Source organism: Ruminococcus sp. N15.MGS-57, assembly GCF_000980385.1.
In the GTDB taxonomy this organism is placed as follows: domain Bacteria; phylum Bacillota; class Clostridia; order Oscillospirales; family Ruminococcaceae; genus Hominimerdicola; species Hominimerdicola aceti.
The window spans coordinates 1-57,671 of sequence record NZ_LARF01000006.1 but is presented as its reverse complement, the minus strand read 5'-3'; the positions used below and the strand labels follow the sequence as shown (position 1 = coordinate 57,671).

The following is a 57,671-nucleotide window of genomic DNA, read 5'->3' as shown; positions in this document are numbered from 1 at the left end:
AAAAATATAGGGACGCGGAGCAATGGCAGTTTCAGGTGCAACTTTTGCTGCTCCTGGCGAAATGTTCCATCAGGCTTTCTTGGCGCATTGCTTGCAGGTTTCCTTAGGAAAGTTACAGAATAGTCTTTACAAATATAAGAAAATATAATATAATAATGTTAACAATCATAAATAAATTAAGTTTCAGAAAAGGAGAGATCTATTATGGTATCAAAGGTCGTAAAAGTAGTAAATGCAGAAGGACTTCATATGCGTCCGGCAGGTATCATTGCAAAGGCTGCTAAGGAGCATCCTGAGTGCGAGATCATGATGAAAGCAAACGGCAAGGACATCAAGGCTAAGGCTGTTATGCAGATAATGGCAGCAGGTATCAAGAATGACACTGAGGTAGAGATAATCGTAACAGGCGAAAATGAGCAGGCTGTGCTTGACGAGTTTGTTAAAATGTTTGAGGACGGTTTCGGCGAATGATTCCTTATATCTTCCAAAAAAATTCAGACAAGACCGTAGCGTAAACTGCGGTCTTTCTGAGCAATATGACGTTGTAAAAAATCTAAAAGAGAGAAATACATATGGACAAAAAATATCTTTTACTACTTGCACAAAAATTTCCTACTATAGACAGTGCCGCCAGCGAGATAGTAAATCTATCTGCAATACGCAGTATGCCAAAGGGTACAGAATACTTTTTCAGCGATATCCACGGAGAGTATGAAGCCTTTTTGCATATGCTAAAAAGCGCATCGGGCATGATAAAAAACAAGATAGACCTGACCTTAGGAAAAGCAGTTTCCTCGGCAGAGCGTGAAGCCCTTGCCTATCTTATCTATTATCCCGATAAGCAGCTAAAGCGTTTGCGTGATAAAAACGGGCTTTCAGACGAGTGGCGCAGACTTACTATCTATCGTCTGATACTTGTTTGCGAGGCGGTGTCGGCAAAGTATACACGTTCGAGAGTGCGAAAGAGCATACCAAAGGATATGGTCTATATACTTGACGAGCTGCTTAATGTCACTGATGATGTGGTAAAGGAATATTACTATGATGAGATAATCACCACAATTCTTGACACTGGAATCGCAGACCGCTTTATAAAGTCCCTTTGTGAGCTTATACAATCTCTTGCTATCGACAAGCTGCATATTATCGGAGATATATATGACCGTGGTCCAAGAGCAGATATTATTATGGACGAGCTTATGAAAATGCACGATGTCGATATACAGTGGGGCAACCATGACATTTCGTGGATGGGTGCGGCTTCAGGTAATCTCGCTCTTATTGCAAATGTTATCCGTATATCCATGCGATACAATAACTTTGACGTTCTCGAGGACGGCTATGGATTAAATCTTCGTGCGCTGGCGGTCTTTGCAGGAGAAACATATAAAAACGATGAGTGCGCAATTTTCATGCCACAGACACTTGATGATAATATCTATGACCCTGTTGATGCAAAGCTTGTGGCAAAAATGCACAAGGCTATCACAGTTATACAGCTAAAGCTAGAGGGTCAGCTTATCAGGCGCCACCCTGAATGGAAACTATCTCACCGTGACCTTTTCAGCATGGTGGACTTCGCGAATGGCACTATAACAATAGACGGGCAAACTCATAAGCTTCTTGACGGCAATTTTCCTACAGTTGATTCTGCCGATCCTCTTGCGCTCACCGAAGGCGAAAATGAGCTTATGACGATTCTTGCAAACTCGTTTATGCACAGCGACAGGCTCAACACACATATGCGTTTTTTATATTCAAAAGGCTCAATGTATAAGACCATAAACGGCAATTTGCTTTTCCACGGCTGTATCCCTCTTGATGAAAATGGAAAGCTTCTGAGCTTAAGTATAGCAGGAGAGCAGTATTCGGGTAAGGCAATGCTAGATAAGCTTGACGAAATAGCCAACAAGGCGTATTTCTTACAGCCTTGTGAGGAGAAAAGCAACTGCGCAGACCATTTGTGGTATCTGTGGAGCGGCGCACGTTCGCCTCTTTATGGCAAGGACAAAATGGCGTTTTTTGAGCGATATTTCCTTGAAGATAAAAAGCTTCACAAGGAAAATTATAATGCCTATTATCACTTCTCAGAGAAGCCTGAGATATGCGGAAAGATACTTGAAATGTTTGGGCTTGACCCACAGCGTGGTCATATCATAAACGGTCATGTACCTGTGAAGATAAAAAATGGCGAAAGCCCTGTCAAGGCAGACGGCAGGCTGTTCGTTATTGACGGTGGTATCTCAAAGGCTTATCAAAAAGCCACCGGTATCGCAGGCTACACTCTTATTTATGATTCCCACAGCCTTAATCTTGCGGAGCATAAGCCGTTTATTGCAGGAGAGAGTGAGCATACTCCTGAGATACATATGGTGGAAAGACTTGACCGTCGGGCAAACATTTCAGATACAGACAAAGGAAGGGAACTGCTTTTGCAGATAAACGATCTCCGTGACCTGTTGGACGCTTATCGCTCTGGAGATATCAAAGAAGGCTATAAGGTATTTTAGATGTTCTGAAAGGAGCTTAACATATGAAAAAGGGAGAACTGAACTGAGCTGTTATCGGCTGTGGCGTTATCGCAAACGAAATGACAAAGCTTAGGAAAGAATGGGGACTTAAATGCCCAAATGAGCTATGGTGATATCCTCTTAATGATTCTAACAAGTCAAAAGGCACTGGCTTCAATTGGAAGCCAATGCCTTTTTTTATCTCTTGTTTTGCTGTGAAAACAAGTACAAATTATAGTACAAATAAATTACAAGTACAAAAATATGTACGTTTATCACACGAATTCAGAGCATATATTTTTGTAACATTCATTGGTGGAATAGACCCATTTTGTGAGCCTGCCGCTGGTGATGAAATAGTTTATCTTTGAGGGAAAAACGCTGTTTTCAAATACGTCTACGATAATGAGCTTTACTTTCATTTTTTCGGGGATAAGAGCTTTTATGTAAACACTTGCTGCCTGCCCCACACGCACATTTTCTCTTGGTTCTGCAAGCCCTGCAAGGTTCGGAGCAAGCTCTATAAAAATACCGTATGGTTCAATGGAGCGTACTATCCCGCCTACAGTTTCTCCTGTGGAGAACAATGCTGCATTTTCTTCCCATGTTCCTAAAAGTTCCTTGTGAGAAAGGCATATCCTGTCCTCGTCACAGCTTTTTACCACAGCATATATGTCCTGACCGTTGAAAAATCTGTCGTTGGGATGGGTGATGCGTGAGACGGATATGGCGTCTATTGGTATAAGTGATGGAAGACCACAGCCTATGTCAACAAAGCATCCGAAAGGCTCAAGGTGTGTTACCTTTGCCGGTATAACGTCCCCTGATGTGAGTGTACTTATATATCGTTCAATGCACTCTTCTTGTGCAAGACGTCTTGACAACCTGCATATGACCTCGCCCTTTTCGTGAACAATATCTGTCACCTTGAAGCATACCGTTTTGTTTACCCTAGAAAGTAACGCTATGTCTTTTGTTTTGCCTTCTTGTATTCCGATCGCTCCCTCTGATCTTGGGATTATTCCTTTGCCAAAGGGAAGCTCTACTATTATGTTGTGTTCGCTGTCACAAAGCACAGCATGACCCTCCAGTATCAACCCCTGAGCCATTGCCTCAGCCATTGTTCGTTCGCTTTGAAGATAATATCGGTTTTCAGGGCTATTGAAGATCTTGCCCTCAGGTAAATATTTTTTCATTATTTTGCCTCTTTCCCCACAGATTTTTTTAAAACAGCAGGATCTCTGTGGTTGATCCATTGATTTTGTTCATATTCTGCACATATTTTCTTTGTGATAATTGTGCGTGAACTCTTGCTGATACAGTAAATTAATATTCAATGTGCTGAAATATTAGTACAATTTTTATATTCTTTGCTTCAAATTATAAACAAAAATCAAAAAAACTATAAAAAAGCTTGACAAATGCAATTGTGCGTGTTACAATAGTGTAGTAATTTGTAATCAGTTTGTAACTTTCTTAACCGTTATCGTTACAGATTGATACATAATTTTAATCGACCGTAATAAAATTAAATAGCGGCACAGACATGACCGCCGCTAATTAAAAGAAAGGGTGTGAATTGGCAATGCAGCGTGTATGCGTTGTAAAGCCGTATTATTAATGGATCATTCAGCAAGTTTTATTTCAGCAAAGAATAAGTCACTGAAAGTTATAGTGATGTTCATTGCAGCACTTATGACATTTTTGGTAATGACAGAGGGATTTAGTGCCGATGCTGCTGCGGCAAAGCTTTCGACTCCTAAGATGACAGCTCAGATAAACTATGGAAGTGAGTTCACTCATCCGTATAACAAGCAGACAAACACTATCAAGGTGCATTGGAGCAAGGTAAAAGGTGCTTCAAAATATGAGCTATACATCAAGGGTGGCAAATATAAGAGCTGGAAGAAATACAAGACAGTCAAGAACACGAACTGCACTGTTACAGGTCTTCAGAGAACGACTTCATATCAGTTCAGAGTTAAGGCTGTAAATGGCTCTGCCGCTTCTGCTTACTCAAAGACACAGACAATAAAGACAGCAAGAATGGACTTCAATAAGGCAGGCTGGGAAGCAATGTGCCGTATAGTTTATCATGAGGTTGGTAAGATGTCAGGTTCAGAGTGGGATAAGCCTATCGTTTATGTTGCAGATTGTGTTGCAAACCAGTATGTTGCCGCAAAGTACACAAAGAATGCAATGTGGAGATCCTACTATGCAAGATATAACAATGTTCAGGATATTATTTATAGGAGCGGTGGATTTATGTCATCTGCACAGCTTTCAAGGGACGGAGCAAATTATTCAAACGTTTCCAGAAGAGTAAAGCAGGCTGTTTTTGGTGCAGTATATGGCAAAACTCACCTTAACGGTATTGCTAATGACTATAATGTTTACTTCTGGTGCAACAGAAGCTACAAGACAAACAGCAGTAAGATAGCCTACTCATTTAAAATTCCTTGGGGTTATTTCAATGTTTGGAGAACCTATTGGGGATAATTGTAATACTATTATAGAATTATGTGAAAGAAGAGCAGAACAAAGCGTCTGCTCTTTTTTCATTGACAAGAATGTAGCGGTGTGGTAAAATAAAGTTGATAAAAGCAGGGAGGGATCAGAATGCTTGTGGGTGCGGTCGGCTATAATTATCGCCATAGAAAAGATTTTATTATGGATTGCCCTCAAGGGGTGGGTAGTCCTCTTATATTGCTCATAAAAGAACCGTCGGTGTTCGTCATAAATGGAATCGAGCATAGGGCAGAGAAAAATTCTTTTATCCTGCTTTCACCGGATACCCCTGTGAAATACCATGCCGCAGAAGAGTTTTATACCGATGATTGGCTTTATTTCAATTATGAGAAGGGCGATAAGGAAAAATTTGAAAGTCTTGATGTTCCTAAAGATGCACTGGTATACCTTGGAAATATCGATGAGCTTAGTCAGATAATACGCTCGGTAGCATATGAGTATCAGCTCATGAAAGAGGGACATGAGGAAGTAACACGGTACTATATGGAGATCTTTTTGTTAAAGCTTGCAAGACAGCTAAAATGTACAGACAAGAAGTCTTGTATTATTACTGACAGGAACAGCCGCTTTATGCAGCTCAGAGCATACATATATGCAATGCCTGAGGATATTGCAGACGTAGGTAGCATGGCATGGGATATGGGTATAAGCAGGTCAAGTTTTCAGCATATGTATAAGAAAATGTTTGGAGTGAGCGTCATGACAGACGTTATAAGCGCACGAATGGAAAGAGCCAGTCAGCTTCTTGCAACGACAAATCTCAGCGTAAGGGAAGTGGCTGAGAGGTGCGGTTATACTAATGAATATGGTTTTATGAAGCGGTTTAAAATGCACTTTGGAAAAACTCCAACGGAGTTTCGGAGTATGCTCTGACAACGGTGGATAAACTTTAGACGGCATAACAAAAGAGGTCAAGGAATGTGTCCCTGACCTCTTTTATGTTATTTTATTCTTCAACAAATACAGCGGCCGAGCCTTTAATAATGAGCTTTCCGTTTTCAAGGCTTGCGCCATGACCTACTGTATAAATTATCTTGCCATTGACGTTTTTGATCTCTGTCGTTTCGTCTTTTGGATTTATGACCGCCAGTATGCTCTGTCCCTCGCCCTTACGTCTGTATACCAGAGGATATCCGCTTGACAAAAACTCTATCTCCCCCCTGCTTTGCAGAGCAGGATTTTTCTGCCTGAAGCTTATAAGCCCTTTGACTTCGCTTCTAAGTGAGGTGCTGTCCTTGGATTGGCTTTCAGCGTCAGGTCTGTCTTTACTGCTGTCCAGCGGTACATAGAGCATTTCAGCCTTAGCTGATGAGAAGCCTGCATTAAGCCCCTTGTTCCACTGCATAGGCGAACGTGAGCCGGTTCTGCCATAGCCACCCTCAACTGATGTCAGATTCTCCACATATCTCATGCCTATTTCGTCACCATAGTAGATAAACGGTGCGCCCGGCATTGTGAGCAGGAAAGCAAATGCAACACGCATTTCGTCTGTATCAAGGGTTCTTGCAAGTCTGTCCATATCATGGTTGCCTGACGGGATACAGATAAGACCCTTGCCGTCTGTCTTGGCATAATTGGTTTTGTATGCTTCAACAAATTCTTTAGCCGTACCCTTGCCACGCTTTGAGAAATAAGGCTCTTCACAGCGGAAAAGGTCATTATAATGTGACGGACCAAAGTGCAACAGAAAGTCCATATGGAAGCCACCAATTATTGACTTGTCAGGTTCTCCCCACTCTGATACCATAGCGGCATATGGGAACTCCTTATCAAGAAATTCTCTTACGTTTTGCCAAAGTGCGATAGTGCCTTTGCCGTTCTCGTCATTCTTTACAAGAGAGCCTGCCATATCCACTCTGAAACCGTCTGCACCGGCACTAAGCCAAAAACGCATTATATCCTTGAGTGCTTCAAGTGTGGCTCTCGGACCCTCGTCATTCATAGACTGCTGCCACTTTTTATCAGGATCAGGCTTATAATAGCCGTAGTTAAGTGCAGGCTGATGTGAGAAGAAATTCACGGCACATGAGCCGTCCCTGTCGGAGATACCACGGATACTAGCCATGCCGTCAGGCTCTACCCATATGCTGTCTGTCCACACATAGCGGTCTGTGAACTCGTTTCTCTCGGCTTTCATTGATTCCTTAAACCACTTGTGAGTAACGGCAGTATGACCAGGTACAAGGTCGAGGAGGACGTGCATACCACGCTTATGAGCCTCGTTAAAAAGCTCCACCAGGTCCTCGTTAGTGCCATAACGTGGAGCGACTGTGTAATAGTCCTCAACGTCATAGCCTGCGTCGCCAAAAGGTGATTTGAAGCATGGGTTTATCCAAATAGCGTTACACCCCAGCTCGCAGATATAGTCAAGCTTTTCTGTAATACCCTTGATATCACCGATACCGTCTGAGTTTGTGTCATTGAACGATTGTGGATAGATCTCGTAGAAAACTGCGTTGTCAAGCCACTGTGGCTGCTTTGTCATGATAATTCCTCCTGAATATTGTCAGAATATATTTATTAGTCTTCCATGCCCTTCATGTATTCCACGAACTGCTTTGCAACTCTCGGTGAACGTCCTGCTCTCGAAAGCGCATAAGCCTCAGCCTTTTGAAGCACCTCATCAATAGGAGTTTTAAGCTCGTATTGCTTTGCAAGTTTCTCAACTACATCAAGGTAAATCTTCTTGTCAGGCTTCTGATATGTGACAGTAAGTCCAAAACGGTCTGACAGTGAAAGAAGCTCCTGCATAGTGTCTTTGAAGTGTATCTCGTCACCCTCTCGTGAGGAGAACGTCTCGTGTACAAGATGTCTTCTGTTTGAGGTAGCATAAATGCAGAGATTGTCCGCAGTTGATGAAACGCTTCCCTCGAGGATAGCTTTCAGTGCCGCAAAATCATCATCGTCCTCTGTGAATGAAAGGTCGTCTATGAAGATAATGAACTTCAATGGATTTTTGCTTACCGTTTCTACAATGGCTGGTATCTCATGGAGCTGCTTCTTTTTAAGCTCGATAAGTCTGAGACCCTTGCAGGCATATTCGTTTGCTATGGCCTTGACAGTTGAGGACTTGCCTGTACCGCAGTCACCATAAAGCAGAACGTTGTTGGCAGGCTTGCCTTTCAAAAGCGCAAGAGTGTTGTTTATAACCTCCTGACGCTCACGTTCATAATTGTGCAGGTCGGAAAGCTTTATGTCATCAGGATATTCAACCGGAACTATCTTTCCGTCTTTGATAACAAATACATGATACTGAGAATAGATGCCGTAACCGTACTGACCGATAGCGTGTATACGGTCGGCATATATCTGTGAGAAGTCAAGTTTCTGCGTTGCGTATCTCGGCAGAAAGCCGTCATAGTCTATCTTTGAGATTATCTCGTCACTTGGTATCTGTGAAAGCTCCTCGATAACGGCAAGCTCGTTTGCAAGACATTCCTCCAAAAGCGCACCTGTCTCCTTGCCTTCTCCTTTTTTTAGCATAAAAAGGTTTTCATTTTCAAGAACCAGTTTGAGCATATATTCTGTAAGATTATCCGAATATGCAAAAAGCTCAGCCACAAAATCTGAGTATTTTTCTATAGCCATGTCGCTGTCAGATTCGCATACAGCAAGTGTTTCAAGTAGCTTTTCAAAGACAGGAACTTCATGTAAGCTCTTGAATATTACTAATGTGTGTGCCTGGCGGCAGAGTGCCTTAAAATCGTGCATTATGAACACTTCTTTCTTCATATTTTATATTTATTCTTTATTATACAACATATCATTACTTTTCGTCAACATCTACATTGCACGATTTTAACAAAAAACATTACCGCTTTTTGTAGCTTAAAGCAAAATATTTTTGCCCGTTATGATTTACTTTTGTTTTGAAAAATGCTATAATACTATAATAGACCATTATAGAAATAAAAGGAGAAATGGATATGACGGACAAAAACGTATCTATCATGAATATCGGCAGTATGGGTTATCTTCCACAAGTATTCAAAAAGATAGAGAATGAAAAAAAGCTTAGCATTGTTTATTTGGGTGGCTCGATAACAATGGGCTGTAATGCTACAAAAACTGAGTTAAGATATGTTGACCGCAGTGCAAAATGGTGGCAGACGAATTTTCCTGACGCTGAGATAAGCTACTTCAATGCTGGTATTGGTGCAACTACCTCGCAGTTTGGGGTGGCAAGAGTGCAGGAACACGTCCTTGACAAACAGCCAGACCTTGTTTTCGTTGAGTTTTCGGTAAACGACAGCAGTTCGCCCCTATTTATGGAAACGTACGAGAGCCTTGTAAGACGTCTGCTGAAAGCTGAGAGCGTCAAGGCAGTTGTGCTTATAAACAATCTTTTTTACGATACAGGCACAAATGCACAGGGTATACATAACGCTATCGGTCTGCACTATGACCTGCCTATCGTCAGTGTAAGAAACTACATTTTCCCTGAGATACAGCTTGGCAACGTTTGTCTTGCAGACTACACAGCGGATATGCTCCACCCTACAGACCTAGGTCACAAGATGATAGCTGATCTTATCTGCAATCTGCTTGATACAGAATATTCATACTATAAGAAGCTCGGTGCAGAGAAAAAGCCTTCACTTCCTGAGCCATTTACAGCAAGCAGATATGAGGACGCACAGCGCTTTCAGAACTATAGTTGTTCGCCCGTTATGGAGGGCTTTGAGCCTGATACTCATGCGGCAGAGCAGTGGAGCGACCCATTCAAGGGTGGTTGGATAGCTCACAAGCAGGGAAGTTGTATTAAATTCAACGTGAGTGGAAGTATTATAATGCTGCAATACAGAAAGACTATCAACAAGCCTGCGCCTGTTGCATATGCTGTCATAGACGGTGACAGGCAAAACAAAGTTCTTCTTGACGCCAACTTTGACGAGGATTGGGGAGACCTTTGCTGTCTTGAGGAGATATACAGCGGAGCAAAGGGAGAACACACTGTTGAGATAGTTATTGACACAGAGGGTAAAGAAAATAGCGATTTTATGCTTATTTCTGTCATTACAGCAAACAAATAGAAACGTAAATAAGTGAAAAATTTTACTCGAATCTATTGACTTTATGACATAACGATTGTATAATAAATATATATTATTAAATTAGGAGGCATTCTCTAATGAACGATTTTTTCAAAATTGCTGACAAGTACCTCAAGCCGGTAACTACTGGTGCAGGTGTTGTTCTGGGTCTTGCAGTTACATATGCAGCAGGAAGCTATCTTTCAGGTATGAGCAAGCTGTATGGCGGTTTCTACACATTCATGTATGTACTGTTCTGGATAGCATTTGTTCTTCTTGTTATCTGCGGTATCTACACACTTTTTAAGAAGTATGCAGGTTCTGTTCCACAGCAGAACGCTCCACAGCAGACGTATGCACAGCCACAGGCTCAGGCCGCACCACAGGGTGAAAAGTTCTGCCCAACTTGCGGAGGTAAAGTTCCGGCTGGAAATCAGTTCTGCCCTAACTGCGGCAACAAGATAAACTAATCTTAAAGTTTTGCAGATAAAACGCCCTTGATTTTCAGGGGCGTTTTTTTGTTAGAAAACGCATAAAAGTATGCCAAATGGGGAATAAATATGTGCAGTTTGGAAAAAGTGAAAAAATTCTCGAAAACCCCTTGACAAATGGGTGGAAAATTGGTATAATAATTAAGTCGTTGCAGGACGATATGAGTTATTAGCTCAGTTGGCAGAGCATTTGACTTTTAATCAAAGGGTCCGGGGTTCGAATCCCCGATAGCTCACCACTAGGGAAATATCCTTAGTCAAGATCACGCCTTACTTTGTTAGGGCGTGATTTTTTTATGTCTGTTATATGTGATGATAAAATGGACAAGCAAGTGGTGATGAGCGAGCGACCTCAGATTGCCCCTACACTGCATTTATACAACAAAAAAAGCAGCCCCTGTGGACTGCTTTTTCTGAGCTTTCGCTTGATCCTTATATGACAAAAAACTATCTGATTACGTTAAATGCGCCCATTTGTGGATAAACAGCGCTTTCGCCAAGTTCTTCCTCAATTCTGAGAAGCTGATTGTATTTTGCGACACGCTCACTTCTGCTTGGTGCGCCTGTCTTTATCTGGCAAGTGTTGAGAGCAACTGCAAGGTCAGCGATAGTTGTGTCTGCTGTTTCACCTGAACGGTGTGAAGAAATCGCAGTGTAGCCTGCCTTATGAGCCATTTTGATAGCCTCAAGTGTTTCAGAAACTGAGCCTATCTGATTGAGCTTGATAAGGATAGAGTTGCCGCAGCCAAGGCTGATGCCCTTTGCAAGTCTTTCTGTATTTGTTACGAACAGATCGTCGCCAACGAGCTGCACCTTGCCGCCAAGCTCCTTAGTGAGAAGCTGCCAGCCCTCCCAATCTTCTTCGTCGAGAGCGTCCTCGATAGAGATGATAGGGTATTTTTCAACGAGTTTCTTCCAGTGTTCGATAAGCTCAGCAGAAGTGAACTTTGTGCCAGCCTTTGGAAGAACGTACTCGCCCTTCTTTGAGCCTTTCCACTCGCTTGAAGCAGCGTCCATTGCTATCATGAAGTCCTTACCCGGCTCATAACCTGCATTCTTAACAGCTTCGAGTATATACTGGATAGCTTCCTCGTCGCTTGCAAGGTCAGGAGCAAAGCCGCCCTCGTCGCCTACAGAAGTAGCAAGTCCCTTTGATTTAAGCAGGGCAGCCAGAGCGTGGAAAACCTCAGCGCACCAGCGGAGTGCTTCCTTAAAGCTTGGAGCGCCAACAGGCATTATCATAAATTCCTGAACGTCAACAGTGTTTGCAGCATGAGCGCCACCGTTAAGAATGTTCATCATAGGAACAGGAAGTCTGTTTCCTGATATGCCACCGAGAAATCTGTATAGAGGAATATCCAGAGAGATAGAAGCCGCTCTTGCAGCAGCGATAGAAACAGCGAGGATAGCGTTAGCGCCAAGCTTTGACTTATCCTTAGTGCCGTCAGCCTTTATCATAGCCCTATCAACGGCATAGATGTCAGAAGCGTCAAGTCCGCAGACTGCGTCATTGATAGCAGTGTTGATGTTCTCAACTGCTTTTGTTACGCCCTTTCCGCCATATCTGCCCTTATCGCCGTCACGAAGCTCAAGGGCCTCAAACTCGCCTGTTGACGCACCGCTCGGTGCAGTGCCTCTGCCCACTGTTCCGTCTGCGAGATATACCTCAGCTTCAACAGTTGGGTTTCCTCTGGAATCCAGAATTTCACGTCCGATTACTTTTACGATCTCAAGATAGTTCATAATATAAGCTCCTTTTTAATATTATGCAGACTACCCGAACGCACCACCATTCGGGCTGATGACATTTCGCTCTTGTCATCATAGAGAAGTCTGCATGATTTATTCTCACGTGGTTAGTAGCTACTAACCACATTTATTTTACCACGTGCGAAGCCGTATGTCAATCTTAGTTAGGCATATCTAACACATTTCATAGGTATGCACAAAAGGTGTACTGCCTGCAGGCATGGCTATTGACTTTTTGAACAACAGATAAGCTTTGCGAAACTTTTCGTTTGTTATTATTGACAAGCTTTGTGAGAATATTCGTTTTGGGCGTGATCTTATTTATGCTGAAAACCGCACAAAGCATGGTAGGGTATAAAAAAAGCGGTGCAGAGATCGTTCTCCCACACCGCCTTGATCTATTTCTCACTTTTCACTTGACTCTGCCAGTGCATTCGCCATTCTCAGATCGCTGTCTGTGGTTATCTTGAAATTCATTGCGTCCCCGACAACAAGGTATATATCCTCATTGCAAGATGTAAAAACAGAACAAGTATCCGTCAGCTTTTTGTTTTGCTCCTCGCTAAGCGAATAATAATTCTTCCTCAGCTCCGAAAGTCTGAAAGTTTGCGGAGTTTGCGCCTGATAAAGCTCGCTTCTGTTAAGCGTTTCCCTGACCTTTTCGCCGTCAGATCTTATTATGGTATCAGCCGCAGGCATATAAGTTCCGCAGGCGGAATGTTTCGTCATTGCCTCGATATTGTCCTTTATTATCTTCTCCGTCACAAATGGTCTTACAGCGTCATGGGTGAGTATTATGTCCCCCTCATTCTCACCATGTTCAGCGACTATTGCCTCAGCTATGTTCATTACAGTGCCGTTTCTGTCAGCTCCGCCGTCTATGACTTTCACACGCTCTTTGTCTATCCCGAAGCGTTCAAAAAGCTCGTTAGTGTATTCGTGCCAGTCAGGTTTTATGCCCACATAAACCATATCTATCTCTTCCACTGCAAGAAACGCTCTCACTGTTCTGACGATAACAGGCACTCCGCCTATCTCTATAAACTGCTTTGGTATAACCGCACTTTTTACTCTGGAACCGCAGCCTCCTGCAACTATCCCTGCAAATATCATTTTATCTTCTCCTCATATAAAAAAAGTTCGGGACAGCCGTCCGCCCCGAACTTTATCGTTGTGTATTGAATTTACTTTATGCCGTATTTTTTCAGCAGAGCTTCGATCTTTGTGTGTGGGTCGATGACCTGTGAAATTGACTTGTCATGATTGAGTGACGCAATGAAGTAAGCAATGTACTTAGAGCAGTCTACCTCATAGAACCATGGGCTTGAAAGCAGCTCAGGTGTTCTGTATGTGAGGTTTGTGCCGAATACGCCGTCGATGATGCCGTCAGCATAAGCCTTGTTGAATGCTTCAAGACCATTTGTGAAAATTGGATAAGTAGCATAGCAGTAGATCTTGTTAGCTTTACGCTTTTTAAGCTCTACAGCGATATCCAGCATAGACTCGCCTGATGAGATGATATCGTCGGCAATGAAAACGTCCTTGCCGGCAACGTCATTACCCATATATTCGTGAGCAACGATAGGGTTTCTGCCGTCGATGATAGTTGAATAATCTCTTCTCTTGTAGAACATACCGAGGTTTACACCCAGAACAGAAGCATAGTACATATTTCTGTTGATAGCGCCCTCGTCAGGGGAGATTATCATGAAGTGATCCTTGTCAGGTCTGAAATCTGAAAGGTTTTTAAACATTGCCTTGAGAACCTGATAGGAAGGGATTATGTTGTCAAGACCCATGAGTGGAACAGCATTCTGTACTCTTGGGTCGTGAGCGTCAAAAGTAAGGATATTTGAAACGCCCATAGACTGAAGCTCCTGAAGAGCAACTGCACAGTCAAGAGATTCTCTGTAGTTTCTTCTGTGCTGTCTGCCACCGTAAAGGGAAGGCATGATGATGTTTATTCTGTGAGCCTTACCGCCTGCAGCCTGAATTATTCTTTTAAGATCCTGATAATGATCGTCAGGTGACATACTGTTTTCCCTGCCGAAATAGTTGTATGTGCAGCTATAGTTTCCTACGTCGCAGAGAATGAAAAGATCGTCGCCTCTGATAGATGACTTGATAAGACCCTTGCCGTCGCCGGAAGAAAATCTAGGACAAACAGCCTCAACAAGGAAAGTATCCTTAACAAATTCGTTTTCGTTAGCCCATTTTGTAAGATAACCGTCTACCTTCTTGCCAAGCTCGGAAGCGCCTGCCATAGCGATAAGACCAAGCGGTGCAACTCTTGAGTCATTGTCGAACAATACATTGTCAGCATTACCCATTATTATCATATCCTCCAATACTAATTGTTGTCTGACCTCAGGTCAGTACGAAACATACCAATATACATATATTATACTTTATAAATCCCGATTTTACAATAGTTTTTTCGCAAATAATAAATTTTTCTCACTTTTCACAAAAAACACCCTCTCACTGCGGCACATTTAGACACAAAAATCAAGTAAACGTTTCCTAACCGCACGACAGGTAAACTTTTTTTGCATATATAAAAAAGTCCTTGCGTTTTTGGATAAAATGATATATAATAAAATAGAATAGGTATGTGTGCAGTATATTGCACACAACTGACAGAATTATTAAAGGAGTTAATGACATGACAAAAGCACAAAAATATTTCATGGAAATAAAGGATAAGAGAGTAGCGTTCATAGGAACGGGCGTAAGCCATCTGGAGCTTATAAAGCTTTTTCTTTCAAAGGGCATAAGATGCGTTGTCTGCGACAAAAAGACAGAGGACGAATTTGACGAGCTTATTTATGAGGAGCTTTCCGCAAAGGGCTGTGAGTTCTCATTGGGCGAGCATTATCTTGATATCATCTTTAACTGCGATATAGTTTTCAGAACACCCGGTATGTACTACAATGATGAAACTATCACAAAGGCAAGAAAAGCAGGAGTAGCCATTACATCAGAAATGGAAACTTTCTTTGACCTCTGCCCATGCAAGATATACGGCGTAACAGGCTCAGACGGAAAGACTACTACAACCACACTTATCAGCGAAATGCTCAAAGCCGAGGGCAAACGTGTCCATATCGGTGGAAATATCGGCAAGGCTCTTCTGCCTATAGTTGAAACAATGTCAGACAGCGACGTTGCAGTAGTTGAGCTTTCAAGCTTCCAGCTTATCTCAATGAGACAGTCGCCAAACGTTGCCGCAATCACAAACATCACTCCAAACCACCTGAACGTTCACGGAACAATGGAGGAGTATATCGGTGCAAAGGCTAACCTTATCGCTCATCAGAACGGATACTCAAGAACTGTCCTCAATGAGGATAACGAGGAAACAATAAAGCTTGCAGACCTCGTAAGAGGAAAGCTTGTCACATTCTCTCTAAAGCATCCTGTTCAGACAGGCGCATATCTTAATGACGACGGTATGCTTTGCTACACGGAAAAGGGCAGAACTACAGAGATAGTGCACAAGGACGATATAAGGATACCTGGTATCCACAACGTTGCGAACTATCTCACAGCTATCGCCGCAGTATGGGGCGAGGTATCTATCCAGAGCATAGTTCAGGTAGCAAAGAACTTCGGTGGCGTTGAGCATAGAATTGAATTTGTAAGAGAGATAGATGGTGTTAAGTGGTATAACGATTCTATCGCAACCAGCCCTACAAGAGTTATCGCAGGACTTAATTCATTTAATCAGAAGCTTATTGTTATCGCAGGCGGCTATGACAAGAAGATACCTTTTGAACCTCTTGCAGAACCTGTGAACAAGAACGTAAAGATACTCATTCTTCTTGGTGCGACAGCAGACAAGATAGAAAAGGCTGTTACAGAAAGTCCGCTCTATCCTGAAAGCGGTCTGAAAATAGTGAGAGTAAAGACCCTTGAAGAGGCGGTACTCACAGCACAGAAAATGGCTGAAAAGGGCGATGTTGTCACACTTTCACCAGCCTGTGCAAGCTTTGACCTCTATCCTAACTTTGAGGCAAGAGGCAGACATTTCAAGCGACTTGTGAACGAACTCTAATTTTATAAAAAGCAGGGATATGTATTATGGATACATTTGAGATACTGTCACAGCTTTGCTCTGCGGCAGGTGTATCGGGAGCGGAAGGCTCAGCGGCTGAGGCTGCGGCAAAGCTCCTTGAAAAGTATGGCGAAGTCACCTTGGATAACGCTCTTGGCAGTGTTATCTGCAAGGTTGGAAGCTGGGAGGACGGCAAGCCTGTTATGCTTCTTGACGCCCATATAGACGAGATAGGCATGATAGTCACATACATCACAGAGGACGGCTTTTTGAAAATATCAGGCTGCGGTGGCCTTGATACAAGGCTTCTTTTGGCTCAGCAGGTGACAGTTTACGGCAAAGAAAAGCTCACGGGCATCGTGACTTCAACTCCGCCTCACCTTGAAAAAGACAGCTCTGTCGCACCAGACCTTGACAGCGTTTTCATAGATATAGGTTTTACGAGCCGTGAAAATGCAGCAAAGTATGTTTCCCTTGGTGACAGAGTGCTTATAGAAAACAAGGCCGAAAGGCTCGCAGGAAGCCGTGTGACATCTAAAGCAATTGACGACAGGTCAGGCTGTACGGCTATTCTAAAGACTTTGGAGCTTCTCAATGGTCAGCAGACAGCTTATAATATCGCAGTGTGCTTTTCAACTCAGGAAGAAGTTGGCGAGCGTGGTGCAAAAACAACAGCATATGATATCAGTGCAGACTATGCGATAGTGGTGGACGTTTCCTTTGCTAGGACTCATTATGAGAGCGAGGAAGAGTGCGGCATAATGGGCAAGGGAGCGATGATAGGCATTGCTCCGTCCCTTTCACGAGATATGTCAGATGGCTTTATTAGCCTTGCAGAAGAAAAGGACATACCATATCAGCTTGAAGTTATGAGCGGAAAAACAGGCACGAACGCTGACACTATCGGCGTGAGCGGAAGCGGAACAAAAGCCGTTACCATATCCATTCCGGAAAAGCATATGCACACGCCTGTGGAGATAGTGGATATAAATGATATTGATAATACGGCTCTGCTTATTGCAGAATATCTGAAAAGAGTGTAGATATTTATGTTGGATAAACTGAAAGACCTCTGCCTCCTTGACGGCATTTCAGGCGACGAGGGAGCGGTAAGAGAATATATAATAGATAAAATAGGCGATAAAGCTGAAATAAGGGTGGATAACCTTGGCAATGTCATAGCTTTCTGTAAGGGCAAAAAGGCCCCAAAGAATAAGATAATGGTGTCTGCTCATATGGACGAGGTTGGCATGATAGTCACCTATGTGAATTCTGACGGCACGCTGAAAGTGTCATCAGTTGGCGGTGTTGACCCAAGAGTTGTTTTCGGCAGACGTGTCAAAATCGGCAGGAATAACGTCCTTGGCGTTGTGGGGGGAAAGGCTATCCATAACCTCACAGCTGAGGAGAGAAAAAAGTCTGTGCCTTTTGATAAGCTTACCATAGATATAGGTGTTGACAGCCGTGAGGAAGCCTTAAAGCTTGTGCGCCTTGGAGACAGTGTGAGATTTGTTTCCAATTTTGTAGAGTTCGGCGAGGGCTTCGTGAAGTGCAAGGCTATAGACGACAGAGCAGGCTGTGCAATAATGCTCAGAATGATAGAAGAGGGCGTGGAGTATGACACATATTTCACCTTCGTGGTGCAGGAGGAGATAGGTTTGCGTGGCTCGACCTGTGCGGCGTTCACTGTTGCGCCTGATTATGCGGTGGTGCTTGAATCCACAACTGCGGCGGATATTCCATCGGCTTCTGGAGAGAAAAGGGTATGTGAGCTTGGAAAAGGTCCTGTTGTTTCATATATGGACAGACACACAATGTATGACCGTGAGCTTTTTGAGCTTGCATTTTCTGCGGCGGAAGAGAACGGCATACCGTGCCAGACCAAAACAATGGTGGCAGGAGGAAATGACGCAGGTGCGATACACGTTTCCCGTGGTGGTGTAAAGACTGCCGCGGTTTCGCTCCCTTGCAGATATCTTCATTCGCCTAGCTGCGTGATAAATAAGGCGGACTTTGAGAACGCTTATGTTCTTACAAAATTGATCTTGGATAGGACTTATAACAAATGATCTATGAAACCAAAGAGATCAGCTCAGAACTGCTGAGCGGTCTTAAACCTAACAATTATACAAGGCGTATAAAGTCGCACTTTGCGGCATACGGCACAGGGTATGATTTTCTGCATTTCTATGCCGTTGAGGAAAGCGGAGAAAAGCTTGGTATCATATCAGTATTCAACGCCTCTATGATGATATCGACTTTCAAGGATAAGAGATTTGACGACAAGGTATTGGGCGAGCTCGCAGGGTTCATTCTTATGAACAAGCCTGCCGCAGTGGAGTTCGAGGCGGAGTATTCAGACAAGCTTGCAGAACTCACTAAGACGGAGTATAAGGGTGACAAGCGGACGGAGTTCAGCTTTGTTGCAAAGAATGATATCCCACCCCTTGACGTGAACGAGCTTCCAAAACTCGATGATGTTTTCAGGATACTTGCACCATGCTTTCCTGCAATAAGAAATTCCTATGAGCTGTGGCTTACGGATACTTCCCACAGAGTAAGGAGAGGACTTTCACAGTCATTCCTGCTTGGAAACTACACCACTGCCACTATACAGTATATCATAGATGGCGTGGCACTTGTGGGACACGTTGGAACGATACCTGAGGAGCGTGGAAAATTCCATGCAAGACAGCTTTTGTATTGGATAGGTGAAAAGCTCACACAGGACGGCTTTCAGGTTAGATTGTTTGCAAGACCCCATAGAGTGAGCTATTATGAGGAGATAGGCTTTAAAGCCTGCGGAATAGATCTTGTATTGGAGAGAATTGAAAATGAATGAATGTATATTTGATATAGACCCAAAGCTTTTATCTCTTGCCTCCGAGGCAGAGAATGAGTGCAGGGAGATGTTTGAAAAAATAGACAGCAACGCCGAGTATAACGGACAGAAAGTGCTGAAAGCTTTTATCGACAATCGTGTGAGCGAGGGCTGTCTTAAAGGCACAACAGGTTACGGATACGGCGACATGGGCAGAGATACTATAGACAAGGTGTTCGCTCAGGCACTTGGCGGTGAAGATGCTTTGGTAAGACACACTTTTGTGAACGGCACTCATGCACTGTCAACAGCGCTTTTCGGAGTGCTTAGAAGCGGAGACACAATGCTTGCCTGCACTGGAAAGCCTTATGATACCCTTGAGGAGATAATCGGTATCAGAGGTGAAAAGGGCAACGGCTCACTTATTGATTTCGGTGTAAAGTATGAGCAGGTAGACTTGGTGGACGAGATGTACCCTGATTATGACGAGATAGCAAAGAAAGCCGTTGGTGCAAAGATAGCCTATATCCAGCGTTCAAGAGGTTATTCTCTCAGACCGTCACTGACAGTGGAGATAATCGGAAAGATAGCAGAAACAGCAAAGAAAGCTAATCCTGATATAATCGTCATGGTGGATAACTGTTACGGTGAGTTTGTTGAAAGAAAAGAGCCACTGAGCGTTGGTGCAGATATCATCATAGGCTCGCTTATCAAAAATCCAGGCGGTGGAATTGCTTCTACAGGCGGATATATCTGCGGCAGAGCAGACCTTGTGGAAAAGTGTGCCGACAGGCTCACCTGCGTTGGCATGGGCAAGGAAGTTGGTTGTTCACTTAATCAAAACAGAGAAATGCTCCTTGGCTTTTTCATGGCACCACAGGTGGTCGCATCAGCACTGAAAACTTCCGTTTTCGCCTGCCGTTTCTTTGAAAAACTTGGCTACAAGACCCTTCCTGAAAGTGGCGAAACAAGAACTGATATAATCGCATCTATTCTTCTTGAAAACGAGGAGAACCTCGTGGCTTTCTGTCAGGGAATACAGAAAGGCTCGCCGGTTGACAGCTATGTTACTCCAGAGGCATGGGATATGCCGGGTTATGACAGCAAGGTTATAATGGCGGCAGGAGCATTCACAATGGGTGCGTCCATAGAGCTTTCCGCCGACGCCCCTATCAGACCGCCGTTTGCCGCATGGCTTCAGGGCGGTATCACATACCCAACAGGCAAAGCAGGCGTTATGCTTGCCGCACAGGAGATGTATAACAAAGGTTTACTTAGAATATAAAATTTGACTGGAAAGGAATGATATTCAATGGCAGAGATATTCAGCGTTACTGTCGAGGAGATAATCAAACAGCTTAATATGGAGATAATCTATGCTCCTGAGAACATCAGCAGCCTTGTTGTTACTGAGAATGATTGTAACAGACCTGGACTTCAGCTTATGGGATTTTATGAGTATTTCAATGCAGAGCGTGTTCAGATATGCGGAAATATGGAGTTTGCTTATCTTGCTTCACTTGACGAGAAAACAAGATATGAGAGGATAGACGCTCTTTTTGCTACAAAGATACCGCTTTTTATCGTGGCAAGAGGTCATGAGCTTTACCCTGAAATGGTTGAGATAGCTAAGAAATACGGCGTGCCTATCGCAAGAACTCAGGACAGCACAACAGCTTTTATCGCCGCACTTATCGGCTACCTGAACGTTGAGCTTGCTCCGAGAATAACACGCCACGGCGTTCTTATCGAAGTATACGGCGAGGGTATCCTTATCGTGGGAGAGAGTGGTGTTGGTAAGAGCGAAACAGCTATCGAGCTTGTAAAGAGAGGTCACAGACTTGTGGCTGACGATGCCGTTGAGATAAGAAAGACATCAAACAGAACGCTAGTAGGCTCATCACCTGATAATATCCGTCACTTCCTTGAACTGAGAGGTATCGGTATCATCAACACAAGACGTCTGTTCGGTATGGGTGCTGTAAAGGTAAGCGAGAAGATAGACCTTATCGTAGAGCTTGAGCCTTGGGACAGCACAAAGATATACGACAGAATGGGCGTAGACAATGAGTATACAACTATTCTCGGAATCAAGATACCGAGCCTTACAATTCCTATAAAGCCGGGCAGAAACCTTGCTGTTATCCTTGAAGTTGCGGCTATGAACAACCGTCAGAAGAAAATGGGTTATAACGCTGCCGCTGAACTTTTGCAGAATCTTGGTCTGCAAATGGACAAGAAAGACAAGGTCAAGAACTGGGATAATTTCTAAAAACACGCATATACTTTTTTAAATAGGAGATAGATCATAATGCACTTACAGGGAGATATGCACACGCACACTATAGCTTCAACTCATGCTTACTCCACCATAACAGAGAACTGCCAGTGGGCTGAAAAATACGGAATGAAAGGCATAGCAATGACAGACCATGCCATGAAAATGCCTGACTCGCCACATATCTGGCATTTTGTCAATCTTGGCATACTGCCGAGAAAGATAAACGGGATAACCGTCCTCAAAGGCATAGAGGCTAACGTTGTGAGCGATGACGGAGAGCTTGATACCAGCGAAAAGCTGCTTTCAGGACTTGAATGGGTGGTGGCGTCTATGCACAGTGCCTGCTATACTCCCTCGACACCTGAGAACCACACTAAAAGCTGGCTGAAAGTCGCACAGAACCCTCAGGTGGATGTCATAGGTCACTGCACCACCGCACCTTTTATGTTCGATTATGAAAAGGGCGTAAAGGCGTTCAAGGAGTACGGCAAGCTTGTGGAGATAAACGAAAGCTCATTTGTGTGCAAAAGGTCGCCCAGAAGAAACGTAGTGGAGCTTTTGAAGCTTTGCAAAAAGTATGAAGTGCCTGTGGTCTTTGACTCTGATTGTCATTTCTGTCAGCTTATCGGTCAAACACCGAAAGTGGCAAAGATAGCGGAGGAACTTGATTTTCCTGAGAAGCTTATCATGAACAGTGATTGGGAAAAAATAAGGGAATATGTTCTTGCGAAAAGACCAAACCTCGATATTTAAAACGATGAAAGGAGAAGCCCTCACAAGGGCGTTTTACAGATATATATGAATACACAAAAGCTGCTTGATCTTGCCTCAGAGCTTGAATGTAATGTTGTCTACAACGAGCCGCTTTCAAAGCATACCACATTCCGCACAGGCGGAACGTGTACTGCAATGGTGGATATAAGCTCAGAGGAAAGCCTTGCAAAACTTGTTAGAGCCGCACACGAATGGAACGTAAGATATATTGTTGTTGGAAATGGCTCAAATCTTTTATTTGACGATAAGGGCTACGAGGGAGTGGTGTTCCTCATGGGTCAGTCAGTGGACGAGATAAAAATGATGAACGAAAACACCATATACGCCGAGGCTGGGTGCAGCCTTATAAAACTGTGCAGATTCGCTCTTGAGCATAACCTCACAGGACTTGAGTTTGCCTATGGCATACCGGGAACTGTGGGCGGTGCTATATATATGAACGCAGGAGCTTATGACGGGGAGATTAAAAACGTTATAACCTCTGCGAACTCCGTGAGGGCAGACGGTACTGTACATACTACAGAGGCAAATAAAATGGCTCTTGCTTATCGCAGCAGCTGTTATCAGAAAAACGGCGAAGTCATAACCTCAGGAGTATTCAGACTTGAGGCAGGAGCGTATGACGATATTCAGGACAAAATGGTGGAGCTTATGGGCAGACGCCGTTCAAAACAGCCACTTGAATATCCAAGTGCAGGCTCGACCTTTAAAAGACCTGAGGGACAGTTTGCAGGAAAGCTCATTGAGGACTGTGGTCTGAGGGGATACACAGTGGGAGGAGCACAGGTGTCTGAAAAGCACTGCGGTTTTGTGGTGAACAAGGGTGGTGCAACAACTGAGGATATTATGTCGGTGATAAGACACGTTCAGCACATTGTCAAAGAGCAGACAGGCTATCTTCTTGAATGTGAGGTAAAGATAATACCTTACAAGGAATAATTTAAATAGGGATCAATAAGTGATGATTTTTTTCAGCTTTGTAAGAAAGGAATGAACGTTATGCAGTTTGTGATAATTACTGGTATGTCAGGATCGGGAAAATCAAGTGCCGTGAATGTGCTTGAAGATATAGGATATTACTGCGTTGATAATATGCCGCCTGAGCTTATCCCAAAGTTTGCAAACATATGCAGTCAGTCTGACGGAAAAATAGACAAGGTAGCGTTTGTTGTTGATATAAGAGGCGGCGACCTTTTTCTGAAGCTTCAAGACACAGTAAAGCAGCTTCAGGGCGAGGGCGTGAGTCTTAAAATACTTTTCCTTGACAGCTCAGATGACGTTATCGTGAGAAGATACAAGGAAACAAGAAGAAAGCACCCTCTTGACGAGGTGTCATATGGAAACATAAGAAAAGCTATTGAAACTGAGCGTGAGATATTAAGACCTATAAAAGCACAGGCTGATTTTTATATAGACACGTCCAGAAGCTCAACAGCTCAATTTAAGGAAAGGCTTTATTCCATATTCCTTGGAAACAACGAGTTTATGCATATTGACGTTCAGTCGTTCGGGTTCAAGTTCGGTGCAATGAGCGAGGGCGACCTTGTATTTGACGTAAGGTGTCTGCCTAATCCGTTTTATGTACCTGAGCTTAAGAACAAAACAGGTCTTGACAAGGACGTTTATGATTATGTTTTGAGCTTTGACGAAGCCAAAGTGCTTCTAGGCAAGCTAACAGATCTTATCGACTATCTCATACCTCTTTACGAAAAAGAGGGCAAGTCACAGCTTGTTATAGCGTTCGGCTGTACGGGCGGAAAGCATAGGAGCGTTACCTTTGCAGAAGCAGTTGCGGAGCATCTGAGAAAGCAAGGTCACAGGATAAGAATAACACACAGAGATATAAATAATCAGTAAGGCGGTTTGAAAGTTGGAGGACGTATCCTTTTCATACAGAGCAAAAGAAGAAATAATCAGCAAGATAAATTCAAAGCCAAAGGCTGACGTGTGCATGATGGGTATGCTCACGTACTGTAACTGCCTGTCAGATGATGAGATTTCTTTTCTCACTGAAAACAAAGCGGTAGCAGACTTTTTCGTGTTGAACACTGGCAGGATAACTGGTAATGAAAACGCAGTGTTAGTCACAGAGCAGAAAAAGCGAAACGGCGTTGTGCTTTATGCTTTGGATATTCCTGAGCGTGACGACAGGCTCACACTTCTTGACTATTTCAGAATGGATAAGAGCAGGCGTTTGGAAGAAGCTGACCTGCCTAAAGAGAAGTTTTACCCACAGCTCGTGGCTGGTATATTTCTTGCCTGCGGTTCGGTGAACAATCCTGAGAAAAAATATCATATGGAGTTCGTTATGCCAACGATAGAGCTTTGCAATGATTTTGGTATGCTGCTTATAGATAATTACGATATCACTCCAAAGCACGTTGAACGTAAGAACGCACAGATAGTTTACATAAAAGAGTCTGAGAATATCATAGATATGCTTACTCTTATGGGTGCGCCTATGTGTTCGCTTGAACTTATGAACGTAAAAATGATGAAAGATATGCGCAACAAGATAAACCGAGCGGTGAACTGCGATAACGCCAATATAGAGAAGTCGCTGAAAGCAGCGGAAAAGCAGATAAGCGATATCGAGCTTATAGACGAGACAGTGGGGCTTTATTCTCTTCCTGATAATTTGCAGGAGATAGCTGAGCTTAGATATAATAATCCCGACTACAATCTTAAAGATCTTGGTGCAGCCATAGATCCTCCTATCTCACGTTCGGGGGCAAACCACAGATTGCAGAAGATAGCAGAGATAGCTGACAGGATAAGAGTTGAAAAAGGTCTTGCACTGAAAGAGGAATAAAAATGCCTGAGTTTGTACATCTACATCTTCATAGTGAATATTCGCTCCTTGACGGCGCCTGCCGTATCAAGGAGCTTGTTTTGCGTGTAAAGGAGCTTGGACAGAAAGCAGTTGCGGTCACAGACCATGGAAATATGTTCGCAGCAGTGGAGTTTTACAACGAGTGCCTTGCTCAGGGCATAAAGCCTATAATAGGCTGTGAGGTGTATGTTGCACCAAGAACACGATTTGACAAGCTAGCGAAGATAGACAGTTCGCCTTACCACCTTGTGCTTCTGTGCGAAAACAACGAGGGTTATCAAAATCTTATAAAGCTTGTGTCGGTGGCATATACAGAGGGCTTTTACAGCAAACCGAGAGTAGATGTTGAATTGCTTGAAAAATATCATAATGGGCTTATCTGTCTGTCGGCTTGTCTTGCGGGTGAGATACCCAGAAAGCTTACCAATGGCGATTATGAGGCTGCAAAGCAGACTGCTCTTAAATATCGTGATATATTTGGCAGGGATAATTACTTTATAGAGCTTCAAAATCATAAGTTTGCAGACCAGCAGAGAATATTGCCTATGCTTATAAAGCTTTCACGAGAAACAGGAATACCGATTGTATGCACTAATGACGCACACTATCTCAGACGTTCAGACGCTAATGCGCAACGTGTGCTAATGTGTATCTCAACAGGCACGACACTAGACGACCCAAGCAGGCTTGAATTTCCGACAAACGAGTTTTATGTAAAGTCAGCAGAAGAAATGGCGGAGCTTTTTCCCTCTCAGCCTGAGTCGCTGGAGAATACAGTAAAGATAGCTGACAGATGTAATGTAAGCTTTGAGTTTGGCAAAACAAAGCTTCCGTATTTCCATATAGACGGTGTTTCGGATAACGAAAAGTTTCTTCGCGATATGTGCATGAAAGGGATTTATAAACGTTATGAAAATCCTACAAAAGAGGCTTTGAAACGTGTTGACTATGAGCTTGACGTTATAACGAGAATGGGATATACTGACTATTATCTCATCGTGTGGGATTTTGTTCACTATGCAAAGACCCACGGTATACCTGTTGGTTGCGGACGTGGTTCAGGTGCAGGAAGTCTGTGTGCTTATTGCATAGGCATAACGGGTATTGACCCGCTGAAATATGATCTGCTTTTTGAACGTTTTCTCAATCCCGAAAGAGTTTCTATGCCTGACTTCGATATAGATTTCTGCATGGAGGGCAGACAGCGTGTTATTGATTACGTTGTGGAGAAATACGGCTCTGACCATGTGGCGCAGATTGCGACCTTTGGCACACTTGCAGCAAAGCAGGCAGTGAGAGATGTGGCAAGAGCAATGGGTCTGCCTTATCAGACAGGAGATATGCTTGCAAAGAAAATACCTAGAGGTCAGCCACTTAAATATTCCATAGAGAATATACCTGAGCTTAGTTCCCTTTATAAGACTGATATGAAGATACGACAACTTCTTGATATTGCCATGAGCGTCGAGGGTATGCCACGAAACGTGTCCACCCACGCAGCAGGCGTTGTTATCACAAAAGAGCCCGTTAACTTTTACGTTCCTCTCTATTCTCGTGACGGACAGGTTTCCACACAGTATACAATGACAGTGCTTGAACGATTGGGACTTCTTAAAATTGATTTTCTCGGACTCCGCAACCTTACCATTATAGACCACTGCCGAAAGCAGGTGATAGAAACTCACCCTGATTTTGACTTGGAGAAGATACCTCTTGATGACAAAAAGGTATATGAAATGCTGTCACAGGGCAAAACGGAGGGTGTTTTCCAGTTTGAAAGTGCAGGAATGACTGCAACTGTCATGAAGCTTCGCCCTGAAAGATTAGAGGACCTTATCGCTGTTATCTCCCTTTACCGCCCAGGACCTATGGACTCGATCCCAACATATATCCGAAACCGCCATGAACCTGACAGGATAGTGTATAAGCACCCATTGCTCAAAGGCATACTTGAAGTGACATACGGCTGTATAGTTTATCAGGAGCAGGTAATGCAGATATTCCGCACGCTCGCAGGATATTCATACGGCAGAGCGGATATCGTAAGGCGAGCAATGGCTAAAAAGAAAGCGGCTGTTTTGGAAAACGAGCGAAAAGCGTTTATCTACGGTGAGAAAGGGCAGTGCTGTGGTGCAGTGGCAAACGGTGTGCCCGCTAATGTTGCCAATGAGATATTTGACGAAATGACCTCTTTTGCAAGCTATGCCTTTAACAAATCCCATGCGGCGGCTTATGCAACTATCGCATATCAGACAGCGTATTTAAAATGTCATTTCTATAAAGAATACATGGCGGCACTTATGACTATCACGCTTCTTGACAGCACAGACAAGCTTTACGGATATATCGCAGATGTTGGCAAAAGTGGCGTTAAAATTTTGCCGCTGGATATAAATAAGAGCGAAAGCGGTTTTGTGGCTGAGCCTGAGGGAATACGCTTTGCACTTCTTGCGGTTAAGTCACTTGGTGAGGGGGCTATCGACAGGATAGTTTCTGAGCGTAAATCAGGTGGAGCGTTCCGTTCGCTTCAAGACTTTTGTACACGAGTTTCGGGCAGAGATATCCACCTGAGAACAGTGGAAGCACTTATAAAGAGTGGAGTTTTTGACGGTTTTGGATACACCAGACGTGAACATCTCAATGCTTGCGAGGACATAATGAAAAGCGTAACTCGGTCAGACGGAAGTGTGATTGAGGGTCAACTTGACTTGTTTGGCATGGGTGCTGCTTTGCCAATGGAAAAGAAGATAGAACGCTGCGGCGAGTTTGACGAACAGCAGCTTCTTGAATTTGAACATGAAGCTCTTGGTATGTATATATCTGCCCACCCTATAGACCGCTTTGACTGTGTGATTTCAGCCGCAAGGTGCGTCACCTCTGCACAGCTCATAAAAGCCTGTACAGACGAGGGCGGAATGGCTGATAAACGTTTCGCTGATGGGGCGGAAGTAGACTATGCAGGAATGGTCAGGGGCAGAAAAATGCTAAAGACCAAAAAAGGCGATATGATGTGTTTTGTGGAGCTTGAAGACAAGTTCGGAACATTAGAGATAGTGGTTTTTCCGTCAGTTTTTCAAACTATGGGAGGCCTTATAAAAGACAGAGCGCTTCTACACGTCAAAGGCAAGATATCATGTAAAGAGGAAGAAGAACCTAAGATACTTGCGGATATGCTCGAGCCTGTCGATAGATTTTGCTCATTACAGCTTCAAAGGGATATTTGCGTAAGGCTTGTTTCAAGAGATGCAGAGGGCATAAAGGCTGTTAGAACTATAGCCGAGAAATACAGAGCGCAGACTGGTTCAAAGTTTGCGGTATTTTTCAGCGATATACGCAAAATGACAGGCATAAAGTCTGTTCATGCTGTGAAAATGTGTCCTGAACTGCTTGTCGAACTTGAAAACAGACTGGGTGCTGAGAACGTGGTATTTATGGACAGAAAAGGAGAATAAAAATGGAGCCAAGAACATATAAGGTAACAAAAATTGACGGTGATTATGCACATCTTCTCAATGTGGACACAGGCGAAGATCTTCTTATGGCAAGAGCGCTTTTGCCTGACGAAACAGACGAGGAAACAATGCTTCACTGGGAAAATTTCATTTATACGGTAATAGAATAAGTGCATTTATGAAATTCTTGTGAAAAGTATGGAAATCTGCACAGGAATGTGATATACTATATTATTATCGTGTTATCACGAAAAATTTTAGCGTGAAAACGCTTGAAGGAGTAATCAAATGGCTGTATCTTATAGTAGGGAAGAACTCGGCAGAGGGATATCTCTTACAAGAATATATGACAAGAAATTCAAGTCAAACTGCGTGAAGATTGCATTTATATCACCGCTGAACGAAAAAACAGCCTGCGTCAATGCAATGCTTCAAACAGTTCTTGTGACATCGAATGCGGAGATACCTTCACGAACAAAGCTTACTTCCACACTCACCGGGTTGTATGGTTCGAGCATAGGCACCAACTGTGGTACCATAGGCGATTATCAGTCTGTGGGACTGTCTGCGAGCTTTATCGGCGACGATTATACTATAGACGGCGAAGTAATATCCGTTCAGGTTGTAAGACAGCTTCTGAATTGTCTGATAAGACCGCACCTTGTTAACGGAAAGTTCTGTGAGAAGTATTTTACTTTGAGAAAGCAGGAGCTTATCGACGCTATTGTTGCCACTGTCAATGACAAGCGTGGCTATGCACTTTTGCAGGCGAAAAAGGTCATATTTGAGGGCGAGCCTGCGGCTGTGTCTGCAATTGGAACTGTGGAGCTTGCTGAGAACATAACTCAGGAGGATCTGTTAAGACAACACAAAAAGCTTCTTGAAAGTGCAAAGATAGAGATAACCATATCAGGCGGCGGAAACACGGCTGCTGCGGAAAATCTTATAAGAAATGAAATGGCTGCTCTTATAAGAGTTTCACCTGTGGAGAAGATAGACTACAGACACAATTCACCTGCAAAGGCAGAGCCTGTTTATAGAGAGCTTAAAATGCAGGTAATCCAAAGCAAAATGGTCATGGCATTCAAGTCTGATTATGAGGATATCTACACCGCAAAGCTTTTCTGTATGCTTCTCGGAGCAACGCCTTTTTCAAAGCTTTTTGCAAACGTAAGAGAAAAGATGAGCCTTTGTTATTATTGTTCCTCTGCATATGCCGACAGAAAGGGCACGCTTTTTATCGACAGTGGAGTTGAAAGCTGTAACATAGAAAAGGCAAAAAAAGCTATCGAAGAGCAGCTTGAGGCGATATGCGACGGCGACTTTACAGATGAGGAGCTTGAAAACACAAAGAAATCTCTTTGCGGAGGCTTTAAGTCAAATTATGACAGCATATATGATATCATGGGTTGGTATGCAGCGCAGAACACACGAAACACAGCTTTCACTCCTGAGGAGATAAACGAGCGGATAGCAAAGCTTACTCGTGAGGACATAATAAGCTGTGCAAAGACTTTTAAGCCTGATACTGTTTTCGTTATCAGAGGCGAGGAAGAGGAGGACTGTGATGAATAAGGAGATCGTAAAGAGCGAGCGACTGGGCGAGAGCTACAGCGTTTTTCATCACCCGTCAGGACTTGACGTGCTTGTGTGGAAAATGGAGGGCTTCACAACTACAGAAGCCATATTTGCCACAAAGTACGGCTCAATTTACAACTGTTTTAAGACCAAGGACAGCAAAGATTTCATCACTGTGCCTGAGGGCATAGCCCATTTTCTTGAGCATAAGCTTTTTGAAAACGAGGACACAGATGTTTTTGACTTATATGCAAAAACTGGTGCCAACGCAAATGCTTTCACGTCTTTTGATGAAACGGCATATACGTTCAGCTGCTCGGAAAACTGGGAGGATTCTCTTGAAATACTTCTTGACTTTGTTCAGAAGCCATATTTTACAGAGCAATCTGTGGCTAAGGAGCAGGGAATAATCGGTCAGGAAATAAAAATGTGTGCAGATTCTCCTGAAAGACAGTGTTTTTATAATCTGCTGAAAGCTCTGTATGTAAACCACCCTATAAAGATAGATATTGCAGGAACTGTTGATACTATTGCTGAGATAACCCCTGATCTTCTTTATAAGTGTTACTACACTTTCTATAATCTTCACAACATGGTCCTTGCCGTTGCAGGAAATGTTGACGAGGATAAGGTCATGGAAATATGCGATAAAATGTTGAAGCCATGCGAGAATATGGAGCTTGAAACAAAGCTCCCTGATGAGCCTGAGAATGTAGCGCAGAAAAAGATATTTCAGAGCTTCCCTGTGGGTCTGCCACTTTTCAATATCGGCTTCAAGTGCAAGCCTTATGAGGGCAGAGAACTTTTTAAAAAGGCTGGAACAGCGTCAGTTGCGCTTCATCTGCTCATTGGCTCTTCGTCACCTCTTTATAAACAGCTTTTTGATGACGGACTGATAAATTCGCAGTTCGGTGTCGAAGTGTTCACAAGCTGTGGAGTATTCTCTCCAATAATATCAGGTGAATCCCATGACCCCGAAGAGCTTTATCGCCGTTATCTAGCTGAGATAGAGCGTGTAAAGAAAGAGGGCTTTGACAAGTCGCAGTTTGATATGATAAAGCGTTCTATGTACGGCGAAATAGTAAGAGGAATGAATAATCCTGAAAGAGCAGCAGATTATCTTGCAGAAAGCTATTTTGAAAACTCTGACGCTTTCTATGAAGCACAGGTTCTTGCAGAAATGACTGTGGAGGATTGCGAAAACGCCGTAAAAGAAATGTTCGACCCTGAAAAGTCGTCTATCTCCGTGGTAGATAATAAGTAGGTATTTTGAGCCACAGACTCAGTGAAAGGAATGATAAATTTATGACAGCATTGCAGTTTCTTGCCGACTCTTCGGCAAATGACGCAATAAGGGAAAAACTCAGAGAGTTTCCGAACAGAGTTTATTTCCCCAATTTCGGAAAGGGTGACAATATCTTCAAAGAGGGTATTGATATCGACAGAGTGCTTTTTACAGTGCCAGGTACGAATTTCAAGATATATTGGTATGGTTTTTTGATAACCATCGGTATTCTTCTTGCAATGATATACGGCTTCAGAAGAATGAAGACCGTAGGTATCGACCCTGATAGAGCGACAGATTCCGTTATCGGCGGACTTATTGGAGCTATCTTTGGCGCAAGATTTTATTATATCATCTTTAATACAGAGGGCATGAAATTCTCAGAGTTTTTCGATATTCGTGACGGAGGTCTTGCTATCTACGGCGGACTTATCGGTGCGATAATCGTGGGCGGAATTATAGCTAAAGTAAGAAAGCTGAAGCTTACTGCGCTTCTTGACGTGGTCGCACCATGTTTTCTTATCGGTCAGTGTATCGGACGTTGGGGCAACTTCTTCAATCAGGAGGCCTTCGGTGCAAACACAAAGCTTCCTTGGGGCATGATAAGCAACACCACAATGGAATATATCTCAAACCATTATGACGAGCTTGGCGGCAAAGTGTCGGCTCTTGACCCTATCCACCCATGCTTCCTTTATGAATCTATTTGGTGTCTTATTGGATTTATAATCCTGCATTTCTATCTTAAACACCGCAAGTTTGACGGCGAAGTATTCCTTATGTACACAGGCTGGTACGGTCTGGGAAGATTTTTCATCGAGGGCCTGAGAACAGATTCGCTCTATCTTGGAAACATAAGAGTATCACAGCTTGTTGCAGGCACTTGTGTTCTTGCTTCACTTGTACTTATAATCGTGTTCAGAGGTATCACAAAGAGAAACAGCGATTACAAGCTGTTCGTTGATACAGAACTTTCAAAGGCTCAGCTTGAACAGTATAACAGCTACAATGATATCCAGAAAGAGAAGAAAGAACTTAAGCACAAGATAAAGGAAGCCAAGGATAAGGGCGAAAGCTTTATTGAGCTTCAAAAAGAATATGACGAAAAGTTCGGCAAGCAGGCTCAGAAAGATAAGCTTAAAGAAGCTGAGGAAAAGGACAAGGAGTCACACACCAAAGCCGAGGAAGAGTATAAGTCCATACTTGACGAGGACTCTGAGGACGCTGACAGCGAAGTAAAAGATACAGATGAAAAGGATACGGAGGAAGAATAAATGGGACAGATAATTGACGGCAAGGCAGTATCAGCCAAGGTCAAGGAAGAAATAAGACTTGAAACAGAGAAGCTCAAAGAGCAGGGCATAGAGATAGGTCTTGCAGTGGTCATCGTAGGTGATGACCCTGCTTCACAGGTCTATGTAAGAAACAAGGAAAAGGCTTGTGAAACTGTGGGCTTTAATTCATTTAAGTATGCTCTCCCTGCGGAAACAACAGAAGAAGAGCTTCTCGACCTTGTCAAAAAGCTTAATGATGACGACAGGGTGGACGGAATACTCGTTCAGCTCCCTCTGCCAAAGCACCTTGACGATAAAGTGATAATAAATAACATCAGACCTGACAAGGACGTTGACGCTTTCCACCCTGTAAATGTGGGCAAAATAATGATAGGCGATTACAGCTTTCTGCCATGCACACCTGCCGGCGTTATGGAGCTTATCAAGTCAACAGGTACTGACATTGCAGGCAAAGAGTGTGTAGTGGTTGGCAGAAGCAATATCGTTGGCAAACCGCAGGCTATGTTGCTCTTGCATAATAACGGCACTGTTACTATCTGCCATTCAAAGACAAAAGATCTTAAAGAAGTTTGCCAGAGAGCAGATATACTGGTGGCGGCTGTTGGCAGACCAAAGATGATAACCGCTGAATATATCAAGGAGGGCGCAGTAGTTATCGACGTTGGTATGGATCGTGATGAAAACGGCAAGCTTTGCGGTGACGTTGATTTTGAGGACTGCAAGGATAAGGCTTCATTTATCACACCTGTTCCGGGCGGAGTCGGCCCTATGACCATTGCAATGCTTATGAGAAACACACTCACAGCAGGCAAGGCTCATCACGGCATAGAATAGTTGTAAAATTTCTGTTAAGACTATTTACAATTTGTCTGAAATAATGTATAATATATGAGTTGCTTACTGCAACATATCCATGCAACAGAATATGGGTCACGCCCGTAAGTGGGAAAGTTACCTGCCATATTCTTTTACATCGGAAATATTTTAACGAAAGAGGTACAAAAAAATGCTTAGAAAAGACGAAAAGACAGCTGTTATCGAAGCTAACAGAACTCACGAAACAGACACAGGTTCACCTGAGGTACAGATCGCTATCCTTACAAAGAGAATCAGCGACCTTACAGAACATCTCAAGACACACAAGAAGGACAATCACTCAAGAAGCGGTCTGTTCAAGATGATCGGTAAGAGAAGAAATCTTCTCAACTACCTCAAGAAGAAGGATATCGAAAGATATAGAGCTACTATCGAAAAGCTGGGTATCCGTAAGTAATCATGTAACTGACATCAAGGCAGAGGCATTTATTGCCACTGCCTTTTGGTGTTTATTTGAACTGTTGGTGAAAGGTAACTTAGCATTAAACAGAATGTATGAAGCTCGTATGTCCTGTTTATTGCTAATGCTTTCACCATACAGAAAAAACTAAATTTCTAAAATGGAGGAAAGACAATGTTTGAGAATTTCAAAACTTTTGAAACGACATATGCAGGCAGACCTGTAGTAGTTGAAACAGGTAAGACCTGCGGACTTGCTAACGGCTCTTGCTGGGTAAGATACGGTGAAACGGTCGTAATGGCTAACGTTACAGCTTCCGCAAAGCCAAGAGAGGGTGTTGACTTTTTCCCACTTTCAGTTGACTTTGAGGAGAAAATGTATGCAGTAGGCAGAATACCAGGTTCTTTCACAAAGAGAGAAGGCAAGGCTTCTGACAAGGCTATTCTTGCATCAAGATGTGTAGACAGACCTATCAGACCTCTTTTCCCAAAGGATATGAGAAATGACGTTTCAGTTGTTATGACAGTTCTTTCTGTTGACCCTGACAACTCACCTGAGATCACAGGTATGATAGCTACATCTATCGCACTTTCTATCTCTGATATCCCTTGGAACGGCCCAGTTGCATCTATCAACGTAGGTTACGTTGACGGCGAGCTGGTGCTCAACCCAACTCTTGAGCAGAGAGCTAAGAACAGACTTAACCTGACTGTTGCAGGTTCAGCTGAAAAGATCGTTATGATCGAAGCAGGTGCAGACCAGATACCTGACGATCTTATGCTCAAGGCTATCATGACAGGTCATGAAGAGATAAAGAAAATGGTAGCGTTCATCAACGATATCAAGGCTCAGATCGGTAAACCTAAGTTTGAGTTTGAGTCAATGGAAGTTGACCACGATCTGTTCGACGCTGTTGAAGCAATGGTAGGCGAGCAGGTAAAGGTCGCTCTTGATACTGATGATAAGAATGTAAGAGACGCAAGACTCCAGCCAATAATCGACGCTGTTCATGAGAAGTTCGACGAGCAGTGCGAGGATAACACTGCTGTTCTTGACGAAGTTATGTATAAGCTCCAGAAGAAGATAGTTAGAAACTGGCTCTATGAGGGCAAGCGTGTTGACGGCAGAGGTATCGATGAGATAAGACCACTTGCTGCTGAAGTTGGCGTTCTCCCAAGAGTACACGGTTCAGGTATCTTCACAAGAGGTCAGACACAGGTCATGACTATCGCAACACTTGGCCCTGTTTCAGACGCTCAGAAACTTGACGGTATCGACGAGGAAACTTCCAAGAGATATATGCATCAGTACAATTTCCCTTCATATTCTGTTGGTGAAACAAGACCTTCAAGAGGCCCGGGAAGAAGAGAGATAGGTCACGGCGCACTTGCTGAGAGAGCACTCGTTCCGGTTATTCCTTCTGTTGAAGAGTTCCCATATGCTATCAGATGCGTATCTGAGGTGCTTTCTTCAAACGGTTCTACATCACAGGGTTCTATCTGTGGTTCTACACTTGCACTTATGGACGCAGGCGTTCCTATCAAAGAGCCTGTTGCCGGTATCTCATGCGGTCTTATCACTAAGGAGGACGGCAGCTGGATGACTATGGTAGACATTCAGGGTCTTGAGGACTTCTACGGCGATATGGACTTTAAGGTAGGCGGTACAAAGAACGGTATCACAGCTATTCAGGTGGATATCAAGGTTGACGGTCTGACACCTGAGATAATCGCAAGTGCTTTTGAAAAGACAAGAAAAGCAAGAATGTATATTCTTGATGAGATAATGCTCAAGGCTATCCCTGCTCCTCGTGCTGAGGTAAGCAAGTGGGCACCTAAGATGCTGGCAACAAAGGTACCGGTTGACAAGATCAGAGAAGTTATCGGCTCAGGCGGAAAGGTAATTCAGAAGATCTCTGCTGAGTGCGACGTTAAGATAGACATATCTGAGGACGGTAGCGTATTCGTTTCAGGTATCGACAAGGAAAAGGCTGAACAGGCAATCAATATCATCAATACTATCGCTAATGACCCTGAGATAGGTGCTATCTACAGAGGTAAGGTAGTAAAGATCATGAACTTTGGTGCTTTCGTTGAGATAGCTCCTGGTAAGGACGGTTTGGTACACATTTCTAAGCTTGACAAATCAAGAGTAGAAAAGGTCGAGGACGTCGTTTCAGTTGGCGACGAGATCGTTGTTAAGGTAATGGAAATAGACGATCAGGGCAGGATCAATCTTTCAAGAAAAGACGCTCTTGCTGATATCGAAGCTAAGAAGAACGCTAAGTAATAAGTTTTTAAGCGGGCGGCTATGTGCTGTCCGCTTTTTTTGTTGACAAAAAAGAAGAAGTATGTTAATATAAAAGTAATAAATTTTTATAGGGGGTATCTTTATGAGATGTACAGTATGCGGGTGCGATATTCTGCCTAACAGCATTTGCTGTCAGAATTGTGGCACAAGAGTTATTGAAATGACAGGGGTAAATTCGGCACAGCCGAGGTATGGCAATAGTTTCAATAATAGCTTCAACAATGGCTTTGACAATGGTCTTAACAGCAATGTGAGGGCAGTGGGAAAGAATATGTCTATAGGCAAAAAGGTGCTTATCCTTTTGCTGGCATTATTTGTGGGCGCAGCTATCGGTTTTGGATATTGGTACTATCACAATGTTTCAACCCATACCATTAGAGAGGAGAACTTTAGCGTTGAACTGCCAAGGTCACTTGAAAAGGCAACCACAATAGATTATGCGGCACAGAGCAGTGATGGAACTGTAAAAGCCAACGGAAAGTACGCCGATGTTAATAGCGATTTTCAGTATATGATCCTTGATTACTCTTCACTTGCTGGCGAAACAACGGATATTCTTACTGAGAAACTGTTTGTTACCTACATGAAGGGCAATTTGAAAAGTCAGTTTGGAAACAGCTACAAAGAAGTGTATGCTAGTGGTAACAAGCTTAAAATGACCTATCGTGCAAAAACGGGCGAAGAAGTTTATAACTATGCTTTATGCAAAAAGTCAGGTTATAAATATTATTGGTTTGTTTTTGGATGTAAGGCTGATGAAAAGGATTTCTATGACCCGAAATTTGAAAAGTGGGCAAGCACTATCCATATCAATTAATACAAAATTTATAAAAAACGATTTGTTAAATTATTGACATAATAAACAGCATATGTTAGAATAAAAGCATAAATTATATGAGGGAGAAAAGAATATGAAATGTCCTATTTGTTCGGCAAAGATCAGTGATACTGACGCTTTTTGTCCTAATTGTGGGTCGGCTGTGAAGTCTGAAACAAGCGGTTATATGGATTCTATCGACACATCAAACCTTGGTGAGAATGTTGGCTTTGGCAAGCGTAACACAACAGGAGCACAGCCTGTGAATGCAGTACCTCAGCAGAATTATGCTCAGGGTCAGCAGTCTTATGGTCAGCCACAGAACGGCTACGCTCAGCAGAGTTATCCGCCTCCGCAGAATGGCAATGCTCAGACGCCTTATGGCAGTGCATATGAGCCTTATAAGATAGCGCCTGTTACATCTGCTAAAAAGGGCATACCGAAGCCTTTGATGACAGTTCTTGTGTTTATCCTTGCGTTCTTGGTGGCTTTTGGTGTGAGATATTTTTACAAAAACACAGCTACGAAAACATTACAGGGTACAGGATATACAATGACAGCACCTGCGGATATTGAGAAATCTAGCAGTAAAAATCTGTATGCCCTTGATAACTTCTCCAACAACGAGGTGGGCATAAACGCTGTTAAGCTTTCATATTCTGATATTGCACTTTACGGCTATGGCAAGGGCGAGTCTGCATCGGATATCTTTGATTTTATCCTTGAAAACGGCTCAACAACCTTGAAAATAACAGGCAAGGATTCAAAATATATTTATTATACCCAGAGCATAGGAGATAAACATTATTATGGCATGAGTTCTATAACAGAGGGCAACGGTGGCTACTACATTTTTGATTTTCTCTGCGAGCAGAAAAATAAGTCAAAGTATGAAGATAAGTTCAAGGATTGGGCTGCTTCAGTTGAGATAAAGTAAATAATTCAAGCTGTCCTTCGGGGCAGCTTTTTTGTTTTGCATAAAAATCTTGCTTTTTTCGTCAAAAAGGTGTAAAATGAATCATATGACACAAAATCTGCTTTCCGCATAAAATGTACTAATAATATGTGGAGGTGATCTTGTGTTGAATCTTATACTTCTTCTGGCTCTTGTGCTGGCGGTCGTTATTTGGTTTTGGGTGAAATGGTATAAGGTGCGAAATGTTGGCAAGCGTGGAGGATATTTGCTTATCCCATGTAAAAAGAATACACGTGAGCTTGAACATATGGTAAAAAGCTGTTATTGGGAGGAGTTTTTTCAGCCTGAATATTATGGGAGAGAAATAATCCTCGTTCAGCTTGACAAAAGCGAGATAAATTATGTTTCAAAGCGTTTGGAACAGGATTATAGCATCGTTCACTGTGTTGATATAACTGAACTTGCAGATTTTATCAAGCGCAGAGAGCTGAAATGCCATGAAAAATAGATCATTCGGAGAATAATATGGAAGATTTAAAGACCCTCAAGGGTGAGGTTGACAGCATAATATTTAAAAGTGAGGACACAGGCTTCTGTGTGCTTATGCTTAACTGTGACAATGACCTTATCACAGTTGTTGGCGAAATGGGTGACGTTGAGGAGGGCGAAGATCTCGTTGTAACAGGGGAGTTCACTTCACATCAGAAGTTCGGCGAGCAGTTCAAGGTGCATATCTTTGAGCGTTCTTTGCCTACTACCTCTGCAGCGATTCAGCGTTATCTTGCAAGCGGTGCTATATCAGGCGTAGGGCCTGTACTTGCAAAAAAGCTTGTGAACAAGTTCGGGGACGATACCCTTGACATAATAGAAAATACTCCCGACAGGCTCACGGAGATAGACGGGATAACAGTGAAAAAAGCGGAAAAAATATCTCAGGAGTTCAAAACCACTTTTGCCGCAAGGTCTCTTATGTCATATCTTAACAAATTTGAGATAGAAACTTCTTATGGCATAAAGGCGTGGAAGCGTTGGGGCAACACTGCCGAGCAGATTATAAAATCAAACCCTTATGTGCTTTGTATTCAGGGCGTCGATCTGTCATTTTCCCGTGCGGACGCAGTTGCGGCAAAGTCTGATATCCCTGCTGACAGCGAGTGCAGGATAAAGGCAGGCATTACATATATTCTAAGACAAAACGCTGACCAAGGTCATACCTGCCTGCCTTTAGACAGTCTTGTGAAAACAGCGGTGAGTTATCTTGATGTTGATGAAAAGCTTATAAAAAAAGTAATCGAGGATGAAACTGAGGAGGAAAACCTCTACTATTACGATAAGCATGGCAGACGTTTTGTTATGCTTGCAGATTTTTACAAAGCTGAGGACTACATAGCAAGGCGACTTGCCATAATGCGGCAGATCTCTTATGACAATAGGATAGATTTTTCCGAAGTAATCGATCTTGAAGAGGAAAATAATGGCATACAATATGAAAAAATACAGCGTGAAGCCATAAATCTTGCATTGTCAAAGGGTTTTCTTGTGCTGACGGGAGGACCAGGTACAGGAAAGACCACAACGCTCAACGCTATAATTTCTCTTTATCAGCAGCAAGGACTTAACGTTATGATATGCGCACCAACAGGCAGAGCCGCCAAAAGGCTTTCTGACCTTACGGGATTTGACGCAAAAACTATCCACAGGCTTCTTGAAGTGAAGCATACAAGCGGTGACACACTTGCGTTTATACATGATGAAAACAATCTTCTCGATTGTGACGCTTTGATAATCGACGAGATGTCCATGGTGGATTCCTGCCTTTTTGAAGCCGTTTTGAGAGCCATAAGCGTTACCTGCAAGCTCGTTCTGGTGGGGGACAGCGATCAGCTTCCGTCAGTAGGTGCAGGAAATGTGTTAAAGGATATTATTGACAGCGGAGTAATGTCTGTTGTAACACTAAAAGAGATCTTCAGACAGGCACAGGAGTCTGATATTGTTATGAACGCCCATAAGATAGTAAACGGCGAGCATATCGACCTGGCCAGCAAGGACAAGGATTTCTTTTTTATGCAACGGCTTGAATACGGAGAACTTCAGGATCTTGTGGTGGAGCTTTGCAAAACAAGGCTGCCAAAAGCCTACGATTACTCGCCCATAGACGACATTCAGGTGCTTTCGCCTACACGTAAAGGTCCTGCGGGTACTGTGGAGCTAAACAAGCGTCTACAGCAGGAGCTTAATCCTCCTGCCGCAGGAAAATCAGAGGTCAAGACCCCTGTTTATACTTTCAGAAAAGGTGACAAGGTCATGCAGACCAAGAATGATTATGACATTCTTTGGAAAAAGTATATAACTGAGGACAAGACCGAAAGTGGCGCAGGCATTTTTAACGGCGATATAGGCATAATAATTGCAGTGAACAAGATACTTAAAACTGTGACTATAGATTTTGAGGGCAGAATAGCTGTCTATGACAAGCAAATGCTGGATAATCTGGAGCTTGCCTATGCCATAACAGTGCATAAAAGCCAAGGTTCTGAGTTTGATGTTGTCATTCTCACTGTATTCGGTGGATTTGACAAGCTTTATTACAGAAATCTGCTTTATACGGCTGTGACAAGAGCCAAAAGAATGCTTATAATAGTTGGCTCGAAAAAGCGTGTTGATTTTATGATAGATAATAATAAACGCACTTTGAGGTATACTGCGCTTAAAAATATGCTAATGGAGCTTGTAGAGGGTGATGACAGTGGTCAGCAGACGCTTGATATATAAATTTCTGCTTGATTTTGTTTATCCTAATCGTTGTCCTATATGTGGAAGTTTTATAAAATGGGACGAGCTTTTGTGCAAAAATTGTGAGTGTAAGCTGCCTTTTCATAAAAAAATATTGTGCGAAAAGTGCGGCAAGGATAAGTGCCTGGATCATGATTCACTACATTTTGATAGCATTTATACTCTTATGAGATATGAGGATATCTGCGTGAAAGCAATACATCAGCTTAAAGACGGCAGACAGCTTAATTTTGCGGAATATTCTGCGAAGCTTCTTGGTAATGTGCTCAGAGAAAATGGTATCGCACAGCAGGCGGATATCATCACATCAGTGCCAATGCACAGATCAAAACGCCGTAAAAGGGGATATGATCAGGCACAAAAGCTTGCACACTTTACGGCTATGGAGCTTGGGATAAGGGAAGATCATCGTCTGCTTGGACGGACAAGGGATACCGCAGAACAGCATACTTTAACTGCCGCTCAACGAAAAACTCATGCGGAGGATATTTATTATTCTCTAGCGAAACACGCTGATATAAAAGGTAAAAATGTCCTGCTATTTGATGATGTTTACACAACAGGTGCAACTCTCAATGTCTGTAGCAGGCTGTTAAAAGAGATGGGTGCTAAAAAGGTGTTTTGTGCTGCAATAGCCACAACGCTTCTTGATGAAAAACACAAAGAATAAAACAGGCCGCCTTCGGTATAATAATATCGGGAGGCGGTCTTTATGATAACTGAGGAACAGTTTGCGGCGATAAAAAGACTTATCGTGTCTGAAAACTGCATGATAGACAGGTTTGAGCATTATGTGAGTGAGATAAAAGAGCCGCAGCTAAAGGAAGATATGCAAAAGCTTACAGCGGCTTTGAAAAATCAGCGTTCAGGGTTGCTGACAAGTCTGGAGGATAACAATGGTAACTGACGGAAATATTATAAAAGAAGCAAGATTTTTTGTCAAGGCGTATTCAAAGGAGTTTTGTCAGACCTACAGTGATCTATGCGGAAGTCCTTTTGCGGAGTGTATAAAAAGTGCGCTTGACGGTCAGCTTAGAATAGCAGAGAAGCTTGAAAGTCTTGAAAAAACATACTGTGACAAAACCAAGCTACCAATTGCAGACAGTATTGATGTGAACAGATTTTTATATAAGAACAGGGAAGATATGAGGTAAAAAGTCCGCAGATGCTCGTCTGCGGACTTTTGTTATTTTGATATATGTACGTCAAGTTGGTCGAATGGTATGGAAATGCCGTTTGCATCAAAGCGTTCCTTTGCCTCTTTGAGAAATTTGTATCGTATCTCCCAGTAAGCATCGGTCGGTATCCATACACGCATGATAAGGATTATAGCGCTTGCGCCATGCTTGCAGATAGCCACAAGCGGCTTGTCAGGCTCGTTTATTACCCTTGGCTCATCATTGAGCATTTCTCTAAGAATAGCCATTGCCTTGTTGTGGTCGTCATTGTAGCTGATAGAGAATTTCAGTTCAAGGCGACGTTTGTCGTCAGCAGTTATATTCGTAATAGTCGATTGTGAAACAACTCCGTTTGGTATAAATATCATCTTATTCTCAAGGGTCTTTAGGGTGGTGTAGAGTATAGAGATAGCGTCAACAGTTCCTTCTGAGTCGCCTATTTTTACATAATCACCGCATTTAAAAGGCTTTGAAAAAAGTATGATAAAGCCGCCTGCGACGTTTGAAAGACTGTTTTGAAGAGCAAGACCGATAGCAAGACCTGCTGCACCGATAGTTGCGACTATTGATGACATAGGTACTTGAAGTGCAGAAAGTGCCATTACTATTATTATAATAAGCAACACAGTGTGTACCACAGATGTAAGAAATTTATGTATAGTCACGTCTGTTCGACGCATGCTCAAACCTTTGTGCATGACCTTCAAAACAAGCTTGTCAAGAAGTATTCCTAAAAGAAAAATAACAGCCGCCGCTATAAGATGTGGGGTAAATTCCTCAAGCCAATTCAAAAATCTGTCAGACAAAAAAATCATCTCCGTAACATTATTATGTAAAGATATTATACCATCTTAACATGATATTTGCAAGTGTGCCCAATATATAAGTTTTTTTGCGTATTTATGCACTTTTATCAGAAATCATAACAAAAATAGGTGTTGACTTGGAGATAATTTTGTGAAAAAAATGTGGGAAAAAGTCTTGCTATTTGTGTGGCTTTGGTGTATAATAATGTTAAGTTTTATTATACTTACAGTAAGGAGAATTTTTTATGATCAATTTTCTTAACACTGCAGCTCAGATGGTTGCGGCAAAGAGTACGATCAGTCCAGACCAAAAAGATCTCGGTGCTGGTACTGTTGCATCTGTCGTTATCACGGGTTTAGTTGTGGTATTTATCGGACTTGTTCTGCTTATTCTGCTTGTGTCGATATACGGCAAGTTATTTGACGTTATCAACGGCAGAGCTGCAAGGAAGACAGAAGAGGCAAAAAAAGCTGCTGAAGCTGCAAAGGCTGTTGCTAAGCCAGAGCCAATAAAGGCTGCTGCTCCTGTTGTAGAAGACGGCATTGAAGAAGAAACAGTTGCTGTTATCATGGCTGCAATTTCGGCTATGAGCAGTGCAGAGGGCAAGAAGCTCGTTCTTAAGAGCGTTAAAACTGCCAAGCCTCAAAGACCTGCATGGTCTACCGCAGGCATAATAGACAATACAAGACCATTTTAGTGCAGTTGACGTGAAAGGAACGTGATAATAGATGTCAATAATTAATTCATTTCTTGATACCATGGCGTCTTTGGCGTCACAGTCGGGTTTTGCGGGTTTCCTCGTAGACGGCGGCTGGAAAAATATCGTAATGATACTTATTTCATTCGTATTTATGTATCTGGCTATTGCAAAGGGCTTTGAGCCGCTTCTGCTTTTGCCTATCTCATTCGGTATGCTGCTTACAAACCTGCCATATGCAGAGATGTATCACCCAGACTTCTGGAACTATAAAACGGTTGCAGGCAATGACCACTATATAGATTACGGTCAGATACTTCAAAAGGGTGGTCTGTTGGATATTCTTTACATGGGCGTTAAGCTTCAGATCTATCCACCACTCATATTCCTTGGAATCGGTGCTATGACAGACTTTGGTCCGCTGATCGCAAGCCCTAAGAGCTTTCTTATGGGTGCTGCTGCACAGGGCGGTATCTTCTTCACATTCATCGGTGCGGCTCTCTTCGGCATGAGTGCTGCTGAGTGCGGTTCTATTGCTATCATCGGCGGTGCTGATGGCCCTACATCTATCTATGTATCTTCAAGACTTCTTACATCAAATAGTAATATCGGCGTTGGTACGATAGCACTTGCAGCCTATACATATATGGCTCTTGTTCCTATTATCCAGCCGCCTATCATGAAGGCTCTTACAACAAAGAAAGAGCGTTCAGTAGTAATGGGTCAGCTCAGACCTGTTTCAAAGGTAGAAAAGCTTATTTTCCCTATCCTCGTAACTATTGTTATCTCACTCATGGTTCCTTCAGCAGCTCCACTGGTTGGTATGCTCATGTTTGGTAACCTTCTTAAAGAGAGTGGCGTCTGCGACAGACTTGTTAAGACTGCTCAGAACGAGCTTATGAACATCATCACTATCTTCCTTGGCGTAACAGTTGGTGCAACAACACAGGCAGATAAGATCATGAACATTCAGTTTGCAGAAGTTATGGCACTTGGCGTTGTGGCATTCTCAATCGGTACAGCCTGCGGTGTTCTTCTTGGTAAGCTTATGTATGTTCTTTCAGGTCACAAGATCAATCCTCTTATCGGTTCAGCAGGTGTATCTGCCGTTCCAATGGCAGCTCGTATCTCTCAGAAGGTCGGTCAGCAGGAAGTTCCTACAAACTATCTGTTGATGCACGCTATGGGTCCTAATGTTGCCGGCGTTATCGGTTCAGCCGTTGCTGCTGGTGTTCTTCTTACAATTGTAAGATAAGATCAGAAATTTTTCGGGACGATGAAAAACATCGTCCCGATTTTTGTGTATAGTTTAGGAGTGTTGATATGTCAGAAAGTAAATTTTTTGCAGTGATATCTCGTATGAAATATATAAATCGTTGGGCACTTATGAGAAACACGATCAATGAGAATATTAGCGAACATTCCCTTGAAGTTGCTTTTATCGCACATGTGCTTGCACTTATCAGAAATAAGCGATTTGGCGGTAATGTTTCTCCTGAGAGATGTGCGCTGCTTGCTATGTATCATGATGTCACCGAGATAATCACAGGTGACTTGCCTACGCCTATAAAATATTACAGCCATGAGATAAAGGGCGCATATGATGAGATCGAGCAGAAAGCCAAAAATACTCTGGTGTCTTATCTTCCTGATGATCTGAAAGAGGACTTTGAGCCGCTTTTCTGTAAAACTCCACAGGAAGAAGAAGCATGGACTATTGTTAAAGCGGCTGATAAGCTTTCTGCACTTATAAAGTGCCTTGAAGAAAGACAAATGGGAAATACTGATTTTGCATCAGCTGAAAAATCTACACTTGAATCTATTGTCGCAATGAATATTCCAGAAGCAAATGTTTTTCTTGATGAATTTATTCCAGCTTATACATTAACTCTTGACGAACAAGCTTGACAATGACGCAGTGGTGTTGTATAATAGAAATTGAAATTATAGGACAATATTAAGTGGGAAAATGTTGAATTAACGGAGGTTTTCAATTGGATATTATCGTTTCTGCGTCGCTGCTTGCCTGCGACTTTTCAAACCTTGCGTTCGAGATAAAGCGTGCTGAGGACGCTGGTGTTGACTGGATTCATTATGATGTCATGGACGGAATGTTTGTGAGAAATATAAGTTTTGGCGAACCGCTTTTGAAAAGTGTGGGCAAAAGCATAACTATTCCAGTAGACGTTCATCTCATGATTTGCGATCCTATCAGATATATTGACAACTACGCAGATCTTGGAGCTGACATTATAACTTTTCATTATGAGGCGGCTGATGAGCCGCAAGCTGTTATTGACAAAATACATTCGAGGGGGATCAAGGCAGGAATCTCCATTAAGCCTGCAACACCTGTAAGTGCGATCCAGCCATTTCTTAAATCTGTTGATATGGTACTCGTTATGACAGTAAACCCAGGTTTTGGCGGTCAAAAGTTTATTCCTGACACTCTTGAAAAAATAAGCGAAGTGAGATATCTAATTGACCAGACGGAAAGGGATATCAGACTTCAGGTTGACGGTGGCGTAAATCTCGAAACTGCTGGTTTGCTTAAAGAATCGGGTGCAGACACTTTAGTAACGGGAACATATGCTTTTAAGGCAAACGATATGCCAGAGGCTGTTAAGCTTCTAAGAGAAATAGTTTAGTTTTTCAAAAGGAGTACTGCTCAATAATGGGCTGTACTCCTTTATTTTGTTTATAATCACGTTGTCAGTAGCACAGGTTTTCAGTAAATCTTTTTTCGCAACTGTTGAGCGTGCGTATCCTATGGTGAAGATTAGAGCATGACCACTAGGAAGCTGATACAGACTGCTTTTTATAATCTTTTCGGAGTATTTTTTGTGTATTTCAGCAGCTTTTGATATTAGCTTGTTTGGATCGTAGCTGATTATGGCAAGTTCAGTGGTGTGATGATTGTCGTTTTTAGGTAGTATAAAATATATGTTTATTGTTTCTTCACTTGTCAAAGCAACATCAACTTCAATATTTCCTTCGGATATTTTTATAAGTCCTGTCTCCTTGAGTATAAACATGAGTTCAGATAAAAAATCTTTGCTTCTTTTGTTGTTTTTCTCAAAATCTTCAAAGGATATATTCATTATCCGCATATCCTTTTCGTTAAGAATAACTTTTATTTCATACTCTGACAGCCTTTTTATCTCCAAAACAAACACCCCTTATGTATAATGTCAGTCTGTGCTGTATCATTATACTCATAAGGGGTGATTTCTGTGAAAATTTGTTTATGAAAGCTGATCTGAAAGTTCTGCCCATTCGTCCATTTTCTGGTCAAGGGCGGTTTTGGCTTCTTCAAGCTCTTTGCATTTCTCGCTCATTTTGCTGTAGTCGGAAGCTATCTCAGGGTCAGATATGGCATTTTCAAGTTCAAATATCAGAACTTCTGTGCCTTCGATCTCCTTTTCAAGTTCTCTTATGCGGTTGCGTTTTTGAGCGTCAGCGGCACGCTGTTCCTTACTGCGATATTGTCTTGCTTTGTTTTCTTTGTACGCTTTTTCCTCTTCGGCCCGCTTTATCTCTGCTTCGCTCTGCATCTTGAGCTGACGGGCAGCGTTCACCGCTTCGCTGTATGCGTCAAAGTTGCCCTCGTATGAGTTCACCTCGTCATGCTTTATCTCTATTATCCTGCTTGCTACCTTGTTGAGTAGATATCTGTCATGAGATACAAGGATTATCGTTCCACCAAACTCTGCCAAAGCGTCCTCCAGCACTTCTTTTGTGCTTAGGTCAAGGTGGTTTGTAGGCTCGTCAAGCACAAGTACATTTCCACGATTGAGAGCCATTATGGCAAAGCAAAGCTTCGCTCTTTCGCCACCGCTGAGAACGGAAATAGGCTTGAACACATTCTCGCCTGTAAGCAGAACTGCACCTAGCACGCTTCTTGCCTGTTGTTCTGATAATCTTGGATAGCGATCCATTATTTCTTCAAGCACTGTCTTGTGGGGATCAAGTATAGCGTGTTCCTGTTCAAAATAGGATATCTTCACGTTTCCGCCCCAGCTTATATTCCCACCCTCGTGTGGGATAATGCCTTGGATAAGTTTCAGTATGGAAGTTTTTCCGATACCGTTCGCACCGATTATCGCAACGTGCTCTCCACGGCGAACGTTCATGGTAAGTGACTTTATAAGCTCCTTTTTGTCAGCACCCTCGCCAACGACCAGCGGACAGTCAACAACTCGCACAATATCCTTTGTTGGCTCAATATCATATTCAAGCTTTATCTTTGGAGGTTTTGTGTACATAAGCGGCTTGTCGATACGCTCGATACGGTCAAGCATATGCTGTCTTGACTTCGCCATTTTTGAGGTTGAAGCCCTGACGAGATTTTTCGCCACATAGTCCTCAAGCTTTGCTATCTCTTTTTGCTGTGCCTCATATTCTTTGAGCTGACGCTCTGAGTTCATTTTCTTTTGCACAAGATAGGAGGAATAGTCTCCTCGATATGATGTGAGCCTGCCTTGTTCTATCTCACATATTCTCGTACAGACCTTGTTTAGAAAATATCTGTCGTGGGAAACTATGATTATTGCACCCTTGTAGCCTTTGAGATAGTCCTCTAACCACATGAGCGTTTCAAAATCAAGGTGGTTGGTAGGCTCGTCAAGTATAAGCAGATTAGGCTCTTCAAGAAGAAGCTTAGCCAGTGCAAGACGTGTTTTTTCACCGCCTGAAAGGGTAGAGATGACTCTGTCTGTAGGTGTTGAGCCAAAGCCCATGCCGTTAAGCACCTGCTTTATTTTTACATCTATCCTATATCCGTCCCGAGCCTCAAAGTATGAAGAAAGCTCGGCATATTCGTGGCTTATACTGTCAATATCTCCGCCATCTGCCATTTTCTTTTCAAGGACTTTCATTTTATCCAGTGTTTCAAGGAGGGGAGCGAAAGCGTTCTTCATTTCCTCACCTATGGTAAGTTCAGAATTAAGTCCGCTGTTCTGCCTTAAAAAGCCAATGGAAGCCTTGCCTGCGATATTCACAGAGCCTAGTCCTTCGGGGGTCTTGTCATAGCCCTCACTGCCTGTAATTATATTAAGCAGGGTAGACTTTCCGCAACCGTTTATGCCGATAAGTCCAACGGCTTCTCTGTCTTCAACTGTAAAATTTATATCCTTGAGCAGTGCCTGCCCATTGTAATATTTGTAAAGATGTTCAACATTCAATAACATTGTATATTTCTCCTGTAACAATTATCAGAACTTATTATACACTATTTTCTTCTTGATTTCAACCTTTTTTATTTTATTGCCACACTTATGCCATGCTTAATAAAAAATATGAAAAAAGTGCGTAAAACTATGTACTTTTTGATCGAGATGTGGTATAATGAAAACAAGTCTATAATTTTAGTCTTGATAGGCTGATTATTTTATCCGAAAGGACGGGTGATGTTAGGGTTGGAGCAGAAGCTTTCTTTGTATGGTTTTAATAATCTAACCAAGACCCTTAGCTTTAACATATATGATGTATGTTATGCCAAAACTGAAAGAGAACAAAAGGAATATATTGCTTATATTGACGAGCAGTATAATTCAGAAAGACTTACGAAAATTCTTTGCGACGTTACTGAGATGATAGGCGCAAGGATACTTAATATATCAAAACAGGATTATGAGCCGCAGGGTGCGTCTGTGAACGTGCTTATTGCTGAAAAAGCCCTCGATGAGGACAGTATCGACCCTTCGTGCAATCAAGGAAAAATAGGCGGCGATGTGCCTGAAATGATACACGCTCACCTTGACAAAAGTCATGTAACTGTTCACACATTTCCTGAATATCACCCAGACAACTCCATTTCCACATTCCGAGTGGATATAGATGTTTCTACTTGCGGAACTATTTCTCCGCTAAATGCACTGAATTATCTTATCAGCAGCTTTGACTCTGATATTATCACTATTGACTACCGAGTAAGAGGCTTTACGCGAGATGTTTTGGGAAAGAAGTTTTTTATCGATCACAAGATAACTTCGATTCAGGATTATATAGATAAAAATACGTTGACTAAATATGACGCAATAGATGTTAACGTTTACCAGTCGAACATTTTCCATACCAAGCTTCTCATTAAGGATATCGATTTGCAGAATTATCTTTTCAAGCAGGACGTATATGAGCTTACGCCGAAGCAAAGGCTTGATATAACAGATAGTCTGCGCCGTGAGATGATCGAGATATACAGCGGCATGAACATATACTGATAAGGTAGTGATAGATTTGAACTTAACACAGAATAACGCACCTGTGTATGAGGCTTTAAAAAAACATATGAGGAACAGAGTGGTGCGTCTTGACGTACCTGGTCACAAGGGCGGAAGAATGAATAAGGAGCTTCGTGACTTTTTGGGCGTGGATTGTCTGAAGTGCGATGTGAACTCCATGAAGCCACTTGACAACCTTTGTCACCCTGTTTCTGTGATAAAAGATGCTGAAATGCTTGCCGCTGAGGCTTTTGGTGCAAAGCACGCTTTCTTTATAGTAAATGGTACCACTGCTGCAGTCCAGACGATGATATTTACAAGCTGTAAGGCAGGAGATAAGATAATAATGCCGAGAAACGTTCACAGAAGTGCTATCAATGCACTTGTTGTGTGTGGTGCTATACCTGTTTATGTAAACCCAGGCACAAACAAACAGCTTGGAATACCTCTTGGAATGTCCGTAAAGGACGTTGAAAAAGCTATCAAGGAAAATCCTGATGCAAAGGCTGTTTTGGTGAATAACCCGACTTATTACGGAATTTGCTCTGATATAAAAAGCATCGTCAAGCTTGCCCATGAGCATGGTATGTTGGTGCTTGCGGACGAAGCACATGGCACTCACCTTTATTTTGGTGAGGGTCTGCCTTGCTCTGCAATGGCGGCAGGAGCGGATATGGCGGCAGTATCAATACACAAAACAGGAGGAAGCCTAACACAGTCATCGCTCCTTCTTTGTGCAGACACTGTTTCAGAGGGTTACGTAAGACAGATAATTAACCTCACTCAGACCACGAGCGGCTCTTATCTGCTTATGGTATCACTTGACCTTGCAAGAAAAAATCTTGCGCTCAACGGCAAGGAGCTTTTTAAAAAGGCAGTTGACTATGCCGATTATGCAAGGGAAGAGATAAATAAGATAGGTGGCTATTATGCTTTCGGTCGGGAGCTTGAAAACGGTGACGATATCTTCGCATTTGACAGCACAAAGCTTTCCGTTCACACAAGAGCCATGGGATTGGCAGGTGTTGAGGTCTATGACATTCTCCGTGACGATTACGACATTCAGATAGAGTTCGGTGATATCGGAAATATACTTGCTATAGTTTCCGCAGGAGATAGAGAGCTTGAGATAGAGCGTTTTATATCCGCACTTTCCGAAATTAAAAGGCTTTATTCAAAAGACCCGTCAGGAATGTTTGACCACGAATATATCAATCCTATCGTTGAGATACCGCCGCAGCAAGCTTTCTACAGCGAGAAAAAATCAGTGCCTATCGAAGAAAGCAACGGTATGATATGCGGAGAGTTTGTTATGTGCTATCCGCCGGGAATACCTATCCTTGCCCCTGGTGAGAAGATAACTTCCGACATACTTAATTATATCGCATACTGTAAAGAAAAGGGCTGTTTCCTTACAGGTACGGAGGATCTTGAGATAAACAACATAAACGTAGTGGTAAATTCATAGAGAGGAGATACATTTTATGGATCTTTGGTTTACTGAGAAACATACGGACGATGTTAATTTCACCATTCGTGTAAAAAAACAGCTTTATTCTAAAAAAAGCTATTATCAGGAAATAGACGTTTTTGACACATATGAGTTCGGCAGGGTATTGGTGCTTGACGGCTTTATAATGCTTACCGAAAAGGACGAGTTCATCTATCATGAAATGGTAACGGCAGTGCCTATGGCGGTCAATCCTGAGATAAAAAAGGTGCTTGTTATTGGTGCAGGGGACGGCGGAACTATCCGTGAGCTTTGCAGATATAACACTATTGAAAAGATAGATATGGTGGAGATAGATGAGCAGGTAGTAAATGTGTGCAAGGAGTATCTTCCACAGACAGCCTGTGCATTTGACGACCCTAGACTTACCCTCTATATTGAGGACGGTCTGAAATTCGTTCGCCGCAAGGAAAATGAATATGACCTTATTATAGTTGATTCAACTGACCCGTTTGGACCGGGAGAGGGACTTTTTACAAAAGAATTTTACGGCAACTGCTCAAAAGCGCTCACAGATCAGGGAATATTGATAAACCAACATGAAAGCACTTATTATGATTCCTATGTGGATATGGTAAAGCGCACACACAGAAGAATAGGCAGTGCGTTCCCAGTTTCAATGGTTTATCAGACACATATACCTACCTATCCGTCTGGTCATTGGCTTTTCGGCTTTGCTTCGAAAAATCTTCACCCTATATATGACCTTAAGGCTGATGAGTGGAAAAAATTCGGCATAAAGACAAGATATTATAACACAGAGCTTCACAAGGGCTGTTTCGCACTGCCGAATTACGTCCTTGATGTACTTGAGGACTGTGACTAAAGGAGAGAAGTATGGAAAAGAATGTTCATACCTTTATAGGCTGTGATTGTGAATATGATGATTCAAAGATAGTCCTTTTCGGCGCACCATATGACAGCACAACTTCGTTCAGGCCGGGTACAAGATTTGCAAGCTCTGCAATGCGCAATGAGAGCTTCGGCATTGAGACTTATTCACCATATCAAGATAAGGACCTTCTTGACGTAAACGTCTTTGACAGTGGCGACCTTGAGCTGCCATTTGGCAATCCTGAGGGCGCACTGAGGGATATCCAAAGCCGTACATCAGAAATACTTGATGACGGCAAAGTGCCTTGCATGATAGGTGGCGAACACCTTGTCACTCTCGGTGCGGTTAGAGCTGTGGCAGAGAAATATCCAGATCTGCATATCGTTCACTTTGACGCTCATGCCGATCTGAGGGACGATTACCTTGGAGTGAAAGAGTCACACGCCTGTGTGCTTCATAGATGCTGGGATATTGTGGGCGACGAAAAGATATATCAATTTGGCATCAGAAGCGGTGACAGGGACGAGTTTAAGTTTGCGAAAGAGCATACTTTTATGGAAAAGTTCGGTTTCTTCAGACTTGACAGCATAGTAAAAAAACTTCAGGGAAAGCCTGTTTACTTTACACTTGACCTTGATGTGCTTGATCCTTCAGAGTTTCCCGGCACTGGTACTCCAGAGGCAGGCGGAGTTACTTTCAAGGAGCTTATGTTCGCAGTGGAGGAAGTTGCAAAGCTCAATATCGTAGGTTTTGATGTGAACGAGCTTTCCCCTGTTTACGATCAGACAGGACGTTCAACAGCACTTGCCTGCAAGCTGCTGAGAGAGATACTTTTGTATTTTTATAAGTAAATAAGTATATTTGATAAAATAGGAAGGAATGATCTAATATGTCAAGAGCATTGATAATCGGTGCAGGCGGAGTTGCAGGTGTAGTTATACACAAGTGCTGTCAGAACAGCGAGGTATTTACTGATATCTGTATCGCCAGCAGAACAAAGTCAAAGTGCGATAAATTCAAGGAGGAGCTTCAGGATAAGACAAAGACAAATATCACAACTGCACAGGTGAACGCAGACAACGTGCCTGAGCTTGTGGCTCTTATGAAAGAATATAAGCCTGATATTTGTATCAACGTGGCTCTGCCTTATCAGGATCTTCACATCATGGACGCTTGTCTTGAGTGTAAAGTAGACTATGTTGACACAGCAAACTATGAGCCAGAGGACACTGCAAAGTTTGAATATAAGTGGCAGTGGGCTTATAGAGAGAGATTTGAAAAGGCTGGTATCACAGCGCTTCTCGGATCTGGCTTTGACCCAGGTGTAACAGGCGTTTTCTGTGCATATGCTCAGAAGCATTATTTTGATGAAATAAACTATATAGATATCCTCGACTGCAACGGAGGCGATCATGGCTATCCATTCGCAACGAACTTCAATCCTGAGATAAACATAAGAGAAGTTTCCGCAAAGGGTTCTTATATTCAGGACGGCAAGTGGGTAGAAACTGAGCCAATGGAGATAAAGAGAGTTTATAACTTCGATCAGGTGGGCGAAAAGGATATGTATCTTCTCCACCACGAAGAGCTTGAATCACTTGCGCTCAACATCAAGGGTATCAAGAGGATTCGTTTCTTCATGACATTTGGTCAGAGCTATCTTACACACCTTAAATGCCTTGAGGACGTGGGTATGACTTCTATCGAGCCTATCGACTTTGAGGGCAAGAAGATAGTACCTCTCCAGTTCCTTAAAGCAGTTCTTCCTGATCCAGCTTCACTCGGTCCAAGAACAAAGGGTAAGACAAATATCGGTTGTATCTTCCAGGGCAAAAAGGACGGCAAGGACAAGACATATTACGTTTACAACGTATGCGATCATCAGGAGTGCTATAAGGAAGTCGGTTCACAGGCTATCTCCTACACAACAGGTGTGCCTGCAATGATAGGCGCAATGATGATACTCACAGGCAAGTGGAAAAAGCCGGGCGTACACAATATAGAGGAGTTTGATCCGGATCCATTCATGGACGCACTTAACAAGTGGGGTCTGCCTTGGACAGAGAACTTTGATCCTGTTCTTGTTGACTAATAGGAGAACAAAAAAATGAAGATCGAAGAAGCTTTTGCGAGATATCTCGGACAAGAGGTGCTTGTCTATACAGTTTCGCAGGGAGGCTCGCTTTCATCAGTTATAGACTGCACACTTGAAGAGATAGGCGATGGCTGGGTAAGAGTTACTCAGGGTGATGACAGAAACGAAAGTATCGTGAATACAGCCAATATCATCAGGATAAGAGAGTATCCACGAAACAAAAACGGAAAAAAGAAAATGGTTTTTGATTAAAGGTGACGAAAAGTGAAAACCAAAACAAAAAAAATGATAGCACCAGTTGTGATAGTTGCTTTGATATCTATTTATTATATAGCTATTGGCGTTATTTTTGCATATATGAATGGTGTTCCTATGCTTGCAAAGATAATTGCTCTGGTAGTTCCTGCCTTGCTGTCAGGCGTTGCGATAACGGTGCTTATTCAGCGTATAAAAGAAATAAAGAAAGGCGAAGATGATGATCTTAGTAAATACTGATTATATTTCTGGCAAAAAGCTTGAAATGCTTGGGCTTGTCAAAGGCTCAACTATCCAGACCAAAAATGTCGGAAAGGATATCATGCAGAGCTTTAAAAATCTTGTTGGCGGAGAACTTACTGCCTATAATGAGATGATGAATGATGCAAGAGCTCTTGCCACGAAGAGAATGGTGGTTGAAGCTGAACAATTGGGTGCTGATGCAGTAGTTAATATAAGATATGCTTCATCTGCTATTGCGGCAGGCGCGGCTGAGGTCATTGCATACGGAACAGCAGTAAAATTTATGGGGGACGAGTAAATGATATTGATGATAGACGATGTTAAAATGGTAAATGCTGATATGTTTTACCCATATGTCAGCAAGGCGCTTGCTCATGATATGGATTCTATAGCTAACGGCGACAAGCTTTATGAGAAGCTCTGTGAAGTTGAAGAGCCATTGGAAATAATGATACATGACTTTGACGATATTCCTGAGGAGAGTCTTGAATTTGCCAAGGGTGTTCTTAGTGTTTTTATGGACGCAAGAATGAAAAACAAAAATATTACAGTAAACTTTATCAACGATGGTTCATATAGATGAGCTGTGGAGGAAAAGAATGTTTGATATTTCTAAGGTGAAAACCCCTTGTTATGTTGTTAACGAAGCAAAGCTTCTAAAAAATCTGACTATCTTGGATAATGTCATGGAGAAAACGGGTTGTAAAATACTTTTGGCACAGAAAGCTTTTTCCATGTATAGCACATATCCTATGATATCACAGCACTTGAAAGGCACTACCGCAAGCGGTCTTTATGAGGCAAAGCTTGGCAGGGAAGAGTTTGACGGAGAAGTTCATGTTTATTCTCCTGCATACACAGAAAAGGACATGAATGAGCTTGTTCAGATATGCGATCATATCGTGTTCAACTCACCAAAACAGTGGCAGAAATTCAAGGGCATTGTTGAAAAAAGCGGCAGGAAGATATCCTGCGGAATAAGGTGCAATCCTGAGTATTCGGAGATCGAAACGGATATCTACAATCCATGCTTCAAAAATTCAAGGCTCGGAACAACTTTAGATAATTTTGATGACAGTCTTATTGATGGCATAGATGGTCTGCATTTTCATACTATGTGTGAGCAAGGCTCTGATGTGCTAAAAAGAACGATACCACATATTGAGGAGAAGTTCGGCAAGTATCTTTACAATATGAAATGGATAAATCTTGGTGGTGGACATCACATAACCCGTGATGACTATGACCTAGATACTCTTATCGAGTGTGTGAATTATCTTCATGACAAATATGGTGTTCAGGTTTATCTTGAGCCTGGTGAAGCTGTGGCACTTAATGCAGGATATCTTGTTTCAGAGGTGATAGACACTGCAAAAAACGGCATGGATCTTGCTATCCTTGACGCATCAGCAGCCTGTCATATGCCTGACGTTCTGGAAATGCCTTACCGACCGAATATCATCGGTTCAGGGCAGGCAGACGAAAAGCCTTACACATATCGCCTAGGCGGTCCGACCTGTCTTGCAGGTGACATAATCGGGGATTATTCCTTTGATAAGCCGCTTAAAGAGGGTGACAGGCTTGTTTTCTGTGATATGGCTATATATTCCATGTGTAAAAACAACACTTTCAACGGAATGCCTTTGCCGTCAATATATCTTCAAAAGCTTGACGGCGAGTTGGAGCTTATAAAAGAGTTCGGCTATGATGATTTTAAAATGAGATTATAAGAAAAAGCGGTCTGATTTTTGGTCAGATCGCTTTGTTTATGTTTTATTTATGCAAGGCAGTGTTTTTCGATTTCTTTCATAACGCTGTTGTCATTGTTTGAGCCTGTCATGAAATTTGCTACCTTTTTAATAGACTCATGAGCATTTGACATTGCAAAGCTGTAGTAAGAATTGTTGAGCATATCAACATCGTTAAGATAATCGCCGAAAGCCATGGTTTCTTCGTATCGTACTCCAATGCGGTTTTCTATGGTTCGCAGTGCAGTGCCTTTTGTTACGCCCTTATTCATTATATCCGTCCAGTATTTACCTGAAAGTTGCACATTGAAATTTTCGCCGAAGCGTTCTTCAAGCTTGCTGTAGCCGTCATTTTCAATGCCACTTTCTTCAAAAACGGCTATCTTGAAAATATCATCGTCGACAAGGGTGAGATCCTCCATCTTTACTTGATTTACATAGTATGAAGCTATTTCTTGGTGCTGACTATCATTTCTTGAGTTATGCCATGTGCCATTTTTTCCGCAAAGAAGGACTGTAAGTCCTAATTTGTCGCAAAACCTAACAGCTTCTTTAACGGTATCCTTTGGCAACACTGAAACCGAAAGAAGTTTTCCTTTATCAACAACATATGCACCATTGTCGCAAATAAATGTCATGTCGTCAAGATATTCAGAAAACTGTTTTTTTAGCGTGCAGTAGCTTCTGCCACTTGAAATAACAAATCTGATATTTTTATTAAACAGCCGTTTTACTATGTTGTCAAAATTTTTGGGAAGCTGCTTGTTATCGTCAAGCAAAGTGCCGTCCATGTCAGTTGCAATAAGTTTTATCATTGTTTTCCTCCGTGATCATTGTTATGCTCAGACATTCATATTATAATGTATTTCTATACTATTTTCAATTATTTTTGATTTTTGACAAAAAACTTTGTCGATTTTAATATATTTATTCCATATAAACAAAAGCACATTGAGATTATTGTACAGTTAAATTTTTTGAACATACATAAAATGTAAATTGTTTTACACGATTATTACAAAAGTGAAAAATAGCTGAAATTTCAGCTTAATTTGTTGACATTAAGGTTCAATGGGAGTAAAATATACTTTGTTCAAGGAATATTGCCTTTAAATTAGTTGGCTAGTTTGAGGAAAGTTTTGTGTATTTCACTGAAAAGGTTTTAATATGCTTGACTTTTATCAGAAAAAATTATACAATATTCTTTGCGACTGAATAAAGTAAATAGAAACCTGCTAAGAAAAATCAATAGGCAAAATGAACAAAGTTGAGAAAAGAAGCA

Annotated in this window: 55 protein-coding genes and 1 tRNA gene; 46 read left to right on the top strand and 10 right to left on the bottom strand. The window is 42.4% G+C overall.

The features are described from left to right. The first annotated feature begins 204 nt into the window (after positions 1 to 204). Both WS40_RS02160 and WS40_RS02155 read left to right on the top strand, forming a co-directional pair. Positions 205 to 471 (top strand): HPr family phosphocarrier protein, encoded by a 267-nt coding sequence (locus tag WS40_RS02160; protein WP_046439802.1) that lies wholly within the window; start codon positions 205 to 207, stop codon positions 469 to 471. A gap of 101 nt (positions 472 to 572) precedes the next feature. Further along, the gene (locus WS40_RS02155; RefSeq protein ID WP_046439800.1) at positions 573 to 2,510 is read left to right on the top strand and encodes a fructose-1,6-bisphosphatase; all 1,938 of its coding nucleotides are present in this window, start codon (positions 573 to 575) and stop codon (positions 2,508 to 2,510) included. Positions 2,511 to 2,785: 275 nt separating this feature from the next. Here WS40_RS02155 and WS40_RS02150 read toward each other — a convergent pair whose 3' ends face one another. Next, positions 2,786 to 3,706 (bottom strand): S1 RNA-binding domain-containing protein, encoded by a 921-nt coding sequence (locus WS40_RS02150; protein ID WP_022286716.1) that lies wholly within the window; start codon positions 3,704 to 3,706, stop codon positions 2,786 to 2,788. A 424-nt stretch (positions 3,707 to 4,130) separates the two neighbouring features. Between WS40_RS02150 and WS40_RS02145 the strand changes: the two genes are divergently transcribed. Beyond that, the gene (locus WS40_RS02145) at positions 4,131 to 5,009 is read left to right on the top strand and encodes a fibronectin type III domain-containing protein (RefSeq protein WP_046439798.1); all 879 of its coding nucleotides are present in this window, start codon (positions 4,131 to 4,133) and stop codon (positions 5,007 to 5,009) included. A gap of 120 nt (positions 5,010 to 5,129) precedes the next feature. Then, positions 5,130 to 5,912: a helix-turn-helix transcriptional regulator gene (locus WS40_RS02140; protein WP_046439796.1), complete on the top strand. Its 783-nt coding sequence runs from the start codon at positions 5,130 to 5,132 to the stop codon at positions 5,910 to 5,912. 73 nt (positions 5,913 to 5,985) lie between these two features. On the opposite strand, the gene WS40_RS02135 is transcribed toward WS40_RS02140, so the two are convergent. Beyond that, the gene (locus WS40_RS02135; RefSeq protein ID WP_046439794.1) at positions 5,986 to 7,524 is read right to left on the bottom strand and encodes an alpha-amylase family glycosyl hydrolase; all 1,539 of its coding nucleotides are present in this window, start codon (positions 7,522 to 7,524) and stop codon (positions 5,986 to 5,988) included. Positions 7,525 to 7,559: 35 nt separating this feature from the next. Continuing rightward, positions 7,560 to 8,771 carry an ATP-binding protein gene (locus WS40_RS02130; protein ID WP_022286720.1) on the bottom strand — a complete coding sequence of 404 codons (1,212 nt, stop codon included), beginning with the start codon at positions 8,769 to 8,771 and terminating at the stop codon, positions 7,560 to 7,562. A 194-nt stretch (positions 8,772 to 8,965) separates the two neighbouring features. Here WS40_RS02130 and WS40_RS02125 point away from each other — a divergent pair, with 194 nt between their 5' ends. The 3 genes from WS40_RS02125 (at position 8,966) to WS40_RS02115 (ending at position 10,802) form a co-directional block, all read left to right on the top strand. Further along, positions 8,966 to 10,072, top strand: a complete 1,107-nt coding sequence (locus tag WS40_RS02125; protein WP_325208365.1) for an SGNH/GDSL hydrolase family protein — start codon at positions 8,966 to 8,968, stop codon at positions 10,070 to 10,072. 98 nt (positions 10,073 to 10,170) lie between these two features. Beyond that, positions 10,171 to 10,542 (top strand): zinc-ribbon domain-containing protein, encoded by a 372-nt coding sequence (locus WS40_RS02120; protein ID WP_046439792.1) that lies wholly within the window; start codon positions 10,171 to 10,173, stop codon positions 10,540 to 10,542. A 184-nt stretch (positions 10,543 to 10,726) separates the two neighbouring features. Continuing rightward, positions 10,727 to 10,802 (top strand) — tRNA-Lys (locus tag WS40_RS02115). Positions 10,803 to 11,010: 208 nt separating this feature from the next. On the opposite strand, the gene eno is transcribed toward WS40_RS02115, so the two are convergent. The 3 genes from eno to WS40_RS02100 form a co-directional block, all read right to left on the bottom strand. Next, a complete protein-coding gene (gene eno / locus WS40_RS02110) occupies positions 11,011 to 12,306 on the bottom strand; it encodes a phosphopyruvate hydratase (RefSeq protein WP_046439790.1) in 1,296 nt (431 codons plus the stop codon). Positions 12,307 to 12,717: 411 nt separating this feature from the next. Further along, positions 12,718 to 13,425, bottom strand: a complete 708-nt coding sequence (locus WS40_RS02105) for an IspD/TarI family cytidylyltransferase (protein WP_046439788.1) — start codon at positions 13,423 to 13,425, stop codon at positions 12,718 to 12,720. Between the two features lie 71 nt (positions 13,426 to 13,496). Then, positions 13,497 to 14,642, bottom strand: coding sequence for a ribose-phosphate pyrophosphokinase (locus WS40_RS02100; RefSeq protein ID WP_046439785.1), 1,146 nt, complete (start codon positions 14,640 to 14,642; stop codon positions 13,497 to 13,499). A 335-nt stretch (positions 14,643 to 14,977) separates the two neighbouring features. Between WS40_RS02100 and murD the strand changes: the two genes are divergently transcribed. The 25 genes from murD to WS40_RS01980 all read left to right on the top strand — a co-directional run bounded on the left by murD (position 14,978) and on the right by WS40_RS01980 (position 41,954). Continuing rightward, complete coding sequence (gene murD / locus WS40_RS02095) at positions 14,978 to 16,369, top strand: UDP-N-acetylmuramoyl-L-alanine--D-glutamate ligase (RefSeq protein WP_046439783.1); 1,392 nt, start codon at positions 14,978 to 14,980, stop codon at positions 16,367 to 16,369. 26 nt (positions 16,370 to 16,395) lie between these two features. Next, complete coding sequence (locus tag WS40_RS02090; RefSeq protein ID WP_046439781.1) at positions 16,396 to 17,412, top strand: hypothetical protein; 1,017 nt, start codon at positions 16,396 to 16,398, stop codon at positions 17,410 to 17,412. Between the two features lie 6 nt (positions 17,413 to 17,418). Continuing rightward, positions 17,419 to 18,438, top strand: coding sequence for a M42 family metallopeptidase (locus tag WS40_RS02085; RefSeq protein WP_046439779.1), 1,020 nt, complete (start codon positions 17,419 to 17,421; stop codon positions 18,436 to 18,438). Beyond that, a complete protein-coding gene (locus tag WS40_RS02080) occupies positions 18,435 to 19,211 on the top strand; it encodes a hypothetical protein (protein WP_046439777.1) in 777 nt (258 codons plus the stop codon). The genes WS40_RS02085 and WS40_RS02080 overlap by 4 nt, the downstream gene beginning before the upstream one ends. Then, positions 19,204 to 20,475: a methionine gamma-lyase family protein gene (locus tag WS40_RS02075; RefSeq protein ID WP_046439775.1), complete on the top strand. Its 1,272-nt coding sequence runs from the start codon at positions 19,204 to 19,206 to the stop codon at positions 20,473 to 20,475. Before WS40_RS02080 ends, WS40_RS02075 begins: the two co-directional genes overlap by 8 nt. Positions 20,476 to 20,502: 27 nt before the next feature. Further along, positions 20,503 to 21,462 carry an HPr(Ser) kinase/phosphatase gene (hprK, locus tag WS40_RS02070; protein ID WP_022286731.1) on the top strand — a complete coding sequence of 320 codons (960 nt, stop codon included), beginning with the start codon at positions 20,503 to 20,505 and terminating at the stop codon, positions 21,460 to 21,462. 39 nt (positions 21,463 to 21,501) lie between these two features. After that, positions 21,502 to 22,224 carry a phosphatase gene (locus WS40_RS02065; protein ID WP_046439773.1) on the top strand — a complete coding sequence of 241 codons (723 nt, stop codon included), beginning with the start codon at positions 21,502 to 21,504 and terminating at the stop codon, positions 22,222 to 22,224. A 45-nt stretch (positions 22,225 to 22,269) separates the two neighbouring features. Continuing rightward, positions 22,270 to 23,184, top strand: coding sequence for a UDP-N-acetylmuramate dehydrogenase (gene murB, locus WS40_RS02060; protein ID WP_046439771.1), 915 nt, complete (start codon positions 22,270 to 22,272; stop codon positions 23,182 to 23,184). A 60-nt stretch (positions 23,185 to 23,244) separates the two neighbouring features. Beyond that, positions 23,245 to 24,102, top strand: coding sequence for an RNase adapter RapZ (rapZ, locus tag WS40_RS02055; RefSeq protein WP_038671699.1), 858 nt, complete (start codon positions 23,245 to 23,247; stop codon positions 24,100 to 24,102). 13 nt (positions 24,103 to 24,115) lie between these two features. Continuing rightward, the gene (gene whiA, locus WS40_RS02050) at positions 24,116 to 25,057 is read left to right on the top strand and encodes a DNA-binding protein WhiA (RefSeq protein ID WP_046439768.1); all 942 of its coding nucleotides are present in this window, start codon (positions 24,116 to 24,118) and stop codon (positions 25,055 to 25,057) included. A gap of 2 nt (positions 25,058 to 25,059) precedes the next feature. Beyond that, positions 25,060 to 28,530, top strand: a complete 3,471-nt coding sequence (locus tag WS40_RS02045) for a DNA polymerase III subunit alpha (protein WP_046439766.1) — start codon at positions 25,060 to 25,062, stop codon at positions 28,528 to 28,530. Positions 28,531 to 28,532: 2 nt separating this feature from the next. Beyond that, entirely contained in the window at positions 28,533 to 28,700 is a 168-nt protein-coding gene (locus WS40_RS11270) for a hypothetical protein (RefSeq protein WP_325208364.1), read from the top strand. 118 nt (positions 28,701 to 28,818) lie between these two features. Beyond that, a complete protein-coding gene (gene yfmF, locus WS40_RS02040) occupies positions 28,819 to 30,105 on the top strand; it encodes an EF-P 5-aminopentanol modification-associated protein YfmF (protein ID WP_046439764.1) in 1,287 nt (428 codons plus the stop codon). Further along, positions 30,098 to 31,372: an EF-P 5-aminopentanol modification-associated protein YfmH gene (yfmH, locus tag WS40_RS02035; RefSeq protein ID WP_046439761.1), complete on the top strand. Its 1,275-nt coding sequence runs from the start codon at positions 30,098 to 30,100 to the stop codon at positions 31,370 to 31,372. Before yfmF ends, yfmH begins: the two co-directional genes overlap by 8 nt. Positions 31,373 to 31,413: 41 nt before the next feature. Next, positions 31,414 to 32,667: a prolipoprotein diacylglyceryl transferase gene (gene lgt, locus WS40_RS02030; RefSeq protein WP_046439759.1), complete on the top strand. Its 1,254-nt coding sequence runs from the start codon at positions 31,414 to 31,416 to the stop codon at positions 32,665 to 32,667. Beyond that, entirely contained in the window at positions 32,668 to 33,522 is an 855-nt protein-coding gene (folD, locus tag WS40_RS02025) for a bifunctional methylenetetrahydrofolate dehydrogenase/methenyltetrahydrofolate cyclohydrolase FolD (protein ID WP_046439758.1), read from the top strand. 172 nt (positions 33,523 to 33,694) lie between these two features. Beyond that, positions 33,695 to 33,961, top strand: coding sequence for a 30S ribosomal protein S15 (gene rpsO / locus WS40_RS02020; protein ID WP_022286742.1), 267 nt, complete (start codon positions 33,695 to 33,697; stop codon positions 33,959 to 33,961). A 177-nt stretch (positions 33,962 to 34,138) separates the two neighbouring features. After that, positions 34,139 to 36,253 carry a polyribonucleotide nucleotidyltransferase gene (locus WS40_RS02015; protein WP_022286743.1) on the top strand — a complete coding sequence of 705 codons (2,115 nt, stop codon included), beginning with the start codon at positions 34,139 to 34,141 and terminating at the stop codon, positions 36,251 to 36,253. Positions 36,254 to 36,356: 103 nt separating this feature from the next. After that, a complete protein-coding gene (locus WS40_RS02010; protein WP_046439756.1) occupies positions 36,357 to 37,091 on the top strand; it encodes a hypothetical protein in 735 nt (244 codons plus the stop codon). A 94-nt stretch (positions 37,092 to 37,185) separates the two neighbouring features. Further along, positions 37,186 to 38,028, top strand: a complete 843-nt coding sequence (locus WS40_RS02005; RefSeq protein WP_046439754.1) for a zinc ribbon domain-containing protein — start codon at positions 37,186 to 37,188, stop codon at positions 38,026 to 38,028. 142 nt (positions 38,029 to 38,170) lie between these two features. Further along, positions 38,171 to 38,515 (top strand): hypothetical protein, encoded by a 345-nt coding sequence (locus WS40_RS02000; protein ID WP_038671715.1) that lies wholly within the window; start codon positions 38,171 to 38,173, stop codon positions 38,513 to 38,515. A gap of 17 nt (positions 38,516 to 38,532) precedes the next feature. Next, complete coding sequence (recD2, locus tag WS40_RS01995; protein ID WP_046439751.1) at positions 38,533 to 40,779, top strand: SF1B family DNA helicase RecD2; 2,247 nt, start codon at positions 38,533 to 38,535, stop codon at positions 40,777 to 40,779. After that, a complete protein-coding gene (locus tag WS40_RS01990; RefSeq protein WP_325208363.1) occupies positions 40,748 to 41,470 on the top strand; it encodes a ComF family protein in 723 nt (240 codons plus the stop codon). The genes recD2 and WS40_RS01990 overlap by 32 nt, the downstream gene beginning before the upstream one ends. A 42-nt stretch (positions 41,471 to 41,512) precedes the next feature. Then, positions 41,513 to 41,707 carry a hypothetical protein gene (locus tag WS40_RS01985; RefSeq protein WP_022286749.1) on the top strand — a complete coding sequence of 65 codons (195 nt, stop codon included), beginning with the start codon at positions 41,513 to 41,515 and terminating at the stop codon, positions 41,705 to 41,707. After that, entirely contained in the window at positions 41,697 to 41,954 is a 258-nt protein-coding gene (locus WS40_RS01980; RefSeq protein ID WP_022286750.1) for a hypothetical protein, read from the top strand. Before WS40_RS01985 ends, WS40_RS01980 begins: the two co-directional genes overlap by 11 nt. A gap of 32 nt (positions 41,955 to 41,986) precedes the next feature. On the opposite strand, the gene WS40_RS01975 is transcribed toward WS40_RS01980, so the two are convergent. After that, positions 41,987 to 42,793 (bottom strand): mechanosensitive ion channel family protein, encoded by an 807-nt coding sequence (locus WS40_RS01975; RefSeq protein WP_046439746.1) that lies wholly within the window; start codon positions 42,791 to 42,793, stop codon positions 41,987 to 41,989. 236 nt (positions 42,794 to 43,029) lie between these two features. Between WS40_RS01975 and WS40_RS01970 the strand changes: the two genes are divergently transcribed. From WS40_RS01970 to rpe, 4 genes are all read left to right on the top strand, one after another. Beyond that, the gene (locus WS40_RS01970) at positions 43,030 to 43,482 is read left to right on the top strand and encodes an OadG family transporter subunit (protein WP_325208362.1); all 453 of its coding nucleotides are present in this window, start codon (positions 43,030 to 43,032) and stop codon (positions 43,480 to 43,482) included. 31 nt (positions 43,483 to 43,513) lie between these two features. Beyond that, positions 43,514 to 44,737 (top strand): sodium ion-translocating decarboxylase subunit beta, encoded by a 1,224-nt coding sequence (locus tag WS40_RS01965; RefSeq protein WP_046439744.1) that lies wholly within the window; start codon positions 43,514 to 43,516, stop codon positions 44,735 to 44,737. 68 nt (positions 44,738 to 44,805) lie between these two features. Continuing rightward, positions 44,806 to 45,390 (top strand): 5'-deoxynucleotidase, encoded by a 585-nt coding sequence (gene yfbR / locus WS40_RS01960; protein ID WP_046439742.1) that lies wholly within the window; start codon positions 44,806 to 44,808, stop codon positions 45,388 to 45,390. Positions 45,391 to 45,476: 86 nt separating this feature from the next. Continuing rightward, the gene (gene rpe, locus WS40_RS01955; RefSeq protein WP_046439740.1) at positions 45,477 to 46,130 is read left to right on the top strand and encodes a ribulose-phosphate 3-epimerase; all 654 of its coding nucleotides are present in this window, start codon (positions 45,477 to 45,479) and stop codon (positions 46,128 to 46,130) included. On the opposite strand, the gene WS40_RS01950 is transcribed toward rpe, so the two are convergent. Together WS40_RS01950 and WS40_RS01945 are read right to left on the bottom strand one after the other, a co-directional pair. Continuing rightward, positions 46,113 to 46,649: an adaptor protein MecA gene (locus WS40_RS01950; RefSeq protein WP_046439739.1), complete on the bottom strand. Its 537-nt coding sequence runs from the start codon at positions 46,647 to 46,649 to the stop codon at positions 46,113 to 46,115. The genes rpe and WS40_RS01950 overlap by 18 nt on opposite strands. Before the next feature lie 78 nt (positions 46,650 to 46,727). Next, complete coding sequence (locus WS40_RS01945; protein ID WP_046439736.1) at positions 46,728 to 48,671, bottom strand: ABC-F family ATP-binding cassette domain-containing protein; 1,944 nt, start codon at positions 48,669 to 48,671, stop codon at positions 46,728 to 46,730. Positions 48,672 to 48,887: 216 nt separating this feature from the next. Between WS40_RS01945 and speD the strand changes: the two genes are divergently transcribed. The 10 genes from speD to nspC are packed head-to-tail and all read left to right on the top strand — an operon-like array spanning position 48,888 to position 56,371. Then, positions 48,888 to 49,703 (top strand): adenosylmethionine decarboxylase, encoded by an 816-nt coding sequence (gene speD / locus WS40_RS01940; RefSeq protein ID WP_171028812.1) that lies wholly within the window; start codon positions 48,888 to 48,890, stop codon positions 49,701 to 49,703. Between the two features lie 7 nt (positions 49,704 to 49,710). Then, positions 49,711 to 51,171 carry an aminotransferase class I/II-fold pyridoxal phosphate-dependent enzyme gene (locus WS40_RS01935; protein ID WP_046439735.1) on the top strand — a complete coding sequence of 487 codons (1,461 nt, stop codon included), beginning with the start codon at positions 49,711 to 49,713 and terminating at the stop codon, positions 51,169 to 51,171. A 16-nt stretch (positions 51,172 to 51,187) separates the two neighbouring features. Continuing rightward, a complete protein-coding gene (gene speE, locus WS40_RS01930; RefSeq protein WP_038671730.1) occupies positions 51,188 to 52,039 on the top strand; it encodes a polyamine aminopropyltransferase in 852 nt (283 codons plus the stop codon). An 11-nt stretch (positions 52,040 to 52,050) separates the two neighbouring features. Continuing rightward, entirely contained in the window at positions 52,051 to 52,899 is an 849-nt protein-coding gene (gene speB / locus WS40_RS01925) for an agmatinase (RefSeq protein WP_046439732.1), read from the top strand. A gap of 38 nt (positions 52,900 to 52,937) precedes the next feature. Further along, entirely contained in the window at positions 52,938 to 54,140 is a 1,203-nt protein-coding gene (locus WS40_RS01920; protein ID WP_022288393.1) for a saccharopine dehydrogenase family protein, read from the top strand. A gap of 15 nt (positions 54,141 to 54,155) precedes the next feature. Next, complete coding sequence (locus tag WS40_RS01915) at positions 54,156 to 54,395, top strand: hypothetical protein (protein WP_022288394.1); 240 nt, start codon at positions 54,156 to 54,158, stop codon at positions 54,393 to 54,395. A 33-nt stretch (positions 54,396 to 54,428) separates the two neighbouring features. Beyond that, a complete protein-coding gene (locus WS40_RS01910; protein WP_038673182.1) occupies positions 54,429 to 54,638 on the top strand; it encodes a hypothetical protein in 210 nt (69 codons plus the stop codon). Continuing rightward, complete coding sequence (locus tag WS40_RS01905; protein ID WP_038673184.1) at positions 54,619 to 54,939, top strand: YbjQ family protein; 321 nt, start codon at positions 54,619 to 54,621, stop codon at positions 54,937 to 54,939. The genes WS40_RS01910 and WS40_RS01905 overlap by 20 nt, the downstream gene beginning before the upstream one ends. Continuing rightward, positions 54,940 to 55,224, top strand: a complete 285-nt coding sequence (locus tag WS40_RS01900; RefSeq protein WP_046439728.1) for a hypothetical protein — start codon at positions 54,940 to 54,942, stop codon at positions 55,222 to 55,224. A 16-nt stretch (positions 55,225 to 55,240) separates the two neighbouring features. Beyond that, the gene (gene nspC, locus WS40_RS01895) at positions 55,241 to 56,371 is read left to right on the top strand and encodes a carboxynorspermidine decarboxylase (protein WP_046439725.1); all 1,131 of its coding nucleotides are present in this window, start codon (positions 55,241 to 55,243) and stop codon (positions 56,369 to 56,371) included. Between the two features lie 47 nt (positions 56,372 to 56,418). On the opposite strand, the gene WS40_RS01890 is transcribed toward nspC, so the two are convergent. Then, on the bottom strand, positions 56,419 to 57,204 hold the full coding sequence (locus WS40_RS01890) for an HAD family hydrolase (RefSeq protein WP_046439723.1): 786 nt from the start codon (positions 57,202 to 57,204) through the stop codon (positions 56,419 to 56,421). Between the last annotated feature and the right edge of the window lie 467 nt (positions 57,205 to 57,671).

Bases quoted from the DNA above. Each gene is read 5' to 3' on its own strand.
- WS40_RS02005 (WP_046439754.1), top strand. From the start codon at position 37,186: ATGAAATGTCCTATTTGTTCGGCAAAGATCAGTGATACTGACGCTTTT.
- hprK (WP_022286731.1), top strand. From the start codon at position 20,503: ATGGCAGAGATATTCAGCGTTACTGTCGAGGAGATAATCAAACAGCTT.
- murB (WP_046439771.1), top strand. From the start codon at position 22,270: ATGAATACACAAAAGCTGCTTGATCTTGCCTCAGAGCTTGAATGTAAT.
- WS40_RS01985 (WP_022286749.1), top strand. From the start codon at position 41,513: ATGATAACTGAGGAACAGTTTGCGGCGATAAAAAGACTTATCGTGTCT.
- WS40_RS02150 (WP_022286716.1), bottom strand. From the start codon at position 3,706: ATGAAAAAATATTTACCTGAGGGCAAGATCTTCAATAGCCCTGAAAAC.
- WS40_RS02010 (WP_046439756.1), top strand. From the start codon at position 36,357: ATGAGATGTACAGTATGCGGGTGCGATATTCTGCCTAACAGCATTTGC.
- yfbR (WP_046439742.1), top strand. From the start codon at position 44,806: ATGTCAGAAAGTAAATTTTTTGCAGTGATATCTCGTATGAAATATATA.
- WS40_RS01980 (WP_022286750.1), top strand. From the start codon at position 41,697: ATGGTAACTGACGGAAATATTATAAAAGAAGCAAGATTTTTTGTCAAG.
- murD (WP_046439783.1), top strand. From the start codon at position 14,978: ATGACAAAAGCACAAAAATATTTCATGGAAATAAAGGATAAGAGAGTA.
- WS40_RS02015 (WP_022286743.1), top strand. From the start codon at position 34,139: ATGTTTGAGAATTTCAAAACTTTTGAAACGACATATGCAGGCAGACCT.
- WS40_RS01965 (WP_046439744.1), top strand. From the start codon at position 43,514: ATGTCAATAATTAATTCATTTCTTGATACCATGGCGTCTTTGGCGTCA.
- WS40_RS02145 (WP_046439798.1), top strand. From the start codon at position 4,131: ATGGATCATTCAGCAAGTTTTATTTCAGCAAAGAATAAGTCACTGAAA.
- WS40_RS01945 (WP_046439736.1), bottom strand. From the start codon at position 48,671: ATGTTATTGAATGTTGAACATCTTTACAAATATTACAATGGGCAGGCA.
- WS40_RS01900 (WP_046439728.1), top strand. From the start codon at position 54,940: ATGATATTGATGATAGACGATGTTAAAATGGTAAATGCTGATATGTTT.
- WS40_RS01990 (WP_325208363.1), top strand. From the start codon at position 40,748: ATGACAGTGGTCAGCAGACGCTTGATATATAAATTTCTGCTTGATTTT.
- WS40_RS02075 (WP_046439775.1), top strand. From the start codon at position 19,204: ATGAATGAATGTATATTTGATATAGACCCAAAGCTTTTATCTCTTGCC.
- recD2 (WP_046439751.1), top strand. From the start codon at position 38,533: ATGGAAGATTTAAAGACCCTCAAGGGTGAGGTTGACAGCATAATATTT.
- eno (WP_046439790.1), bottom strand. From the start codon at position 12,306: ATGAACTATCTTGAGATCGTAAAAGTAATCGGACGTGAAATTCTGGAT.
- WS40_RS02090 (WP_046439781.1), top strand. From the start codon at position 16,396: ATGGATACATTTGAGATACTGTCACAGCTTTGCTCTGCGGCAGGTGTA.
- WS40_RS02125 (WP_325208365.1), top strand. From the start codon at position 8,966: ATGACGGACAAAAACGTATCTATCATGAATATCGGCAGTATGGGTTAT.
- WS40_RS02065 (WP_046439773.1), top strand. From the start codon at position 21,502: ATGCACTTACAGGGAGATATGCACACGCACACTATAGCTTCAACTCAT.
- WS40_RS02045 (WP_046439766.1), top strand. From the start codon at position 25,060: ATGCCTGAGTTTGTACATCTACATCTTCATAGTGAATATTCGCTCCTT.
- yfmH (WP_046439761.1), top strand. From the start codon at position 30,098: ATGAATAAGGAGATCGTAAAGAGCGAGCGACTGGGCGAGAGCTACAGC.
- WS40_RS02105 (WP_046439788.1), bottom strand. From the start codon at position 13,425: ATGATATTTGCAGGGATAGTTGCAGGAGGCTGCGGTTCCAGAGTAAAA.
- lgt (WP_046439759.1), top strand. From the start codon at position 31,414: ATGACAGCATTGCAGTTTCTTGCCGACTCTTCGGCAAATGACGCAATA.
- WS40_RS02160 (WP_046439802.1), top strand. From the start codon at position 205: ATGGTATCAAAGGTCGTAAAAGTAGTAAATGCAGAAGGACTTCATATG.
- WS40_RS02080 (WP_046439777.1), top strand. From the start codon at position 18,435: ATGATCTATGAAACCAAAGAGATCAGCTCAGAACTGCTGAGCGGTCTT.
- speB (WP_046439732.1), top strand. From the start codon at position 52,051: ATGGAAAAGAATGTTCATACCTTTATAGGCTGTGATTGTGAATATGAT.
- WS40_RS01975 (WP_046439746.1), bottom strand. From the start codon at position 42,793: ATGATTTTTTTGTCTGACAGATTTTTGAATTGGCTTGAGGAATTTACC.
- rpsO (WP_022286742.1), top strand. From the start codon at position 33,695: ATGCTTAGAAAAGACGAAAAGACAGCTGTTATCGAAGCTAACAGAACT.
- speE (WP_038671730.1), top strand. From the start codon at position 51,188: ATGGATCTTTGGTTTACTGAGAAACATACGGACGATGTTAATTTCACC.
- WS40_RS01920 (WP_022288393.1), top strand. From the start codon at position 52,938: ATGTCAAGAGCATTGATAATCGGTGCAGGCGGAGTTGCAGGTGTAGTT.
- WS40_RS02120 (WP_046439792.1), top strand. From the start codon at position 10,171: ATGAACGATTTTTTCAAAATTGCTGACAAGTACCTCAAGCCGGTAACT.
- WS40_RS02140 (WP_046439796.1), top strand. From the start codon at position 5,130: ATGCTTGTGGGTGCGGTCGGCTATAATTATCGCCATAGAAAAGATTTT.
- rapZ (WP_038671699.1), top strand. From the start codon at position 23,245: ATGCAGTTTGTGATAATTACTGGTATGTCAGGATCGGGAAAATCAAGT.
- WS40_RS02085 (WP_046439779.1), top strand. From the start codon at position 17,419: ATGTTGGATAAACTGAAAGACCTCTGCCTCCTTGACGGCATTTCAGGC.
- WS40_RS02135 (WP_046439794.1), bottom strand. From the start codon at position 7,524: ATGACAAAGCAGCCACAGTGGCTTGACAACGCAGTTTTCTACGAGATC.
- WS40_RS01970 (WP_325208362.1), top strand. From the start codon at position 43,030: ATGATCAATTTTCTTAACACTGCAGCTCAGATGGTTGCGGCAAAGAGT.
- folD (WP_046439758.1), top strand. From the start codon at position 32,668: ATGGGACAGATAATTGACGGCAAGGCAGTATCAGCCAAGGTCAAGGAA.
- WS40_RS01915 (WP_022288394.1), top strand. From the start codon at position 54,156: ATGAAGATCGAAGAAGCTTTTGCGAGATATCTCGGACAAGAGGTGCTT.
- WS40_RS02100 (WP_046439785.1), bottom strand. From the start codon at position 14,642: ATGGGTAATGCTGACAATGTATTGTTCGACAATGACTCAAGAGTTGCA.
- WS40_RS01890 (WP_046439723.1), bottom strand. From the start codon at position 57,204: ATGATAAAACTTATTGCAACTGACATGGACGGCACTTTGCTTGACGAT.
- WS40_RS01910 (WP_038673182.1), top strand. From the start codon at position 54,429: ATGATAGCACCAGTTGTGATAGTTGCTTTGATATCTATTTATTATATA.
- nspC (WP_046439725.1), top strand. From the start codon at position 55,241: ATGTTTGATATTTCTAAGGTGAAAACCCCTTGTTATGTTGTTAACGAA.
- WS40_RS02130 (WP_022286720.1), bottom strand. From the start codon at position 8,771: ATGAAGAAAGAAGTGTTCATAATGCACGATTTTAAGGCACTCTGCCGC.
- yfmF (WP_046439764.1), top strand. From the start codon at position 28,819: ATGGCTGTATCTTATAGTAGGGAAGAACTCGGCAGAGGGATATCTCTT.
- WS40_RS01905 (WP_038673184.1), top strand. From the start codon at position 54,619: ATGATCTTAGTAAATACTGATTATATTTCTGGCAAAAAGCTTGAAATG.
- WS40_RS11270 (WP_325208364.1), top strand. From the start codon at position 28,533: ATGGAGCCAAGAACATATAAGGTAACAAAAATTGACGGTGATTATGCA.
- WS40_RS02155 (WP_046439800.1), top strand. From the start codon at position 573: ATGGACAAAAAATATCTTTTACTACTTGCACAAAAATTTCCTACTATA.